The sequence below is a fragment of the Flavivirga jejuensis genome (assembly GCF_030540765.1).
Classification (GTDB): domain Bacteria; phylum Bacteroidota; class Bacteroidia; order Flavobacteriales; family Flavobacteriaceae; genus Flavivirga; species Flavivirga jejuensis.
In genome coordinates, this window is the sequence record NZ_JAUOEL010000002.1 from 230,687 (window position 1) to 288,357 (window position 57,671).

At 31.9% G+C, this 57,671-nt stretch carries 37 protein-coding genes (2 of these 37 running past the window's edge); 17 read left to right on the forward strand and 20 right to left on the reverse strand.

Annotation, left to right across the window (positions count from 1 at the left end; translation table 11 throughout):
• Together Q4Q40_RS06115 and Q4Q40_RS06120 are read right to left on the reverse strand one after the other, a co-directional pair.
• A protein-coding gene (locus Q4Q40_RS06115; protein WP_345027338.1) for a sensor histidine kinase crosses the window boundary here: on the reverse strand, positions 1-443 show its 5' portion. It extends 745 nt beyond the left edge of the window; only the first 443 of its 1,188 coding nucleotides appear in the window; the start codon lies at positions 441-443; its stop codon lies beyond the left edge, outside the window.
• 175 nt (positions 444-618) lie between these two features.
• Positions 619-1,965: a sigma-54-dependent transcriptional regulator gene (locus tag Q4Q40_RS06120; protein ID WP_303300894.1), complete on the reverse strand. Its 1,347-nt coding sequence runs from the start codon at positions 1,963-1,965 to the stop codon at positions 619-621.
• A 206-nt stretch (positions 1,966-2,171) separates the two neighbouring features.
• On the opposite strand from Q4Q40_RS06120, the gene Q4Q40_RS06125 reads away from it, so the two are divergent.
• The 9 genes from Q4Q40_RS06125 to Q4Q40_RS06165 are packed head-to-tail and all read left to right on the forward strand — an operon-like array spanning position 2,172 to position 18,354.
• Positions 2,172-3,422 carry an efflux RND transporter periplasmic adaptor subunit gene (locus Q4Q40_RS06125; RefSeq protein ID WP_303300896.1) on the forward strand — a complete coding sequence of 417 codons (1,251 nt, stop codon included), beginning with the start codon at positions 2,172-2,174 and terminating at the stop codon, positions 3,420-3,422.
• A 13-nt stretch (positions 3,423-3,435) separates the two neighbouring features.
• Positions 3,436-4,113, forward strand: a complete 678-nt coding sequence (locus tag Q4Q40_RS06130; RefSeq protein WP_303300898.1) for an ABC transporter ATP-binding protein — start codon at positions 3,436-3,438, stop codon at positions 4,111-4,113.
• Positions 4,114-4,173: 60 nt separating this feature from the next.
• Positions 4,174-6,579, forward strand: coding sequence for an ABC transporter permease (locus Q4Q40_RS06135; RefSeq protein ID WP_303300900.1), 2,406 nt, complete (start codon positions 4,174-4,176; stop codon positions 6,577-6,579).
• 2 nt (positions 6,580-6,581) lie between these two features.
• A complete protein-coding gene (locus Q4Q40_RS06140; protein ID WP_303300902.1) occupies positions 6,582-8,981 on the forward strand; it encodes an ABC transporter permease in 2,400 nt (799 codons plus the stop codon).
• A gap of 30 nt (positions 8,982-9,011) precedes the next feature.
• Positions 9,012-11,426 (forward strand): ABC transporter permease, encoded by a 2,415-nt coding sequence (locus Q4Q40_RS06145; RefSeq protein WP_303300904.1) that lies wholly within the window; start codon positions 9,012-9,014, stop codon positions 11,424-11,426.
• 2 nt (positions 11,427-11,428) lie between these two features.
• Positions 11,429-13,819 carry an ABC transporter permease gene (locus tag Q4Q40_RS06150; protein WP_303300906.1) on the forward strand — a complete coding sequence of 797 codons (2,391 nt, stop codon included), beginning with the start codon at positions 11,429-11,431 and terminating at the stop codon, positions 13,817-13,819.
• 48 nt (positions 13,820-13,867) lie between these two features.
• Positions 13,868-16,240 (forward strand): ABC transporter permease, encoded by a 2,373-nt coding sequence (locus Q4Q40_RS06155; protein ID WP_303300908.1) that lies wholly within the window; start codon positions 13,868-13,870, stop codon positions 16,238-16,240.
• An 18-nt stretch (positions 16,241-16,258) separates the two neighbouring features.
• Entirely contained in the window at positions 16,259-16,927 is a 669-nt protein-coding gene (locus tag Q4Q40_RS06160) for an ABC transporter ATP-binding protein (RefSeq protein ID WP_303300909.1), read from the forward strand.
• 2 nt (positions 16,928-16,929) lie between these two features.
• Positions 16,930-18,354, forward strand: coding sequence for a TolC family protein (locus Q4Q40_RS06165; protein WP_303300910.1), 1,425 nt, complete (start codon positions 16,930-16,932; stop codon positions 18,352-18,354).
• 435 nt (positions 18,355-18,789) lie between these two features.
• On the opposite strand, the gene Q4Q40_RS06170 is transcribed toward Q4Q40_RS06165, so the two are convergent.
• Positions 18,790-20,145 carry an IS110 family RNA-guided transposase gene (locus Q4Q40_RS06170; protein ID WP_303300911.1) on the reverse strand — a complete coding sequence of 452 codons (1,356 nt, stop codon included), beginning with the start codon at positions 20,143-20,145 and terminating at the stop codon, positions 18,790-18,792.
• Positions 20,146-20,598: 453 nt separating this feature from the next.
• Between Q4Q40_RS06170 and meaB the strand changes: the two genes are divergently transcribed.
• Positions 20,599-21,603, forward strand: coding sequence for a methylmalonyl Co-A mutase-associated GTPase MeaB (gene meaB / locus Q4Q40_RS06175; RefSeq protein ID WP_303300912.1), 1,005 nt, complete (start codon positions 20,599-20,601; stop codon positions 21,601-21,603).
• A gap of 175 nt (positions 21,604-21,778) precedes the next feature.
• On the opposite strand, the gene scpA is transcribed toward meaB, so the two are convergent.
• The 12 genes from scpA to Q4Q40_RS06235 all read right to left on the reverse strand — a co-directional run bounded on the left by scpA (position 21,779) and on the right by Q4Q40_RS06235 (position 39,537).
• Positions 21,779-23,914, reverse strand: coding sequence for a methylmalonyl-CoA mutase (gene scpA / locus Q4Q40_RS06180; RefSeq protein ID WP_303300913.1), 2,136 nt, complete (start codon positions 23,912-23,914; stop codon positions 21,779-21,781).
• Positions 23,911-25,728: a methylmalonyl-CoA mutase family protein gene (locus Q4Q40_RS06185; RefSeq protein WP_303300914.1), complete on the reverse strand. Its 1,818-nt coding sequence runs from the start codon at positions 25,726-25,728 to the stop codon at positions 23,911-23,913. The genes scpA and Q4Q40_RS06185 overlap by 4 nt, the downstream gene beginning before the upstream one ends.
• Before the next feature lie 108 nt (positions 25,729-25,836).
• The gene (locus Q4Q40_RS06190; protein ID WP_303300915.1) at positions 25,837-27,126 is read right to left on the reverse strand and encodes an acetyl-CoA hydrolase/transferase family protein; all 1,290 of its coding nucleotides are present in this window, start codon (positions 27,124-27,126) and stop codon (positions 25,837-25,839) included.
• 42 nt (positions 27,127-27,168) lie between these two features.
• Positions 27,169-28,488 carry a sodium ion-translocating decarboxylase subunit beta gene (locus Q4Q40_RS06195; RefSeq protein ID WP_303300916.1) on the reverse strand — a complete coding sequence of 440 codons (1,320 nt, stop codon included), beginning with the start codon at positions 28,486-28,488 and terminating at the stop codon, positions 27,169-27,171.
• Positions 28,489-28,572: 84 nt separating this feature from the next.
• A complete protein-coding gene (locus Q4Q40_RS06200) occupies positions 28,573-28,998 on the reverse strand; it encodes a biotin/lipoyl-containing protein (protein WP_303300917.1) in 426 nt (141 codons plus the stop codon).
• 22 nt (positions 28,999-29,020) lie between these two features.
• Complete coding sequence (locus Q4Q40_RS06205) at positions 29,021-29,383, reverse strand: OadG family protein (RefSeq protein ID WP_303300918.1); 363 nt, start codon at positions 29,381-29,383, stop codon at positions 29,021-29,023.
• Complete coding sequence (locus Q4Q40_RS06210) at positions 29,383-30,942, reverse strand: acyl-CoA carboxylase subunit beta (RefSeq protein ID WP_303300919.1); 1,560 nt, start codon at positions 30,940-30,942, stop codon at positions 29,383-29,385. Before Q4Q40_RS06210 ends, Q4Q40_RS06205 begins: the two co-directional genes overlap by 1 nt.
• Positions 30,943-30,982: 40 nt before the next feature.
• Positions 30,983-31,390: a methylmalonyl-CoA epimerase gene (gene mce, locus Q4Q40_RS06215; RefSeq protein ID WP_303300920.1), complete on the reverse strand. Its 408-nt coding sequence runs from the start codon at positions 31,388-31,390 to the stop codon at positions 30,983-30,985.
• A 594-nt stretch (positions 31,391-31,984) separates the two neighbouring features.
• The gene (locus tag Q4Q40_RS06220; RefSeq protein WP_303300921.1) at positions 31,985-33,121 is read right to left on the reverse strand and encodes a TlpA family protein disulfide reductase; all 1,137 of its coding nucleotides are present in this window, start codon (positions 33,119-33,121) and stop codon (positions 31,985-31,987) included.
• A gap of 234 nt (positions 33,122-33,355) precedes the next feature.
• Positions 33,356-34,813 (reverse strand): RagB/SusD family nutrient uptake outer membrane protein, encoded by a 1,458-nt coding sequence (locus tag Q4Q40_RS06225; protein ID WP_303300922.1) that lies wholly within the window; start codon positions 34,811-34,813, stop codon positions 33,356-33,358.
• A 5-nt stretch (positions 34,814-34,818) separates the two neighbouring features.
• Complete coding sequence (locus tag Q4Q40_RS06230; protein WP_303300923.1) at positions 34,819-38,259, reverse strand: SusC/RagA family TonB-linked outer membrane protein; 3,441 nt, start codon at positions 38,257-38,259, stop codon at positions 34,819-34,821.
• A gap of 150 nt (positions 38,260-38,409) precedes the next feature.
• Complete coding sequence (locus tag Q4Q40_RS06235) at positions 38,410-39,537, reverse strand: FecR family protein (protein ID WP_303300924.1); 1,128 nt, start codon at positions 39,535-39,537, stop codon at positions 38,410-38,412.
• A gap of 364 nt (positions 39,538-39,901) precedes the next feature.
• Here Q4Q40_RS06235 and Q4Q40_RS06240 point away from each other — a divergent pair, with 364 nt between their 5' ends.
• Complete coding sequence (locus tag Q4Q40_RS06240) at positions 39,902-40,489, forward strand: RNA polymerase sigma factor (protein WP_303300925.1); 588 nt, start codon at positions 39,902-39,904, stop codon at positions 40,487-40,489.
• Positions 40,490-41,095: 606 nt separating this feature from the next.
• Here the strand turns inward: Q4Q40_RS06240 and Q4Q40_RS06245 are convergent.
• Both Q4Q40_RS06245 and Q4Q40_RS06250 read right to left on the reverse strand, forming a co-directional pair.
• Positions 41,096-42,562: a T9SS type A sorting domain-containing protein gene (locus Q4Q40_RS06245; protein ID WP_303300926.1), complete on the reverse strand. Its 1,467-nt coding sequence runs from the start codon at positions 42,560-42,562 to the stop codon at positions 41,096-41,098.
• A gap of 632 nt (positions 42,563-43,194) precedes the next feature.
• Entirely contained in the window at positions 43,195-43,779 is a 585-nt protein-coding gene (locus tag Q4Q40_RS06250) for an RNA polymerase sigma factor (protein WP_303300927.1), read from the reverse strand.
• Between the two features lie 134 nt (positions 43,780-43,913).
• Here Q4Q40_RS06250 and Q4Q40_RS06255 point away from each other — a divergent pair, with 134 nt between their 5' ends.
• From Q4Q40_RS06255 to Q4Q40_RS06270, 4 genes are all read left to right on the forward strand, one after another.
• Positions 43,914-45,050 carry a FecR family protein gene (locus Q4Q40_RS06255; RefSeq protein WP_303300928.1) on the forward strand — a complete coding sequence of 379 codons (1,137 nt, stop codon included), beginning with the start codon at positions 43,914-43,916 and terminating at the stop codon, positions 45,048-45,050.
• A gap of 156 nt (positions 45,051-45,206) precedes the next feature.
• A complete protein-coding gene (locus tag Q4Q40_RS06260) occupies positions 45,207-48,746 on the forward strand; it encodes a SusC/RagA family TonB-linked outer membrane protein (RefSeq protein WP_303300929.1) in 3,540 nt (1,179 codons plus the stop codon).
• A 5-nt stretch (positions 48,747-48,751) separates the two neighbouring features.
• Positions 48,752-50,203 carry a RagB/SusD family nutrient uptake outer membrane protein gene (locus Q4Q40_RS06265; RefSeq protein ID WP_303300930.1) on the forward strand — a complete coding sequence of 484 codons (1,452 nt, stop codon included), beginning with the start codon at positions 48,752-48,754 and terminating at the stop codon, positions 50,201-50,203.
• A 9-nt stretch (positions 50,204-50,212) separates the two neighbouring features.
• Complete coding sequence (locus Q4Q40_RS06270) at positions 50,213-51,340, forward strand: TlpA disulfide reductase family protein (protein WP_303300931.1); 1,128 nt, start codon at positions 50,213-50,215, stop codon at positions 51,338-51,340.
• A gap of 479 nt (positions 51,341-51,819) precedes the next feature.
• Here Q4Q40_RS06270 and Q4Q40_RS06275 read toward each other — a convergent pair whose 3' ends face one another.
• The 3 genes from Q4Q40_RS06275 to Q4Q40_RS06285 form a co-directional block, all read right to left on the reverse strand.
• Complete coding sequence (locus tag Q4Q40_RS06275) at positions 51,820-53,046, reverse strand: IS4 family transposase (RefSeq protein WP_303300932.1); 1,227 nt, start codon at positions 53,044-53,046, stop codon at positions 51,820-51,822.
• Between the two features lie 188 nt (positions 53,047-53,234).
• On the reverse strand, positions 53,235-54,749 hold the full coding sequence (locus Q4Q40_RS06280; RefSeq protein WP_303300933.1) for a T9SS type A sorting domain-containing protein: 1,515 nt from the start codon (positions 54,747-54,749) through the stop codon (positions 53,235-53,237).
• A 596-nt stretch (positions 54,750-55,345) separates the two neighbouring features.
• The gene (locus Q4Q40_RS06285) at positions 55,346-55,903 is read right to left on the reverse strand and encodes an RNA polymerase sigma factor (RefSeq protein ID WP_303300934.1); all 558 of its coding nucleotides are present in this window, start codon (positions 55,901-55,903) and stop codon (positions 55,346-55,348) included.
• A 149-nt stretch (positions 55,904-56,052) separates the two neighbouring features.
• On the opposite strand from Q4Q40_RS06285, the gene Q4Q40_RS06290 reads away from it, so the two are divergent.
• Together Q4Q40_RS06290 and Q4Q40_RS06295 are read left to right on the forward strand one after the other, a co-directional pair.
• On the forward strand, positions 56,053-57,186 hold the full coding sequence (locus Q4Q40_RS06290; RefSeq protein WP_303300935.1) for a FecR family protein: 1,134 nt from the start codon (positions 56,053-56,055) through the stop codon (positions 57,184-57,186).
• Positions 57,187-57,342: 156 nt separating this feature from the next.
• Positions 57,343-57,671, forward strand: partial view of a SusC/RagA family TonB-linked outer membrane protein gene (locus Q4Q40_RS06295; protein ID WP_303300936.1) — the 5' end (the start) only. 3,226 nt of this gene lie beyond the right edge of the window; 329 of the gene's 3,555 nt are visible here — the first part of the coding sequence; its start codon is at positions 57,343-57,345; its stop codon lies beyond the right edge, outside the window.

Below are 57,671 nucleotides of genomic sequence, written 5' to 3' on the forward strand. Positions count from 1 at the left end.
CTATTTTCAATTAAAAAAATGGAGGTTGAAATTAATATTTTTACTTTTTCATTGTCAATATTAATGGTGAGATCATCCCCTTTTGCATGATTGTTTTCAAAAATGATTTTATATAAATCTGGTTTTCTATCTTTTATAAAATGGGTGGTTTTTAAAGATGGTACACTCAATATTTTCTTAAAAGCATCATTAACCCACAAAACCTCAGCAGTTTCAATATTATAGGCTATAATACCAGTATCAATTAATTCTAATATTTTTTGAAGGTATAAATGCTGACCTTCTTTCTCGTGATTAATCGTTTTTATCGTTTTGTTTACTTCGTTAAATCCTTTATGAAGTGCTCTTATATCTTGTGGTCCTGAATCTTCAGTAAACCATCTGGAAAAATCTCTATACTTTACAGATTCAAAAAAATCATCTATTTCAGCAAATCGCTTCATGATGAAACGGTATAAATTAAGAAACGAAAAAATGCTAATACTGGCAATTGGTAGTGTAATGATTATAGCAGTAGATAGGTTCGTATTAAAATTTAGTTTACTAACCGCAAAAGCTAAACTTAGCAGCAAAAAAAACAAAATCAGCACTCTTATAGAAAGAGCCCATTTATACTTACTATAAGCCATATTTATTTAATCTTCTATAAAGCGCGGTTCTTGTGATTCCTAATTCTTTTGCAGATTTAGAAATATTACCATTATTTTTTTCAATAACTTTTAAAATGGTATTCTTTTCTACTGTTTCTAAATTAAGACCGTTTTCTTCAATTCTGATTTGCTTTTTTTCTATGGGTGAAAAAACCAAATCTTCATCCGCTAAGGTATTTTTATCTGCCATAATCACAGCACGTTCTAAAGCATATTGAAGCTCCCTCACATTGCCTGGAAAATAATAATCTTTTAGTTTTTTTATAAAACTGTCTTCTAATCTAAAAGTTGATTTTAAATACTTTTCGGCATACATTTCAATAAAATGATTTGCTAGTAGCAAAATATCATTATCACGAGATCTTAATGGTGGCATTATAATTTCCACCGTATTAATTCTGTAAATAAGATCTTTTCTAAACTTAGTTTCGTTTGCTAAAAGAGCAATATCTAAATTGGTAGCACAAATAAGTCTTATGTTTAAAGGAATCGGTTCGTTTGATCCAAGTGGTGTTACCTGTCTGTTTTGTAGTATTGTTAAAAGTCGGGCTTGTTGCTGTAAACTAATGTTTCCAATTTCATCTAAAAACAAGGTGCCTCCTTCGGCAGCTTCAAAACGCCCTTTTCTATCTTCTTTTGCATCTGTGAATGCGCCTTTTTTATATCCAAATAATTCACTTTCAAACAAGGTTTCGGTTAGTGCACCAACATCTACTTTAATAAATGGTTTGTTCTTCCGTAAAGAATTATCATGTATCGCTTTTGCTACCAAATCTTTTCCTGTGCCGTTCTCTCCAAGAATTAAAATATTAGCCTCTGTTGGTGCTATTTTTTTAATCTTTAAAAACACGTCTTGCATAGCACGGCTTTCGCCTAGAATCTCACTTCCAGAGATTACTGTACTTGCTATTTTGTGTTTGCTAGATACTTTTTTACTAAGAATTTCGGTTATGGATTGAATCAGTTTTTCGTTCTTCCAGGGTTTTACCAAAAAGTCTAAAGCACCTTCTTTTAACGATTTTATAGCCAAGTCTAATTCACCATAAGCAGTAATTAAAATCACCCCTATTTCCTTATCTATTTCCTTAATTTTATTAAGCCAATAAATCCCTTCGTTTCCTGTATTTACTAAACCGTTAAAATTCATGTCCAGTACTACAATATCAAATTTGTGTCTTTTTATTAAAGCACTAATATGATTCGGGTTTTTCTCCACAACAACCTGCTTTACTCTAGATTTTAGTAAAAGGCGTATGGCAGTTAATACGTCTGCATCATCATCTACAACTAATATGTTTGCATTTTTTAACAACATAATTACAATATTACAATTTTATTGGTCTCATAATGAATTTGAACTCTAGAAATTAACAGCTAGCATAAAAGTGTTTTAATACCGTACACGAGTGTATCAAAAACGGACACATGCCTATCTCTTAAAAATCAAAAATACCTGAAAAACAACTATTTACATGTTTGGCACAGTTATAACAACCAATAAAACAAATTATAAATAACCTTATGGATATACCTATTGAAAAGAAACGATTTACCAAGTCAAAAATAATTATTGGTGTTGGTCTCATTTTACTAATATCTTTTATAATTTATGTATTTGTAACTTCTGGTGGAAAACCGAAGTTAAATGTTAATACCGAACGTATTATGATTAGCACTGTAAAAGATGGTGTTTTTCAAGAAAACATTCCAGTAAGTGGTAGTGTATTACCAATTACTACTATTTATTTGGATGCTCTTGAAGGGGGCCGTGTTGAAGAAATTTTTGTTGAAGATGGCACCATTATGAAACAAAACGCTCCTATTTTACGTCTTTCTAATACCGATTTAGAATTGAGTTTAATAAATCAAGAAACATCGGTATATAATTTATTAACTCAAATGCAAATTTCTCAAAATGCCGCACGTCAAAACACAATTAATAAATTAAATCAAATGACGGAGGTAGAAAATGCTTTAATTGAAGCCAATAGAATATATAAACTCAATAAAAAACTATATGAGCAAAAAGCAATTGGTCGTAACGAATTTGAGGAAGCTGAGAATAATTACAATTATCAGAAACAACGTATGGCACTAACCCAACAAATTTTGCAACAAGATTCCATTTCTGTTAAACAAGAAAGTGTACAAGCTAAAAGTTCCTTTACCAGAACACAAAGTGCCTTGAAATTAATGCGTAAAAAAGTAGGCGATTTAGTGGTACGCGCTCCTGTTGATGGGCAATTAACGTCCTTAGATGCTGAAATTGGACAATCTAAAGTTAAGGGTGAACGTTTGGGGCAGCTAGATGTATTGAGTGGTTTTAAGGTTCGTGTGGATATCGATGAACATTATATTTCTAGAATTTACACAGGACAATATGGCTCCTACTCTTTTAATAATGTTGACTATAAATTGCAAATAAAAAAAGTATACACACAAGTTAGCGAAGGAAGGTTTCAAGTAGATATGCTCTTTGATAAAGACATGCCAAAAGGGATTCGAAGAGGGCAATCATTCCAAATTAGATTAGCTTTAAGTGATGAAAAACAAGCAGTATTAGTACCTAAAGGTGGATTTTTTCAGCAAACGGGTGGCAATTGGATTTTTAAATTGAGTGATGATGGAAAAATAGCTTACAAAGTTGATATTCAATTAGGAAGTCAAAACACCGAGTATTACGAAGTGCTTCAAGGATTAGGTGCTGGCGATAAAGTAATAACGTCTAGCTATGATAATTTTGGTGACAAACAAGAATTAATTTTAAAATAATAACAGATCAATCATGATTAAAATAACCGATTTAGAAAAATATTATAAAACTGAAGAGTTACAAACCATAGCGTTAAACAAATTATCTTTTGAGGTAAAAAAAGGAGAGTTTGTTGCCATTATGGGCCCTTCGGGGTGTGGTAAATCGACACTGCTTAATATTTTAGGGATGTTAGACGATTCTGACGGTGGTAGTTTTATTTTTAATGGCGAAGAGGTTATTCATTATAACGAACGTAAAAGAGCAAACATCCGCAAACACAATATTGGTTTTGTATTTCAAAGCTTTAACCTAATAGACCAACTCACCGTTTTCGAAAATGTAGAACTCCCATTAATTTATATAGGTGTAAAAAAAGCCGAAAGAAAAAAGAAGGTATACGAAGTCCTAGAGAAAATGCAAATCATGCACCGGCGCAAGCACTTTCCTCAACAATTATCGGGAGGTCAACAACAACGTGTTGCTGTAGCTAGAGCCGTAGTAAACAATCCCAAACTAATTCTTGCCGATGAACCTACAGGAAACCTCGACAGTTCTAATGGTAACGAAGTCATGGATTTATTAACCGAATTAAATAAACAAGGCACCACCATTATTATGGTAACACATAGCGAGCATGATGCTAAGTTTTCACACCGTATTATTCGTATGCTAGATGGTCAAAAGGTCATAGAGAATAGTTTAATTTAAATCTGTTTTTTAGACTAAAAAAAAAATCAATCAAAAAACGAACAGTAAATCATAAAAATCATGTTTAGAAATTATTTTAAAATAGCATGGAGAAATCTTTTAAAGAACAAGGTATATTCATTTATAAACATATCTGGTTTAGCTGTTGGTATGGCGGCAACAATAATGATAGGTTTATGGATAACTGATGAATTAAATTATAATAATCACTTTAAAAAGAAAGATGTTATAGCCCAAGTATATCAAAGTCAAGCAATTAATGGAGATGTTGGTACAGGGCCTGCAATTCCTAGACCTTTGGAATTTATATTACGAGAGGAATACGCTGATAATTTTAAGCATATTGTTATGTCTTCTTGGGAACATCCTAGGTATTTAAAATATGGCGAAACGAATATCTATACTAAAGGAAATGCGATGCAAGAAGGCGGTCCAGAAATGCTAGACCTCAAAATAATTGAAGGGGTTAAAGATGGACTTAAAGAAAAGAATTCTATAATGCTTTCTAAAACTTCTGCTAAAACATTGTTTGGGTCTGATGCTGCTGTGGGTAAAATAATAAAGGTTAACAATTTAGATGATTTAATAGTTACTGCTGTTTATAACGATATTCCTGAGAATAATTCATTTAATGAAATGGATTATTTAATACCGTGGAAATATTATGTAACAAAACAACCATGGTTAGAAAATGCTATAGACCATTGGGGAAATAATTCCTTTCAAATGTTTGTTCAAATTAATGAAAACACAACCATGGAAGCAGTGACATCTAAAATTATAGATGTTAAGAAAAATGCATCAGTTGATGAAGCAGAGTTTAATCCTCAAATATTCTTATTTCCTATGCAAGATTGGTACCTAAGAAGCGATTTTGAAAATGGTGTTCAATCTGGAGGGCGCATAGAAAATGTATGGTTGTTTGGTATAATTGGATTATTCATTTTACTACTAGCTTGTATTAATTTTATAAATTTAAGTACAGCCCGTTCTGAAAAACGAGCTACTGAAGTTGGTATTAGAAAATCAATTGGTTCACAACGAGGTCAGTTAATATTTCAATTTTTAAGCGAGTCTTTTTTAATTGTTATTTTATCATTTGTATTTGCCATAGGTATCGTATTACTCTTTTTAAATGGATTTAATAATTTGGCTAGTAAAGTCATTGTATTTCCGTGGACTAATATTCAATTTTGGCTAGTAGCGTTAGTGTTTATAATTGTTACGGCTTTCTTATCAGGTAGCTATCCTGCAATATATTTATCATCCTTTAATCCAGTAGCAGTTCTAAAAGGTGCTTTTAATGCTGGTCGTTACTCCTCTTTACCTAGAAAAATCCTGGTTGTTACGCAGTTTACAGTATCTATAGCCTTGATTATTGGTACGCTAGTAGTAATGAATCAAATTCAATTTAGTAAAGATCGCCCTGTTGGATATGATAAAGAAGGCTTAATCCAAATCCCGGTAATGAGTAACGAATTTATTGGTAAAGCCGAGGTTATGAGAACGCAATTTATAGCTTCTGGTGGCGCTATAGAAATGGCAACAACAAGTAGTCCTACAACAAATGTTTGGTCAAATAGATCTGGTTATACATGGGAAGGAAAACCTGTTGGCTTTCAAGAAGATTTGGCTTACACTAATGTTTCTTACGAGTTTGTGAAAACCTTGGGCGCAAAAATAATTCAAGGACGTGGTTTTTCACGTGATTTCCCATCAGATTCCTTAGGTGTAATTCTAAATAAAACTGCTGTTGAGTACATGGGAATTAAAGATCCGATAGGAAAGTATATTAGAGATGCTGATACTGATGTCGAAAATCGAGAGCCACCTTTAAAAATTATCGGAGTCATAGATGATATTATTATGCAATCACCTTACAGCCCTGTAAAACAATCGATGTATGCTTTTGATAATGTTGGTACTGCAAGCTTCTATAATCTAAGATTAAATCCAGAAAAAAGTACTGCTAAAAACTTAGAAATAATTAAAAATGTCTTTAAAAAGAATTTCCCAGATACCCCCTTCGATTTTCAATTTGTAGATGAAGAATACGGAAGAAAATTTAGTTCAGAAGAACGCATTGCAAGTTTGGCTAGAGTATTTACTGCATTAGCTATTTTTATTAGTTGTTTGGGGTTATTTGGATTGGCATCATTCGTAGCAGAGCAACGCACTAAAGAAATTGGTGTTAGAAAAGTATTAGGAGCATCCATCAGTCAATTATGGTTATTACTTTCAAAAGATTTCATCACGCTTGTAGTTATTGCACTCTTGATTGCTTCTCCTTTTGCCTATTATATTATGGGGCAATGGTTACAAAAGTTTAGCTATAGAGTATCTGTAGGTTGGGATGTGTTTGCAATTGCATGTTTTGGGGCACTTATTATCACACTTATCACTGTAAGTTTCCAAGCCATCAAAGCAGCAATTGTAAACCCTATAAAAAGTTTAAGAACAGAATAATCATGATTAGAAACTATTTTAAAATAGCAATAAGAAATCTACGAAAAAACAAATTATACGCAAGCATTAATATTTTTGGCTTGGCTATTGGTTTAACTTCTTGCATGCTCATTGGGCTTTATATTGTTAACGAACTGAGTTATGACAAATTTAATAACAAAGCCAATCGCATTGTACGTGTTACAATGGAATATAAAATGTCGAACGAAATTAATTATGCAGCAACAACTGGAACCAAAGTAGGCCCAGAGTTTGCGAGGACTTTTCCTAAAATAGAAGAATACACTAGAACATTTATTAGCACTAGTAATGTAGAATACGGTAACAAACTTTTTAATGAGGATAGAATTCTTTTTGCAGACCCTTCCTTCTTCAACATATTTTCTTTTAACCTCTTACAGGGGAATGCTGAAACTATTCTAGATGCACCAAACAAAATTGTGCTTACAGAATCCATGGCAAAAAAATATTTTGGTGATGAAAACCCTATTAATAAAACCATAACAGTTATTGGCAAGGAGATGATTGTTTCAGGGGTTAGTGAAGACAGTCCTAAAAATTCACAAATTAAGTTTGATTTTGTAACTCAATTCTTAAACCTTGGAAATAAAGTAAAAAGAGAGCAATGGTGGTCAGCTAATTGGATAACCTATTTTTTGTTGAACACTGGTGATGATATAACTCAATTTGAACAGCAAATAAATACTTATATGCAAACGGATGCTATTAGAAGTCAAGCAGGTTTAGAAGGCGAGAGTTATTTAAATTACCATTTGCAACCACTATTGGATGTCCATTTAAAATCTGATTTGGCTGGTTTCGAACCAAATGGAAACATGACATACATATACATATTCATTATAATTTCCTTACTTATTTTATTAATTGCAAGTGCCAATTACACCAACCTTGCAACAGCTCAATCCACTTCTAGAAGTGGCGAGATTGGAATGCGAAAGGTAATGGGAGCTAGTAAGCGTCAAGTATTCATACAATTTATTAGTGAATCTACAACCATTACATTTATTGCAGCTGTCTTAGCTTTATTATTATGTGTCCTGGTGCTGCCATATTTTAACTCTATAACAGGGAAAGCGTTTACCAAATTAGAGTTACTTCAACCAATACCAATGCTATTACTTTTTTTATTCAGTGTAATAGTGAGTTTCCTTGCGGGTTTGTATCCTGCACTTGTTTTATCGGGAACTAACGTTATGAGTGTTCTTAAAAAAGGATTCAGAAGTCCTGGAGGAAATGGAATATTAAAAAAATCCTTAATAGTAGGTCAATTTTCGATTTCTGTATTCCTTATTATTTACACGATGGTTATCCTTCAGCAAATGGATTTTATCCAAAACAAAAATTTGGGATATAATAAAGACCATGTGGTTGTATTACCTATAAGCAGAACTATGTTTGAGAATTTCGAAACCTTTAAATATGGTTTAGAACAAATTTCTGGAGTGCAATCAGTTACAGCATCTTATGAAACTCCTAAGTTTGTAAAATGGGGAGATGGTGTAAATGTGGTAGACGAAAACGGAGAGCATACTATCGATATCAATGCAATGCCTGTAGATTTAAATTTTGTGAACACCTTAGGCATGAAAATGGCTGCTGGACGTGATTTTATACAATCAGATTTTGCTTTAATGGATACCACTAATAATAGTGTTAACTACAAACAACCTTATTTAATAAACGAAACCTTAGCAAAACAAATTGGTTGGTCTCCAGAAGAAGCTATTGGGCGTACTATTGAAAATAGAGCCTCAGGCCCCGTATTAGGTGTTGTAAAAGATTTTAATTTTAGCAGTTTGCATGAGCCAGTTGGTCCATTGCTTATGTTTTTAGGTCGTAATTTTTCAAGAAATTATATGGTTCGAATTTCTGATTTAGATGTTCAAGGTACTTTGGGGCACTTGGAAACTCTTTGGAATGAACGTACTAATAGCAGACCCTTTAATTACCATTTCTTAGATGAAGATTATGACACGCTTTACCAAACAGAACAGCGCAGTGCAATTCTTTTTAGTGTAGCAGCAGGACTTGCTGTTATTCTTGCTTGCTTAGGTTTGTTTGGTCTAGCAGCTTTCACCATAGTACAACGTACTAAAGAAATTGGTATTAGAAAAGTCTTAGGAGCAAACCTTAGTAATATCATACTTTTAATAAGTAAGAACTTTTTAGTATTAGTAACAATAGCTATCATTATTGCATCACCATTCGCTTTTTTCGCTGCAAAAAAATGGTTGCAGAATTTCGCATACAGAATTGAACCCGAATGGTCCGTGTTTATTATTCCAGTTATTGTGACCTTGCTTGTCACATTTTTAACAGTTGGTTATCATTCTATTAGAGCTGCCATTGTAAACCCTATTAAAAGTTTAAGAACTGAATAAAAAAATCATCAATCAAAAACAATAGATATCATGCTTAGAAATTATTTCAAAATAGCTTGGAGAAACCTTATTAAAGACAAAATGTTCACCATATTAAACGTTACTGGACTTTCGGTAGCTTTTGGTATTGCAATACTCTTAGCAATGGCAGGTTTTTTTGATTTATCGTATGACAAATTCCATACAAATGCAGATCACCTTTACAAGGTATATTCCGTTCAACAAACCTCAAAAGGTCCAGAAGCGAGTGTAAGTCAGCCTGCCCCCTTGTTAGAAGCTCTAAAAGCAGAAGTACCAGGTATTGAAAAGGCATCTCGGTATTTACAACAGGAGGCCATAGTTTCCTTTAACGAAAAAGAAATTAATATGGATGCTGTTTGGGTAGATGCTGATTTTTTCGACATGTTTACCTTCCCTTCATTAAAAGGAAAAATAAATAATCCTTTAGAAAAACAATCTTCTATAGTGATTACAGAAAGTACCGCCAAGAAACTTTTTGGAGACGAAAAAGCCATTGATAAGACCGTTCAAATATTGATAAACGGTAAGGATCACCCCTTTAACATAAGTGCTGTTGTTGCAAACAATTTACCTCAAAGCACCTTGGAATTTGAATTGGCCATTCCTTTTGAAAAGGAAGCAGACTACCAAAACAACAAGGATACTTGGGATTCAAGCTACCATGATGTTTATATACAGTTAGCAAATGGTGTGTCTCCCAAACAATTTGAGAAAGCGACCCGTGCTTTGGTAGATCTGAATCTTCAGGAACAAATTGCAAACGCTAAGCGAGATGGCGCACAGACCAATGCTGATGGGAGATATTATAAATTTGATATTTTGCCTGTTACGGATGTAAAATTCACCAAATTCAAAAATGGTTATGCTGAAGTGAGCAGAAGTACCCCGTATTTAGTTTTGGGCATTGCTTTTTTAATTCTATTTATTGCTTGCGTGAACTTTATCAATATGAGCATAGCAAAAAGTGGACAACGCCTTAAAGAAATAGGCATGCGTAAAACATTGGGGGCGAAAAGGAAGCAATTGTTTCTTCAATTTTGGAGTGAGAGTTTTTTTGTTTTTTGTATTTCCGTTCTATTAGGATTGATGTTGAGTATCCTTTTGATAGATTCGTTTAAAACCATTTTCAGAACTGCAGTTTCCTTTGATTTATTGATATCTCCAACGATTATCCTATCCTTTTTGTCCACTGTTTTACTCATCACTGTTTTGGTAGGTGGTTACCCAGCAATACTACTCAGTAAGTTGGGAACCATCCAATCTTTAAAAGGAAAACTTGACCATTCTGGAAAAAATAAGGTTCGAGATGGGCTCATTGTAATACAATTCGGTATTGCTATTTTATTAATAAGTGGCACATTAGTACTAAGAGAGCAATTAGATTTTATGCGAAATAAAGACCTAGGTTTTAATAAAGAACAAGTACTATCCTTTCCATTATACGGAAAAAAAGATAGTCATCAAGCACTCCAGTTGTTGCGAAATGAATTAGCCAGCAATCCAGATATTTTAGAAATAACAGGAGCAGATAATAATTTAGGACTTGGTAAGGACGGTAGTCTCTCCAAGAGTATATATGGTTTTGAATATAAAGAGCGGGTGATATACACTAATTCTTTGACGGTAGACTATGATTATGTAGAAACCTTAGACTTGAAAATCGTTAAAGGCAGAAACTTTAAAAGAGGTTATGCCAATGATAGTTTAAGTGTGGTCATTAATGAAGCAATGGTTAAAGAACTTGGTGAAAAAGATCCTTTAACAGCATATGTTACTGTTAGTGATAGTATAAGATATCCCGTAATTGGTGTTGTAAAAGACTATAATTTTGAGAAATTAGATAAGTCCATTCAACCCATAACCATGTTTTTGAATAACAACGAAGGTTTGTACTATGCTTATGTAAAAGTAGCTCCAACCAATATGGCAAAATCCTATGATGTTATAAAACAGGCTTGGAAAAAGATAGCTCCCAATGCAACGTTCTTAGGTTCTTTTCTGGATGAAAACATCAACAGAACTTTTAGAAAAGAAGAAAAGATAGCCAAAATGATTACTGCAGGATCTATTATAGCTATCGTATTAAGTTGTATTGGTCTTTTTGCCATTTCTTTATTACTCATTACCCAACGAACCAAAGAAATTGGAGTCCGTAAAATAATTGGCGCAAGTATCACTAATATTACTTTTTTATTAACCAAAGATTTCTTGAAATTAGTTGGGGTTTCCTTTTTAATAGCAACCCCTATTGCTTGGTGGTTTATGAAAGAATGGTTACAAAACTATCCTTTTAAAATCGATTTAAGCATATGGTCTTTTCTAGCGGCAGGTATTTTGACTACCATAATTGCTTTACTAACCTTAGGAGTTAAAACCTTAAAAGTGGCTACACAAAACCCAGTAAAAAGCATTAAAACAGAATAATCATGATTAGAAACTATTTTAAAATCGCATGGCGAAACCTTATTAATAACAAAGGATATTCTGCTATAAACATTGGAGGTCTTGCTTTAGGTATGGCAGTTGTTATTCTTATTGGATTATGGATTCATGACGAAATAACTTTTGATCAGAATCACAAAAACTATGAGGACATTGCTCAAGTTTTAGTGCATAAAACAGCTAATGGAAAGAAAAGAACCCGTTACACGATGCCTTATCCTTTAGGGAATGAATTAAGAGCAAAATACAATGAAGATTTTGAGCATGTAGTTATGAGTTCATTTCATAGTGATAATATCTTATCTGTGGGCGATAAAAATATTTCTAAGAGAGGTGGCTTTATGGAACCTGATGCACTTAAAATGCTTTCATTAAATATGGTATACGGCAACTGGGACGGACTAAAAAACCCTAACTCCATTGTCATTTCACAAGCAACAGCAAAAGTGCTTTTTGGGGGCAAAAACCCTATTGGTGAATTGATGACTATAAGTAATAAACTAGATGTGCAAGTAACAGGTGTTTATAAAAACATGCCCTTTAATACTACATTTAATAAATTAGAATTTATAGCTCCCTGGGACTTATATGTGTCTTCCTATACTTGGGTAAAAGAATCTCGCGATAATAATATGTGGGATAATAGTTCTTATCAACTGTATGTTCAAATTGCAAATGGCAGCAACATGTCCTCGGTTAGCTCAAAAATTAAAAATGTTGTGTATGACCACCTACCCGAATATGGCAAGAAAAGCCATCCAGAACTCTTTTTATTTCCTATGAAGGATTGGCATTTAAGGTCTAATTGGAAAGATGGTGTTAACACTGGAGGATTTATTCAGTACGTATGGCTATTTGGCATTATTGGTCTATTTGTATTACTTCTAGCATGTATTAATTTTATGAATTTAAGTACAGCACAATCCGAAAAGAGAGCCAAAGAAGTAGGAATTCGTAAATCTATTGGATCTTCGAAACGTCAATTAATTAATCAATTTTTGAGCGAATCGTTTTTAAGCGTGGTATTTGCCCTTATTTTGGCTTTAATCTTAGTAGTATTAGTACTGCCTGCATTTAATCAATTGGCAGATAAACAAATACGTTTTCCTTATAACAATTTATATTTTTGTTTGTTAAGTTCAGGAATTGTAATAGCTACCAGTCTTATAGCTGGTAGTTATCCTGCGCTTTACCTTTCATCTTTCCGTCCAGTAAACGTATTAAAGGGTACTTTTAAAACAGGAAACTCAGCAAGTTATTTTCGTAAAACCCTAGTTGTAGTACAATTTACTGTTTCTATAATACTTGTAGTTGGAACCATTGTTGTAGAAAAGCAAATTGACCATTCTAAAAATCGTCCCATGGGATATGAAAAAAACGGATTGGTTATGCTTGAAAAAGTAACAGAAGATTATAAAGGGAAATACAATGTGCTTAGAAACGACCTTAAAAATAGTAAAGCTGTTATAGAGATGTCGGAATCTTCCAGTCCCCTAACAGATATATGGAGTAGCGGCGGTGGTTTTAAATGGGCAGGTAAATCGCCTGACTTTATACCTAATATAGGCATGATTTTCATAGGGCATGATTACGGAAAAACAATTGGCTGGGAACTCACTAAAGGACGTGACTTTTCCAGAGCATTCCCAACAGACTCCACTGCTTTTATATTCAATGAAGCTGCTATTAAATATATGGGAATAGAAAACCCTATAGGTAAAATTGTTCGGTGGAATAGCCAAGACCATAAAATTATTGGCGTTGTAAAAGACATGCTCGCAGAATCTCCTTTTAAACCCGTTAAGCAAGCTGTTTATATGATACAATATGAGAATACAAGCTGGATAAATCTCAAATTAAATCCTAAAAAAAGTACCAGTGCTTCTCTAGCGTTGATAGAAACGGTTTTAAAAAAGCATGCTCCTAATGTCCCTTTTGAATATCAGTTTGTAGATCAGTCTTTTGCTAAGAAGTTTGTTGCCGAAGAGCGCATAAGAACTTTAGCAAGCATATTTGCCTTATTTGCCATTTTTATAAGCTGTTTAGGTCTTTTTGGATTGGCTTCATTTATGGCAGAACAACGTTCCAAAGAAATTGGTATTCGAAAAGTTGTAGGAGCCTCAATTTTTAATTTATGGAAACTCCTTTCTAAAGATTTTGTAAAACTCGTCATGCTTGCCTGTATTATCGCTATACCCATAGCATATTACGGTATGCGCAATTGGTTGAATAATTATGAATACCAAACAAATATCTCTTGGTGGGTATTTGCAATTTCTGGGATTGGCGCACTTATAATTACATTATTAACGGTGAGTTTCCAAGCTATAAAAGCTGCCATAACAAACCCAATTAAAAGTTTGAAAGCAGAATAAATCATCAACGTACACTGAATTCGTTTCAGCATCAAAAAACAAAAAATCATGATACGTAACTATTTCAAAATCGCGTGGCGAAACCTTATTAAAAACAAAGGATTTTCTTTAATCAATATTGGAGGTCTGTCTATTGGCATGAGTTGTAGTATTCTTATTCTTTTATGGGTTCTGGATGAAACGAGTTATGATAAATTTCACACCAATGCCAACCAAATTTATAGACTTACAGTTGACGCAGGGAGTGATTTTAAAGCAGCCGTTAGTCCTGCTGGAATGGCATCTGGTCTTCAAGATATCATTCCAGAAATAGAATCAACAATGCGTCTGAGCCCACCAATTACGGCTTTATTTGAAGCAAATAACCTTAAATTTGAAGAGCAGCATGTTTTTTGTGCTGATGCCAACTTTTTGGAAATGTTTAATTTTTCTTTATTAAAAGGACATCTTAAAACGGCATTACAAAATCCCAATGGGATATTAATAACAACGACCACAGCCAGAAAATATTTTGGAAGCGAAGATGCTTTAGGAAAAATTATAAGGAAAGATAATAAGGATACGTTCACTATTACTGGAATATTAGCAGATACCCCTTCTAATTCCCACTTACAATTTGATATTATTTTACCCATGTCTTATTTAGCAAAAACAGACAAAAACCTAATCAAAAATACATGGAATAATTTCGGTTTTTATTCTTATATCCAATTTAATAGAGGCCATAAATTATCATCTGAAGCACGTACTAATCTTGAGGATGAAATCAATCAAATCTATGCTTCCAAAAGTCCCGAATTTCAACCCAAATTTCAGTTACAACCCCTCACAGATATCCATTTACATTCTTCTAATTTACAAATAGATGTTTCTGGTCATGGTAATATTCAATATGTGAATATTTTTATTATAATTGCTTTTATCATTTTATTAGTTGCCTGTATCAATTTTATGAATCTAGCCACAGCTCAATCATTTCGAAGAGCTAAAGAAGTAGGACTTAGAAAAGTAATCGGAGCTAAAAGAAATCAATTGATATTTCAATTTTTAAGTGAGTCTATACTCATTTCATTTATTTCTTTATTCATTGCTGTTTGTGTTATATACTTAGTAACCCCTGCATTTAATAATTTGACTGAAAAACAGATCGTATTTCAATTATTAGATAATAAAATATGGTTAAATTTAATTCTTATAGGATTAATTACAGGCCTATTTTCAGGGAGTTATCCCGCATTATTCCTTTCTGGCTTCAAACCAATTAAAGCAATAAAGGGGAGATTAAGATCAGGTCATGAGAATTTGTTGTTTCGAAACGGATTGGTTATTACTCAATTTGTTGTGTCTGTTTTTCTACTTGTAGGAACCGTTGTTGTATATAAACAATTAAATTTTATAAAAGACAAAGATCTGGGTTTTGATAAATCAAACCTTTTATATATCCCTGAAAAAGATGGGATATATAACAAAAGGAGCGCCTTAAAAACGGTGTTACAACAAAATCCACTCACCAGCGATTTTTCTATGGTATCCGATCTGCCTACTAATCTAATTACAGGAGCCGTTAATGTAGAATGGGAAGGAAAAGACCCTAATTCTAAAATTATATTTCCTAGAATCGATATAGATGAGAACTTTACTAGTGTCTTTCAAATAGAGACCCTTCGTGGCCGCAGTTTCTCTAAAGCATTTGGAACCGATGCGTCCAATTATGTTATTAATGAAAAGGCCATGAAAGTAATGGGTATGAATTTAGAAACAGCCATAGGAAAGAACATATCGTTTCAAGATAAGAAAGGAACCATTATTGGCGTTGTGAAAGATTTTAATTTTAAACCACTACAATATGCTATAGAACCGCTCATATTAAGGTTTAGAGAAAAAAATAATATAGTTGTAGTCCGAACCCAACCAGGAAAAACGGAAGCTACCATAAAAGCTTTAAAAGAGATCTATGGGAACCTAAACCCTGCATTTCCTTTTGCCTATAATTTTGTTGATAAAGATCTGGAAAATCAATATCGTGGAGAGCAACAAATGGGAACTGTTTTTAATCTGTTTGCTATTCTGGCCATTTTTATCTCCTGTATTGGTCTATATGGATTATCAGCATTTATTGCAGAACAACGTATTAAAGAAATTGGAATACGAAAAGTTCTGGGAGCAAGTATTTTCGGGCTAGTAAATATGCTTTCCAAAGACTTTTTTAAACTTGTTTTAACGGCATTATTTATCGCGACACCAATCGCATGGTATGTAATGGATACTTGGCTTCAAGATTTTGCTTATCATATAAATATACGTTGGTGGATGTTTGCGCTTTCTGGAATAGCAATAGTTGTTATAGCTCTTACCACTATAAGTTTTCAAACTATAAAAGCCGCCATAACAAACCCAATTAAAAGTTTAAAAACAGAATAAAAATAAATTAATAAAATTATGATACTACAAATTAAGAACCTTTTTAAATGGGTAAACTCAGGAGGCAATCGGGTTTTCTTATTAAACGATATCGACTTTACTGTAAATGAAGGGGAGTTTATTTCCATCATGGGCCCCTCGGGTTCTGGCAAAACTACCTTGTTAAATGTTATTGGTATGCTTGATGATTTTAATGAAGGGGAATATGCTTTTCTGAATGAACCCGTTCATACTTTAAAAGAAAAATACCGTGCCAATTTATATAAGGAATACATCGGTTTTGTGTTTCAATCTTATCATTTAATTGATGAATTAACGGTATATGAAAACATAGAAACACCTTTGTTATATAAAAAACATAGTGCATCCGAACGCAAAGCACTTGTCGCTGATATGTTGGATCGCTTTAATATTGTGGGTAAAAAAGATTTGTTTCCTTCACAATTAAGTGGCGGACAGCAACAGCTAGTAGGAATAGCCAGAGCATTGGTTTCCAGCCCGAAATTAATTTTGGCAGATGAACCCACAGGAAATCTTAATTCTACACAAGGCACAGAAATTATGGAACTCTTTAAGCAATTAAATAAGGAAGGTGTCACCATTATTCAAGTAACCCATTCTGAAAGTAATGCTACTTACGGTTCGAGAACCATTCGTTTAAAAGATGGTATGATTGTTAATAATTGATTATGAAAACGAAAAAAATAATACTATTTGGTGTTTGGAGTCTGCTTTTCAGTATAGGATTCGCTCAAAAAAACCTACCATCAAGTTATACTTTAGAGGCGTGTATTTCCATAGCTATGGAAAATAATTTAGATCTAAAAAGTTCTGGATTAACAACAAAATCAGCTACAATTAATTATAAACAATCCTTAAATGAACTACTCCCAAATTTAAATATGGATTACAATTTGGGTCTTAATAACGGGCGTAGTATAGACCCTTTTACGAATAGTTATAGTAATCAGGAACTAACATTTTCTAACTTAGGAATAAACCTAAATATGACTATTTTTAATGGGTTTAGAATTTTAAACAGCATCAAACAAAACTGGTTTAATATGGAAGCTGCCAAAATGGAATTGGAAGCCGCTAAACAAAATTTAACTTTAAATGTTATTATAGGATATATCCAAATATTAAACAGTCGGGATTTAGTTGAACTTTCAAAATCCAGATTAAAAACCACTGAAGGCCAATTAAAAAGGTTAGAAGTAAATTATAAAGAAGAGGTTGGAAACCCTGTTGATTATACTAATATGCAAGGGCAATATGCTTCAGAACAAGTGGCTATTATAAATGCAGAAAACAATTTTAAATCGGCTGTTTTAGATTTTACAAGCTTATTAAATCTAGAGGCTAACTCTAAAAATAATTTTGAAAATATATCAGGCTTAATTGAATCTGAAAAGTATTTATTTTCGGCAAACGATGTGTATCATGATGCCTTACAGCATTTAGCAACTTTTAAATCGACACAATCCAGAATAGATGCAGCTAATAGTGGTATTAAAGCAGCTAGAGCAAATTATTTTCCCGAAGTATCACTGTTTGGACAATTAAATACAAATTATTCCAGTTTAGCAGAAACTTTTACAGAAACAAGCACAAGTATTTCTGAAACGGGTGATTTTGTAACGATTGATAATCAAGATTATCCAGTGCTTCAAAATGAATCTCAATTTATTAGTGATAAAATAAATTACGATAGTCAGTTTAATAATAACTTAAATACGGTCGTTGGAATATCTGTAAGTGTTCCATTATTTAATGGATTCCGAGCTAAAAATATTGTAAAGCTTCAAAAAATTGAACTTGAAGAAACTGAATTAGAATTTAAACGCACAAAATTGCTTTTTAAACAATCTATAGAGCAAACTTATAATAATATGGAATCAGCATTCAATCGATATCAAATTCTATTAGATCAAGTAGTAGCGTTTAAAGAATCTTATCGTATTAATGAGGTTCGATTTAATAATGGGGTTTCAAATATTATAGATTATATCACTAGCAAAAATAATATGGATTCTGCACAACTTAATCTAAATCAAGCGAAATATGAATACCTGTTACATGTTAAAATTTTAGATTTTTATAGAGGAATTTAAAAATTAAAGAATTTCTTGAAACTGGTTATCCCCAAGGCAAGTCCAATGTCATTAAATTAAAGGTTTTAGCACTTCAATTGTCTGGTTGAGCGCAGTCGAAACCTCTTTCTTTGTTAGAATGATGAGTTCTCGACTGCGCTACCATTGACGTGTTTTATAAATACTTAATTTTCAATCACTTGTCATTCAGAGCATTCCGACAATTGTCGGAGTCGAAGAATCTTTATCATTAATCCCTAAAGATTCTTCAGTCGTACCTCCTCTGAATGACACCCCTATTACGTCATTTCATCCGCTAGTTAAAATTTTTAACACAGGTCTCGAACAGACATAAATCTCCTTAACTCACATATAACGTATCTTAAAAAAAGGCACAAATATTCCTATTAATTCTTTTAGGAATTAAAATTAAGCAGCAAAATATGAGTTAATCTTTTAATTTAAAGCAACAGCCAAATCCTGTTTGCTTATTCCTAGTTTTTTTATAGATTTAATAGTTTTGTTAATTTGAATTTGTTTAAACCGCTCGCTTTCTTTCTTTGAATATTCATAACAAAAGTCTTTCTGATTTTCCAACATCTTGTAAATAATCACGGCAATTTTCCGAGCCGTTGCAATTACGGCAACAATTCGTCCTTTCCTATAAGCTATCCTTCTAAAAAAGTCTCCTAATTTTCCTTTGCTATTACCAGCTGCATTTGCTGCATCTCGTATTGCTTTTGATAAAGGATTTTTTACTTTTGGTGTATTTGAAGATATTGTTTTTCCGCCAGTAATCTTTCTGTTGGGGGCAAAACCCAACCATGAACTGAAGTGCTTTGCGCTATGGAAATCTGATTTTAAATCAAATCCCGTTTCTGACATGAGTGCCATTAGAGTCCCGACTCCAACACCGTCAATTTGGGTAAGATCTATCCCATTTGTCATTTGATGGGCATACCTGGCAACATCAAAATTAGGATCGTTTTTTTGCCGTGCTTTACGTTTTACATAAGGTTTAATTTTGGATTCTTTTCCTCCATCTCCTTTCTTTTTTAAAAGGGTTTCAATTTGATTATCGGTTTCCTTGATCTTTGTCCATGTAAATTGATGTAGGGAATAATTTTGTTCCAATTCAAATAAATGTTCTTCACGCCAATTCCCTTCTAACGCTTTTTCAATATCTTTTCTTGATGCTTTGACATTTTTACCCACGTTTTTGGCTAACCGAACTGGGTTCCTTTCTCCTTCTAAAATGGCTCTTATCACTTTTAAACCAGACTCCCCTGTAAGGTCTCGAAGGACTGTTTTTAACTGAATGTTCATCAACACCAATGATTTATTCATTTTTGATATATACCTACTACTCGTTTCTATCAGGGATTTACGATGACGAACATATTGGCGTAGTTCTTTTGTGAAAATATCTGGCTGAAAACTATTGGATAAAAGTCCAATACTGTGTAACAACTGTAACCATTTACTATCCACAACATCCGTTTTATGTCCTTTTACGTTTTTGACATGTCTGGCATTTACTAAGATTATTTCAAATCCATAACTTTGAAGTAATGTGAATAATTGTTGCCAATAAAATCCTGTGGATTCTAAGGCTACTGTTTTGATTCCATGAAATGTCAAATGCTTTGCGATCTCGTGAAGGTCTGTTGTAAAACTCGTAAATTCTTTTACATTGTCTTGCGATACACATACATAATGGCTACGACTACCAATATCTATCCCTGCTGCATGGGGATTTACAACTGGCATTTTTATCATTTTGATTGGTGCTTTTTTCCTCTTTTTTGCCATCTTAAATATAATTTAGTTAAAATGTACTCGACCAAATGTTTGTTGCTGTTAATTCTCACATGCGGGATTGGTTTAAGACAAACAAACCATCTCCAATAATTTTCTCAAGACATTTGGCTGCCATGCTTAATGACGGGTTTTTACTAACTCCATGTTAATAACGGCTTACCTCCAAGTACTTGCACTAAGTTATATATTTTTTTATTTCCAAAGGTAAAAGTGGCTTAATGACATTGGCTGGCAGGTTCAACTACCAATTTTAAAAACATGGATTCGCCACTTTTCAAAATAGAGTTTTCTTGCCACACAATAGGCATGGACTAATAAAATCAGTTCTTTTATTTTTTGAAAAACAGGGTAAAAACACGGTGTTATTTATGGTCGTTTTTTTCAATATGAGTATCTTTGTTAATGCAGTTAACCTATAAAAAAAAGTTAACTATCTATCCTAAAATGAAAGCATATAAACCAAAAAACAGACTAACCACTCAAGCATATATTGATGGTGTTTTAAATGGTGAGCGGGTTATCTTATCTAGAGCGATAACCATTATAGAAAGCAGTTTAGAAAGTGATAGAATACTGGCAAAAGAAATAGTTCAAGCCATTTTACCCGCTTCAGGCAAATCTATTAGAATTGGTATTACAGGTGTTCCTGGCGTTGGAAAAAGCACCTTTATTGAGACTTTTGGCATGCACCTTATCAAACAAGGATATAAAGTCGCCATTTTATCGATAGACCCTAGCAGCCAACGCTCCAAGGGAAGTATTCTAGGGGACAAAACACGTATGGAAGCCTTGGGACAGATGGAAGATGCCTATATAAGACCATCGGCCTCAGGCGATACACTTGGTGGTGTTGCTAACAAAACGGGCGAAACCATGTTGCTTTGCGAAGCTGCTGGTTATGATGTGATTTTAATTGAAACAGTGGGTGTTGGGCAATCTGAAACGGCGGTTCATGGTATGACCGATTTCTTTTTACTGCTTATGTTGGCTGGTGCTGGTGATGAATTACAAGGCATTAAAAAAGGTATTATGGAAATGGCTGATATGGTGGTTATCAATAAAGCAGATGGTAATAATATACGCATGAGTGAGATGGCCAAAAGACAGTATCAAAATGCACTTCATATTTTTCCGCAATCGGAATCGGGTTGGACACCTATAGTAAGCACCGCTTCTTCGACTAAAAATATAGGTATTGACACCGTTTGGGATACCATTTTAGAATTTAAAAAGCTGGTTGATAAAAACGGTTATTTTAATAAAAATAGAAATCAGCAACAAATACAATGGATGTACAATAATATTAATGAGGCGTTGAAACATCTGTTTTACAATTCAGAAAATATTGATAAAAAGCTTACAGCATTGGAAAAGGATATTATAGCCTCCAAAATATCACCAGTAAAAGCGGCACAATATATTATTAAGGCTTTTAAAGAATCATTTTGAGTATGGTTTCCCCTCCCCTGACTTGCGAGAAACCATGATAAAAACACCATACGCATTCAATTAAAAATGAATTCTTGTTTTCTCAGGAATAAAAAAACTACGACTAAGCATTTCACAAAAAAACCCTGCATTGTATAATACAATATAGGGCTTTGCAATTTGAGAAGTCACTCTATTATTCTTGTTCTAAATATTTTTTCATAATATTAATTGCTGCTTCAGAAATTACTGTGCCAGGACCAAAAATCCCAACTACTTTTCTTTCTAACAAATAATCATAATCTTGCTCTGGAATAACACCACCAGCAAAAACCATAATATCTGGTCTGCCAAGTCTCTCCAAAGCCTCTATTAAATTCGGGATTAATGTTTTATGTCCTGCGGCTAAACTGGATGCGCCTACAAAATGAACATCGTTTTCAATGGCTTGTTTTGCAACTTCTTCTGGCGTTTGAAACAAGGCGCCCATATCAACATCAAATCCTAAATCAGCAAAACTGGACGCTACCACTTTGGCTCCCCTATCATGTCCATCTTGTCCCATTTTTGCAATCATCACACGAGGTCTTCTTCCTTCTACTTGTTCAAAAGTATCTGCTAATTCTTGAGCTTTTGAAAACATATCGTCGTTTTTAACTTCTTTACTATACACGCCACTTATTAATTTAGTATCTGCTCTATGTCTTCCAAAATGGGTTTCTAAAGCATCCGATATTTCACCTAAAGTCGCAAAATTTTCAGAAGCTTCAACAGCCAATTCCAACAGATTACCTTTGCCAGTTTCTGCACATTTAGATAGTGCTTCCAAATTAGCCTTTACCACCGCTTGGTTTCTTTCTGCTTTCATTTTATTCAATCGGGCTATTTGAGAATCTCTAACGGCTGTGTTATCAACTTCCAAAATGTCAATATTTGCTTTTTCTTTAGTTCTGTATTTGTTTACTCCAACCAATATATCTTGTCCAGAATCTAAACGTGCTTGTTTACGTGCCGAGGCCTCTTCAATACGCATTTTTGGAACTCCAGTTTCAATAGCTTTTGCCATACCGCCTAGTGCTTCAACTTCTTCGATAAGCTCCCAGGCTTTTTTGGCAATCTCCTGTGTTAGGTATTCCACATAATAAGAACCCGCCCAAGGGTCTACAGCTTTGGTTATTTGCGTTTCATCTTGAATATAAATTTGCGTATTTCTTGCAATTCTAGCCGAAAAATCTGTTGGTAAAGCAATGGCTTCATCTAAAGCATTTGTATGCAATGATTGTGTTCCACCAAGTCCTGCAGCCATAGCTTCCACACAGGTTCTAGCCACATTATTAAACGGGTCTTGCTCACTCAAACTCCAACCAGAGGTTTGACTGTGCGTTCTCAACGCCATTGATTTTGGATTTTGAGGATTAAATTGTTTAATGATTTTAGCCCACAACATACGTGCAGCACGCATTTTGGCAATTTCCATAAAATGATTCATCCCTACCGCCCAGAAAAAGGATAATCTTGGTGCAAATTCATCAATTTTTAATCCTGAGGCTAAGCCTGTTTTAATATATTCTAAACCATCTGCCAATGTGTATGCCAACTCAATATCGGCCGTAGCACCTGCTTCTTGCATATGATAACCACTAATTGAAATAGAGTTAAACTTAGGCATATATTTAGTGGTGTATTCAAAAATATCGCCTATAATCTTCATGGATGGTAATGGTGGGTATATATAGGTATTACGCACCATAAATTCTTTTAAAATATCATTTTGAATCGTACCGCTTAAGTGCTCTAATGAAACACCTTGTTTTTTAGCAGCTGCAATATAAAACGCCATAATAGGCAATACTGCACCATTCATGGTCATAGAAACCGACATTTTATCTAACGGAATTTGGTCAAATAAAATTTCCATATCTAAAATAGAATCTATGGCAACTCCTGCTTTTCCAACATCACCGGTTACACGTGGGTGATCTGAATCGTAACCACGATGTGTTGCTAAATCAAAGGCTACAGACAGTCCTTTTTGTCCAGCCGCTAAATTTCTTTTATAGAAAGCATTGGATTCTTCTGCTGTTGAAAACCCTGCATATTGACGAATTGTCCAAGGTCTGGTAACATACATCGTACTATAAGGTCCTCTTGTATAAGGAGGTAATCCTGCAGCAAACTGTAAATGTTCTGCATCTTTAATATCTTCTTTTGAAAAATGTTTTTTTACAGGAATTCCTTCTGGTGTGTTCCAAACATCTTGATTGCCTGAGACTTTTGTTCTCTCTTGTTTACTAACTGTACTTACAGTTAGATTTGAAAAATCCATTCTCATACTTCTAAAGATTTAATTTTTTTTTGAATTTTTTGATGAACTTCTGAAATGGTTTGTATCACATCAGATTTTAAATGAATACATCCATCTAAACCTGCTAATGTTAATGTTTCAAACATATTAACTGGGTTTCCCGCTAATAAAAGAACTTTGTCTGTGTTTAATGATCTAAATATTTGTACAAAATTTAAAGCATTTTCATCGTAATCTTTATCTGAACTACAAATAACCACCACATCTGAATCTGACAAAGCACTCTTTCTTGCTGCATTTTCTACATCATTATAGCTTTGTTCTTGCCATACTTTAAAACCACTTACGCCTATAAAATCATAAGAAAAAGCAGCTCTTGCTTTACGCATGGTTAAATTCCCAAAACTGGTAAGCTCTACTATTGGCCTTTTATTCGTTTTTTCTACTATTTGTTCTGTTACTTTTCTAATAGCCTCAATTTCTAAAGACGCTCTTCTTGGGGTTAATACTTTAGAGCTTGTGAGGTCTCCAGATGATAAGATTTCTGAAGATACCGTTTCCATAAGGTTAGGGTATTTATTGACACCTACCATTGGCAATCTTCTTTGGCTTATTAGTTTTATTTTTTCTTGGCGTATTTCTGCTATTTGTTCCTGAATACATGCACTTTCAAAAGCTTTATAAAAGCCTCCTTTATCTTCAATCGTTTTAAAAAGCTCTAAGGCTTTTTGAGCTATTTTTGTACTTATTTCTTCAACATAATAAGACCCGTCAACAGGGTTTGACACTTTTCCAAAATAAGATTCTTCTTTTAAAATGGTTGAAATATTTCCAGCAATTCTACTTGAAAAATCTGATGCCTTTTTAAATTCTTTATCGTAGGCATCAATTAGAACGCCATCAACATTACCTAAAATGGCAGACATAGCCTCTGTAGTTGCTCTTAATAAATTGGTATGTGCATCGGTTATCGACTTGCTCCAAACAGATGTTTTTGCTGTTAAAACATGGTTAAAACCTAAAACGCCATATTGCTTGGCTATTTCATATAATAAGCTATTGAATGCTCTAAACTTAGCTATTTCAATAAAATATTCGGATCCAATTGCTAATTGAAAATGTAAATTATTAAAAATAGTTTCTATATTAATATCTCCATATAAACATTGTTCAATAACATAAACCAATGAGTTTAATGTGTAAGCTACTTCTTGAACTTGATTAGAACCTGCATCTAAATAGTTAGTTCCTGAAATTGTAATGGTCTTAAAATTGGGGTACGCTTTACCTAGTTTTACAAGGTTATTTAAAATATTAAATTGATCTGTGTCAATGTTTCCTTTAGTAACATAATGATTTATTAATCTTAAATCAAAGTATCCCTTAAGGTTTTTAGTATTCGTTAGATTCTGCTCAGCAAATTCAAAAAAATCTTTTGCAAAACTGGCACCATTATTATTTAAAATAAACGATACAGCAACGTCATCTAAATTGATATTACTTAAAAGCTTATCCACTAATACCTGTTCTTTAATATTAAAAAGTAGTCCAGTAATACCTTCTTCAACAGCTTTTAAAGCTTGTTTATTACCATTTTCAGCAGACTCTACTGTAATATCTCTGTAGTTGATAAATGCCTGTGAGTTTTTGCCTGTATTGGTAATATACTCTAGTTTATTTTCTGTGTTGTAAAAAGGTGAAATATCGATTTTACTTAAATGCCTCCAAACAAGCTTTTTAACAAAATCGCCCCCTTTTAAATCAACATGCACTCTTTCCAACCATTTTTCCTTTAAAACGGGACTAAATTCTGAAAAAAGCGTTTTATTTTTAGTACTCATACTGTATATGTTTTTTCAACTTTACAAATAAATAATTTCTGAAAACCAACTATCCTTGCCTTTGCCAGCGGTCAGGTTCAAGGCAGAATCCAGGGAAATTCTTTTCGATTAAACCATGACACTATTAGTCCCAAAACGTTCAAAAATAGCTTTATCTAATGCTTCTCTATGGTTCGGATGTGCAACATCTCTTAAGGCTTCTGCTCTTTGTTTTAATGTTTTACCAAATAATTCTGCAATGCCATATTCTGTGGCTACAAATCTAGCATGTGCTCTTGTTGTTACAACACCAGCTCCAGGCTTTAAAGCAGGTACTATTTTTGATACGCCTTTTAAAGTTGTTGATGTTATGGCAATAATTGGTTTTCCTCCTTTTGATAAAGCCGCTCCTCTCATAAAATCCATTTGCCCTCCTACTCCAGAGAACATTCTAGTGCCTATAGAATCTGCACAAACTTGACCAGTAAAGTCAATCTCAATAGCAGAGTTAATGGCTGTTACTTTTGGGTTCTGACGGATAATAGACGTATCATTTACATAGGCTATATCGTTCATTTCTATTTCAGGGTTATCATCCATAAAATCATATAAACGTCTTGTTCCCATAGCAAAACCTGAAATAATTTTATACGGGTTCACCTTCTTTTCCGAACCATTTACAATGCCTTTCTCAACTAAATCTACAATGCCTTCAGAAAACATTTCTGTATGAACTCCTAAATTTTTATGGTTTGTTAAGAATGTTAATACAGCATTCGGAATTCCGCCAATCCCCATTTGAAGGGTTGCTCCATCTTCAATAATTCCTGCAATATTTTTTCCAATGGCTTTTTCTTTTTCAGAGGGTGCTACAAATTTCATTTCATAAATGTCTTCTTCAACAAGAACACAAGCACTAAACTTATTTAAATGAACCAATGCATCGCCAAATGTACGAGGCATTTTAGGGTTGATTTGAGCAATCACTCTTTTACCTCTTTCAATGGCAGAAATTACAATATCTACTGAAACCCCTAACGAACAAAAACCGTGTTTGTCTGGTGGCGAAACGTTTACCAAAACCACGTCTAAATCCATATATCCCTCGCGGAATAAACTTGGAATATCACTTAAAAAAACAGGAATATAGTCCACAGTATTACCTACCATTTTCCTTACGTTTCCTCCAATAAAAAAAGCACTCGTATGGAAACTATCTTTTAGTTCTGGGTCAACATACCCGCATGCTCCTTCTGTATGTAAATGGCAAATCTCAACCTTTTTTAGCTCTGGTGCACGTGCTACCATAGCTTTAATTAATGTCTGCGGTGTTGCTGAACCACCTTGAATTAATACCCGATTGCCAGACTTTATAAGCTTAACAGCTTCAGCAGCTGACATTACATTTGGAATTTTCATTTTTAAAAATTTTAGTTTGTACGTTTTTTTCAATAATCAGTTTTAACTTAAAAAACTTAGTATAATACCCGCAGCAATTGCAGAGCCAATAACGCCAGCAACATTGGGCGCCATAGCATGCATTAATAAATAGTTTTGGGAATCTGCCTTAAGCCCTTCTGCATGTACTACTCTGGCGCTATCGGGAACAGCAGAAACACCTGCTGCTCCAATAAGCGGATTTAATTTCTCGTCGCCTTTAAGAAATAGGTTCATGAATTTTGCAAACAATAAACCGCCACAGGTTGCTATTACAAATGATACAGCTCCTAAAGCAAATATCATCATAGAATCTTTGGTGATAAAAATATCGGCTTGTGTTGATGCTCCTACCGTAACACCTAAAAGAATGGTGACTATATCAATTAATTTTGTACGGGCTGTATCTGCAAGCCTTTCTGTTCTTCCCGACTCTTTTAGTAAATTCCCAAAGAACAACATCCCTAATAATGGTAATGCACTAGGTGATATAAAGGTTGTTAGTAACAATGCTACTACGGGGAAAATCATTTTCTCCTTTTGCGAAACTGCTCTAGGAGGTTTCATTCTAATTAATCGTTCCCTCTTTGATGTTAATAACTTCATTAATGGAGGTTGAATTACTGGTACTAGTGCCATATATGAATATGCTGCTATGGCGATTGGACCTATTAGATTTTTAACGGTTGTGCCATCTGCTAATATATTAACACCATTAGCCAATTTTGATGAAAGAAATATTGCTGTTGGACCGTCGGCGCCTCCAATAATACCAATAGCACCTGCCTCTGGAAGGTTAAAGCCTAAATACAATGCTCCTAAAAATGTGGCAAATACGCCTATTTGTGCAGCTGCTCCAAGAAGCATTAATTTGGGATTTGCTATAAGCGATGAGAAATCTGTCATAGCCCCAATTCCTAAAAATATTAATGGCGGGTAAATACCTTTAACAACACCAAAATAAAGATAGTTTAATACCGATCCTGCTTCATAAATACCTGTTTGATTTCCTGCTACAAATGGGATATTACCTATAATAACCCCAGTTCCTATGGGGATTAATAAGAGAGGTTCGTAATCAAATTTAATTCCGAGGTATATAAAAATAATACCTACTAAAATCATAATTAGATTTCCCGATTCTGCATTTGCGAAACCTGTATATTGATAAAATTGTTGTATGCCATGGATCGTTTCTGAAATAAAACTTTTTTCGGCAGCACTTTCTGAATCTACAATCGTAGTAGACACTGTTGCTGTTGCAGAATTAGAAGTTAGGCCTAAAACTGGTCTAGCAAAAATAAGTAGTGATAGAACTCCAAATATTAATATTACTTTCTTCATTTTTTTCTTTTTTAGTCACTTTAAAATGCAAAAGACTATACCCTTAAAAAGATCTTTTTTTACACGGATTGACGTTGTCTAATTTTATTCTAATTCTATCATGACTTCACCTTGTAAAACTTGTTGTCCAACTGTTACATTTACAGCTGTAACGACTCCAGATTTTTCTGAAACAATACTGTTCTCCATTTTCATAGCTTCAAGAACTAATAACAAATCGTTCTCTTTAATAGTATCGCCAACTTTAACATTAAGAGTTAAAATAACGCCAGGAATTGGTGCTAAAATTTTACATTTTGCAGAAGAACTTGGATTTACTTTTACAGGAGCAACTGGTGCTGCCTTAGAGGGATTACGAACTAGTATTGGTGTTTTTCTTGTTTTTATTTCTTCTTTCATTTTTACGGAATAATTAGTTCCGTTTACTTCCAACTGTATGGTGCTATTTTCTTGAGAAACAATTTTAACACTGTAATTGTTTTCGTTTATTTTGAATGTGAAATTTTTCATGGGTTTGTTTTCTTATAGGATTCTAAAGTCTATTTTTATATGCGCCATATATTTTAGAACTCCAAGGGGAATATAATTTCCGAGCCTGCTTAATGGTTAGTATGGCATTTTCTTTATCATGCTTTACATCTAGATACATATGAATGGCTACCGATATTGCTGCCGCTATTTCTCCTGTAAATTCTTCATTTACTTTTGGCGAAATTTCTTTAACTTTTTTATCTGGTCCTTTAGAAATTATTTTATAGACATAAAGCATCAGGGGTAATCCATATTTAAAAACCAAAGTTAAAAGCAGTAATCCACTAAAAACAACAGTTAAACCTGTAACCAGGATGATGTATCCTTCGCTTAATGTATCGATGTATAATAGTAAATGCTTCATTATAGTGGAATATTTGAATGTTTTTTAGGTGGGTTCACCTCTTTCTTATTAGCTAATAATTCTAAGCCTCTAATAATTCTAAATCGTGTATTTCTTGGTTCGATAACATCATCAATAAAACCATACTTAGCTGCTATATATGGATTAGCAAACTTGGTGTTATATTCATTTTCTTTTTCTTCAATGAAATGTAATTTTTCTTTGGCATCTTCAATTTTACGAATGTTAGAACCTTCTAAAACTTCAACAGCTCCTTTAGCCCCCATAACAGCAATTTCTGCCGTTGGCCATGCATAATTTAAGTCTCCTCTTAATTGCTTGCAACTCATAACATCATGAGCCCCTCCATAAGATTTACGAAGTGTAATAGTTAGTTTAGGCACGGTAGCTTCGCCATAGGCAAATAATAATTTTGCGCCATGAAGAATAATACCAGCGTATTCTTGTCCTGTTCCTGGTAAAAATCCTGGTACGTCTACTAAAGTGACAATAGGAATATTAAACCCATCGCAGAAACGAACAAATCTAGCTGCTTTTCTAGATGATTCACAATCTAAAACCCCTGCATAGAATTTTGGTTGATTGGCAACAATACCAACTGAACGTCCATTAAAACGAGCAAAACCAACAACAATATTTCGGGCATAATTTCTGTGAACTTCTAAAAACTCACCATTATCTGTTATAATTGAAATAACATCTAAAATATCGTAAGGTTGATTCACATTTTCTGGAATGATATCATTTAAGACATCATCCAATCTATCTATAGGATCTGATGTTGTTAATGCTGGAGGATCTTCAAGGTTATTTGAAGGTAAATAGCTTAATAATTTTCTAATAAGTATCAAGTTTTCTCCATCATTTTCTGCTAAAAAGTGAGACACTCCAGATTTTGTAGAATGCACTGTAGCTCCTCCCAATTGTTCGGTAGTTACAACCTCTCCTGTTACTGCTTTTACAACCTTTGGTCCTGTTACAAACATGTAACTAGTTTTATCGGTCATAATGGTAAAATCTGTTAAAGCAGGCGAATAAACAGCTCCACCAGCGCAAGGGCCTAAAATGGAAGATATTTGTGGAATAACACCAGATGCCATAATATTTCTTTGGAAAATCTCTGCATACCCAGCAAGTGATCTTACGCCTTCTTGAATACGAGCCCCTCCACTATCGTTAAGTCCGATTACTGGCACACCAATTTTCATTGCCATATCCATGACTTTACAAATTTTCAAAGCATAAGTCTCTGAAAGCGATCCTCCAAACACCGTAAAATCTTGAGCAAAAATGTACACAATTCTACCATCAATGGTTCCATGCCCCGTTACAACACCATCTGAAAGGTAAACTTGCTTATCTAAGCCAAATGATTTTGTTCTATGGGTAACAAACATATCAAACTCTTCAAAACTGTCATCATCTAAAAGAATATCTATTCTTTCTCGAGCTGTTAGCTTTCCTTTTGCATGCTGAGAGTCTATACGTTTTTCGCCGCCTCCCATTTTTGCTTTAGCTCTTTTTTCAATGAGTTCGTTTATTTTATCTTGATTTGCCATAAGTTTATATTTTTGCTTATCTACTCTTGTTAACTCAATATTATTCTTGTTTTGAACAAAGCTCTGTAAGAACACCCAGTGTGGATTTTGGGTGCAGGAAGCCAATATTTAATCCTTCAGCACCTTTTCTAGCCTCTTTATCAATTAGTTTTACACCGCGCTCTTCTGCTAACTTTAATGCTGTATTGGTATTCTCTACCGCAAATGCGATATGATGAATACCTTGTCCTTTTTTAGCAATGAATTTACCAATAGGCCCGTCTGGCGATGTGCTTTCTAGCAATTCAATTTTTGTATTACCGACTAAAAAAAAGGCTGTCTTCACTTTTTGATCAACAACCTCTTCTACAGAATAACACGTCATTCCTAAAACGTCTTCATAATACTTTATGGACGCTTCTAAATTCTCAACTGCAATTCCTAGATGCTCTATATGTGAAATATTCATAACTATATATTTGTTTGATTTTATTCATTGAATATGGGCTAAAATTAGAGTAGGACTGCTTTTTAATTTATGATGTAAGTCATATTTCTGTTAAAAAATGAATTAAGTTATTAACTATAACGAAATAGTTTTATGGAATTTGCGTCTTATCTAATAATCTGATATTGAATTCATCTTAATTAGAAAACTATAAAAAAAAGAGGACGGTATTTTTGTTGAAAAACAGGATTGAGGTCAATTGTTGTGTGCGAATTAAAAAAATGAAAACTATTAGAAGGAGCAATATGCACTAAAATTAAATACGTGCGAAATAAGTTAAAATAGACACAAAAATTAACGATTTTAAACGATGGAAGGTTTAAAAAGTGGTTGCACAATAGCGTCAATAATGTCCCGCCAATAATTTTATTATGCCTTTACTTTAACCAGTAATTACCACTATAAAAATGCTTTTTATGCAACTTTATAAATTTAATCAAAAAAAAATATCGAGGGTTACAATCCTCGATATTTCTAAACTCTACACACTTGGCGAGATACTACCTTTCTTTATTATTTTGTATAGCCTTTTATATCAAACTCTCGTGATTTAAATTACTCTAATACAAGTAATTCCTTAATTTTTGCTTTAAGTTTATCGCCTTTAAGTCCTCTGGCAGCAATTACCCCATTTTTATCTATTAAAATAGTTTCTGGTATTGTATTTACTGAAAATATTTTTGCAGATGGACAATTCCATTCTTTTAAAGATGAAGCCTGCTCCCAAACAACATACTCATTTTTCTTTAAAAAATTACGCCATTTAGTTTCGTCTCTATCATAAGATATTCCTAAAACTTCTAAACCTTTAGAATGAAATTCATTATATATTTCTCCTATATGTGGCATTTCCTTAATACAGGGGCCACACCAAGTTGCCCAACAATCTATCAACAATACTTTACCTCTGTATTGATACAAACTAGTTTCTCCTCCATCTAATGAAGGAATGGAAAAATCATCAGGAAGACCGCCAACATAAGATTTTTTTATGACTTCTATACCTGATATTATTGGTATTGCTTCTTTTGAATTCTTTATGTTATCAGCCAAATTATTAAATGCCTCTTCAACCGATGGTAACGGATCAAAGCCTAACATATAATTTTTTATATAAAAAGCAGTTGCATAATTATTTGGATAATTGGATAAGGTATCTAATATCTCGGTAATAAAATCGGCATCTAATATTCCACATGCTTTTGCTAACTCTTCATCACTAATTTTCTTCTCTTTATTAGCTACTACAAGCCCGTTCGTTTTTCCTCCCCATATAGTTCTTCTTTCTTTATAATTAGCTTTAAGTTTAGCATATAAGGCATCTTCTTTACTTCTTTCTACTTTAAAAATAGACTTCGTATATTTTTCTGTAATAACTTTTTGTACAATATTTACATTAACAATGGTATCCTCAATAAGTATCTCGTCTTTAAATCTAGTTCCTGCAATGGATAATCTAATTTCTTTTTTTTCTCCAAATGAAGACCCGCTAAATGAAAAATTCCCATTAGCATCAACACGCATAGAGTCTATAGTTTTAATTGAATATTTGTCTGAAACATCCTCTAAAATGAGTAATTCTCCTATGCCGTCTTTAAAAATTCCATTAATTGTGTATTGAGGTATTCTTTGGTTACAAGAAAACAATAATACTGTTAATAAAACTATAGTTATAGTTTTTGTCTTTTTCATGTTGTTCATTTTTAATCTAAAAATTCTTCAGCTTTCGAATTAGGGTTTCCAATAACATTGTTCCTTTGTAGCCATCAGAATTGCTTTTTTTAAATTCTAGGTGAGGTAAAATAGCAAAATTCGGGTTTTGCTTCAAAAGACAAAATCCGCGTTCAACTTGATTGGGTATGAAACTAACTCCCCCCCTTGGGTTCACCAAGGGGATAGTCAGTTTTCAGTTTTAATATCTTTTATTTATCTTTCGTATACATCAATATCTGGGTTATATTCTACAACACTATGAGGAAGTGGTAAAATATATCTTGGATCATTTGGAGGTAAAGTATAGTCTACACCATCTACAGTATGAGTTACTGTTTTAGCAAAAGCAGGTTCTGTGTTTAATCTTTTAAGATCTTGGAATCTAAAATCGGCATTAAAACTAAACTCTCTTCTTCTTTCGTCTAAAACAATTTTTAATGCCTCTTCATTTGTTGCTGCAACTAATGGTACATTACCTACAATTCTATAATTCCTAAGGTAATCTAAATATTCCATAGCCTTGTCTTTACTACCCACTCTAGCTTCTGCTTCAGCCAAAATAAGATATAACTCAGACAATATCATTCCAGAATTCCTCTGATTAACAGCATAATACATTGTTGCCCCAGGGAATTCATACACTCTGGTTTCTGAGGTCCAAAGCTCATCTGTGGCAAAATACAAATCTTCACGTTTGTCAGTAGCACCTGTAGGTAAATTTACAGTATAAGTATCCATCAGGTCTTGTGATGCAAGCGTTTGATTAAAGTAGTATAATGACGTTTTTAGGTACATATTTTCTGCAATATCTATTGGATCTAACATTGGTTCACCTGTCCTTGAATCTATAAGTCTTGAAAACCAACCAGCCTTAACTGTATAATATTGAGTTAAATCTTGTAACTCAAAAGGCGAAGCTGCTTTATCTTCTAAAGCTAGATTTGCATATTTAAGGGCATTATCAAAATCACCTTTAAATAAATAAACTTTAGATAATAGTAAATTTCCAGTCATTTGAGTTGGATGAAATATGTTTAGAGTGTATTCTTCTAATAACGGAATAGCCTCTATTAAATCATTAATGATAAAATCATAAACTTCTTCCACAGAATTTCTAACATATTCTGCATTAATGTCTTCATCTAAAATAATAGGAACTCCATAATCTGTGCTAGCTGTATCAGGGTCGTAAGCTTTACCATAAAAATTAACTAATTTAAAATAATTAAATGCTCTACTAAACATGGCTTCAGCTTTGGTCGCTGATTTTTTTTCTTCAGTAGCATCTGTAACATCCATTATATTGTTAACAACAACATTATAGGTGTATATCTGAGAATATGCCTGTACGTAATATCCATCATTCTGTCCTTCAGGGAATGTTGATCCTGAGTTAAAATAATAATAATTTAGGTTTTTCTCATCAAGATTCGCTAAAATTGATGAACTTGGGTAATTAGGATCTGTAGTCTTTTCTGCGTCGTCTGTCAGCAGAATCGTGTATCCCATTTCATCCATAGTAGAGAGAGATGACTCATTTAATAATAAAGCATAATCATTATATGTCTCAGGTATTGTATATCCTTTTGGTTCTATGTCCAAATAATCATCACAAGAATTAAAGGTAATAATGGCTATTAATGCGAATAATATTCTATATATATGTTTCATAATTTTTAAAAGTTTAAATTAATCCCGAAAGTATATGTTGGCATAATCGCAGTTCCTCTGCTACCCTGATCAGTCCAAGCTTCCGGATCTAAGTTATTTCTATTATTATTCCAACTTAAAGGGTTTTGTACATCAAATACAAGTTTTGCATTGGTAATCTTTGAAGCTTCTAAAAATGATTGCGGTAAGTTATACGCTAAAGAGATGTTTCTTAATTTGGCATAATCTGCTTTTTGAACATGTAAATCTGCATATTCCCATAAAGGTCTTACACTATCACCTGTTCCTGATAAATGAGCAGGAGATGTATAAATATTTGCTTCATCACCAGGTTGTTTCCAATAATTTGCATGTATTCTATCTAAATTGGTATTGAATGTGTATGGGTTTGTGAATGTTGGATAGAACCCTGCAGCAACATCTCTTTGAACGTGTCCTCCATAATAAACAATAAGGAATGAAAAATCAAATTGTTTATATGTTATACTATTAGAAAAAGAAGCGTGATAAGGAGGTGTGTACGTACCTGAATTTACTAAATCTTCTATTTCTAAACCTTCTAATGAATTTACAATACTACCATCTTTTTTATAAGCTGTTGGAGCTCCTTCATCATTTAACCCAGCATATCTAATACTATAAAGACTATTCATTGGCTGACCTACAAGCTGTTGTAAACCTATTACCTGATTATATACACTTTGACCTGTATGAACTAAGTGTGTAATTTCATTCTTGTTATAACTAAACAATAAATTGGTATTCCATTTAAAGTTTTTGTTTGCTATATTTTGCGAATTTATCTGAAACTCAATACCCTTATTATTTATTGATGCATAGTTTTTTAAAACAGAAGCCCAACCTAAAGTAGGGTCTGTATTAACATTCCCCAACACATCAGTAGTGTTTTTGTTATAAACATCTATACTACCAGATATTTTGTTTGAAAATAAACTATAGTCAATACCAAAATTAGTGGTGTTTGTTTTTTCCCATCTTAATGATCTATTTGGAGGAGAAAGTACGTAAGCTTGCTTTTCATTTGTTATATAGTTATTAACACTACCAACTTGTGTAAAAATAAATGGTCCAACATCTTTAGCTACATTCCCATTTATACCATAAGTGGCTCTAACTTTTAGTCTATCAAGCCAAGATGATGATTCGGTGTTAAATCTATAACTTGCTCCTACAGACCAAAGTGGAACGTATTGATATTTTGGGTCTGTACCAAATAAGTTAGATTGATCCATTCTTATACTAGCATTAACTCCTAATTTATCATCAAACATATAAGATCCATTTCCGTAAAAAGAAACATATCTATTTTCATCTTCAAAAGTTTCGGGCACCACTGAAGCATAACGGAAATATCCATAAGGAGGTATTTGAGCTCCAAATATACCCGAACTTAAACCTACTTCATCAATATTAGTATAAGAAAAATTATCAGGATCATAACCGTATCTCTTATATCCTTTTTGACCATTAATTATTTTTCTTTTCTCTGCCCCAAAAAGTAAATTTATATCATGTTTGTCCTTAAACACCTTCGCATAATTAAGTTGCGCTTTTATAGTACTTGAATAACTTTCTCCAAATGTTTCAGTTACTTGCCCTCCTTCAGGAATATTATACGTAATAATTCCATTACTATCTATTTGAGCAGCATTATTTATCAACCTACTAACTTGTATATTTTCTATAGAGGAATAATCTGTTAGAGAAGATCTACTTATTTCTGTTTGAGCTCTTACTTCTAGGTTTAACGATTCTGTAAAATCAATTTTTGCCCCAATATTTAGGTTAACATAAGGATTTTTATAAGTTTGAGTACGTGTATCTAATTGGTTCAATGCGTAGTAAGACTCATCCAGTAAACCAACACCAATAAGTCTATCTACTTCTTCAAAACTTTTATAATCCTCCCATCGTACTGCGTTTCCATTGTCATCCTTAAGCATCTCGTAAGGAAGCCTTGAAGCTCCTATTAACGTTAAACCACTAACACCTACATTATTATCATAACTGTTATAACTACCTATAACGCCTGTATCTAGTTCTAGCCAATCTGCTAATTGAAAATTATTTTTTATAGTCATTCCAATTTTATCTACAGATCTATCTTTCTCATAAGACCCTGTATTTTGAAAATTAAGAGATACTGCATATTGATGCTTTTCTGAACCTCCTCTTAATGAAAGATTGTGTTGCTGCGTGATCCTATCATTTAACAATTCATCTTCTACTTGACTATATCCATCTAAACCTCTAAGCCTCTCTATTTCAGAATTAAAGAAAGCTTCTGTAATTTCTCCATCTTCTCTTGTATATAACAACTTATTAACTTCATTCACCTCCAATCTAGAGTTTTGTCTAGACCCTGACAATGCTTCATCGAAAATATACATTTGATAATCAATAAATTCTGATGATGACATTAAGTTTGAGTACGATCGATCTGGAAGAGGAGTTACTTGTAATGTTGACGCATAATTAAATACAGGTTTACCAACAACCCCACCTTTTGTAGTAATTACAATAACTCCATTTGTTGATCTAACCCCATAAATAGAAGCAGCTGTAGCATCTTTTAATACTGTAACACTTTTAATTTCGTTAGGGTTAATGGATTCTAGATCTCCTTCAAAAGGTGCACCATCTACAACAACTACAGGAAGTGTACTTGCATTAAGAGTAGCCGTTCCTCTAATAACAGGTGTTCCTCTATATAATGAAAAGCCAGCAATAGCTCCTTCAAGTCTTGCTAAAATATTTGTTTGAACCTTACTTTCAATTTTCTTAGAATTTACTGTAGAGTATGAACCAGTAGATCTTTCTCGAGATATTGTTTGATACCCTGTTACAATAATTTCATCTAACTCATTCAAAGACTCCTTCATTATCACATTTATAACGGTTTTACCCTCAACCATTATTTCTTGTGGTTCAAAACCTAAACTGGTAAATACCAACACTGTTTTAGTGCTAGAAACAGCAATAGAATAGCTGCCATCAAAATCTGTAATGACTCCTTTATTTGTGCCTTTTACTGCAATAGTAACACCAGGTAAAGGTATACCAGCTTCATCAGTAACTTGTCCAGTAATTTTTTCCTGTATTACTTTTGAAACATCAGATTTTTTTTCTACTACAATTGTATTATCTTCAAGTAATTCAAAACTATAATCATCATTAGAAATAGCATGCAATAACAAATCGTTTGCCTTTATAATACTTTTCTTTAAATGCACAGCTGGGAAGTCCTTAAACATATCTGAACGATAAATAAAAGTGTAGTCTGTTTGTGCTTGGAGAATGTCAAAAATTTGATCGACAGTTACAGTTTTATCCTCATTAATTACAATTTTAGCATTTTGAGAGATAACATCTATTGAAGTAAAACTAAAGACTGTAGAACAAAACAATAAAAGTGCTGTTCTCATAATAAAAATTTGAGTTTTCTTTTTCAAAAAGAAAAACTCTTTGGTAAAGTTAATTTTCATAAATTTGTTGAGTGTTAGTTAATTATATAATTAATACGTCCTGAGGGATAAAGCTAGAGTACTGTGGAGGTATAAGCTTTGTCCCTTTTTTTATTCTAAAACTATTTTTTTGTCATATATTTTATAATTTAAATTCACATTTCTTTTAATGGCTGTTAAAATCCCTTCAAGTGTTTTGCTTTTACTTAAAACACCGTTAAACGTCATGGTTTCCAGTGCTTTGTTTTTAAAAACGAAGTCTACATCATACCATCTTGATAAAGCTTTCGTAATGTCTTTTAAAGATTTATCTCTAAAAGAAAAGATGCCTTTTTTCCAAGCGGTTTCATTATATACATTTACATCACTAATTCTTATTATCCCATGATCATCATCTAGAATAGATTGTTCATTTATATTTAAGTTTTCTTTATACACTTCATTACTTACAGCCACCTTTCCTTCTATAAGTGTAGTATACACATATTCTTCATCCTGATATGCTTTTATATTAAATTCTGTACCTAGCACTTCAACTTTCTGAAACTTAGAGACCACATTGAATTTGGTACTATTATGGTTTTTACTAGACGAAACATCAAAATATCCTTCTCCATAAATAAGTTCTACCTCTCGGGTTACTCCCTCTTTAAATGCTACAGGATATTTTAATTTAGAAGCAGAGTTTAACCATACTTTAGTTCCATCTGCCAAAGTCAATTCAAATTTTCCACCACGCGGTACAGTTAAATAATTGTAAACAATAACATCGATTTTTGTTTTATTATATACCAATTGCTCTCCATTACTAACTACCTTATCTGTTTTATAAAGTTGTCCTTTTTCCAAAACAACACTAGTACCATCTTCAAAAGTTAAAGTAGCTTTATCAGTACCTGTACTTACAGTAATTTGATCTCTTTCTACGATTTCATTTCGTTTTAGAAAGAAATAGCTAGAAGAAATTAATAGTACAGCAACTGCAGCATATTTAAGATATTTTGTTTTAAATAATCTTATAACTTTTACAGAGTTTGTTGGATTATCGATAGATTTTTTCACTCTATTAAAAGCCTTGTCAGCATCATTTTTTAACATCGTAATATTTAAATCATGATAATCTAAAATATATTGTTTAAATTCATTTTGATTTTTATGATTTTCTAGCCATTTGCAAAGCAATTCTAGCTCGTCCTCTGTAATTGTATTTGCAATAAATTTTGTTATAATATTTTTCAAAATTGAATTCCTCTTTAGGTGTCATATATATTATTACTAATAAAACTTAAAAAACCCCTAAAAAAAAATACAGTTATTATTAAATAAATGAAGTTTATGCTACAAAAACAGCTTTTTCATTAGCTTTTTTTTAGTAAAACACAATTCCAAATAACACTTATTTTTATAACTTATTTTAGAATAAACAAAGAATTTTGTAACAAAATCAATCTATAATGTGATAATCTCAAAAACAGCCTGTTTCCCTTCTATATTTTTAAAAATTATTGCACATTTTACATTTTGTTTATATTATTGTTTACAAATCAAACTAAACTTCTAAAAATATTCATTTCAATTTCAAATAACATAATAAGATTAAATTATGAATGAACTAGAAGCAACCATAGCCATAAAAAATGGTGACGAAAACGCCTTTAGACATCTATTTAATTTATATTACGACAGATTAGTAGCTTACATTGTAACCTATACGCATGATAAAATGACTTCTGAAGATATTGTGCAACAAGCTTTCATTAATTTTTGGTATGCAAAGGATAAATTAAAAGATTTTAAATCGCCAAAAAGTTACTTATATACCATTGCATATAATGAATTTATAAACACTATTAATAAGGAAAAACGACAGAATAATATATTAAATATTGTTTACGAAAATGCTTTAAGAGATCGAATAGAGGAAGATCATGAAGCTTTAGAAAGACGTGTTAATAAAATGAATCAAATTATTCAAACCTTGCCTCCAAAGTGCAGACAAACACTTGAAATGAATAAAATTAAAGGGATGAAATATCAAGAAATTGCAGAAACCACAGGAGTTTCTGTAAAAACTGTAGAATCGCAAATGAGCTTAGCTTTTAAAAAAATACGCAAAGGTTTTGAAAAAGAAAATCTCCACCTACTATTTATGAATTTTCACAAAAAAATCAAATTAGAATTACTAAATTAAACTAAACCACTCCTCCTATGGACTTCCAGTCCATAGGTTCGTTTTGGCAGACTAAAAGTCTGCTTCGTGAAATATGGTAAAACTGAATTTGTGTGAATTCGTGAAACCTGCCAGCCGGCAAGCCAATGTCATTAAGTTAAGACTAAAATGTCAGTCTGAGCGCAGTCGAAGACCTTATAACCTTAGTTTTTAAAAGCATTTCGAATACACTCAATGTGACAAAACAGAACAAATCTCCTCATCTTAATGACATTGGCTTGCCGGCAGGCTGGTTCGTGTCAAAAGTTTTTAGAATCTAAAAGCGACATCCACTAAAGTACATAGTTTTAACTCCATTTGAGACCAATAAATGAAACGTTCAAAGCATTTATTTTAGTATTTATAAGCAGGTTCTTTTATTGTAAATTCGTTAGGTTTTGCCATTCTGAAAGACTCAAAAAATATAACGACTCTAATTATTTAAGTTGGTGTAATACCATAACAATCTTCCATAAAGTTAATAATATTGCTTATAACTAAAGTTAAAAAACGGATGAAGTAAATAGCAAAAAAGGCTGCCTTCTCAGACAGCCTCCTTAGATATTTGCTAATTTATAAAAGAAGTAATTAGTTTTTAACTACTATTTTTTTAGAGACTGAGTTAGAACCGTTATCTAGTTTTAATAGATATAACCCTATTGTTAAATTATGATTAATTACATCATTTTCAATCGTACCACTAAGTACTTTTTTACCTGCTATATTGTAAATAGTATAGTTAATTTCTCCTTCTAAAGTTGTTTTAACATTTAACAAGTTAGTTGAAGGATTTGGGTAAATTGAAAGAGAACTATCTAATTCAAATTCAGAAGCGCTTAATGTTGTTAATAATGATGTATCAACACCAAATAATTCTCTTCCTATATCAGCAGGACCTGTAGGATTTTGATCAGTATCATAACTAGCTTCAAAATATAGTTTATTACCTACAGCAGTAATTTCATCAACCCTATCAAATGAGTCAAGATCTATTGCTTGTACAGTTGTTCCGTTTGTTCTATACAAACGGCGTTGATTACCAGGAGAAAGAGGATATGCTTTACCACCATAATATAAGTACCCATCACCTGGATCAGCAAAATCATCAGGATGGTGGTTAGCTGTTATAGTACTAAGTTCGGTAACTGTCCCTGTTGCAGGGTCATACGATATAAGTTGGTCGTAGGTGCCTAATTTACCGTCAAAATACAGTTTACCATTCCAAGCGTACGTATAGTTAACATCAGAAACACTAGATGCAGCAGCTACTTGTTTGGTGCCATCTGGTGTACCATCGGTTTCCCATAAAGTAGTATCACCCTCATTTGTAAAATAAACCTTGTTTCCCAACTTTGCGAAATAATTTAAATCGGCATCTGCAGCCGTACCATCAAAATCTTTAACCAAGGTATAACTTTGATTAGGAATATCATAAAGATATAATTCCTTGCCAACAGAAGTTCCAGCTATCTCATATTTTACATGACATAAAATAGAATTATCATCAAGAGCAATGTAACTACTTCCAGCATCTGTTACTTCACCTGTACCCATATCTGGTAATTTTTGAAAGGTTTCACCGTCATATTCATATAAAACATCAAAATAAACTTGCATATAAGCTTTATCGCCAATAACAATAGGTGTATTAATTTGATAATTAATACCTTGAGCTAATGTTCCTTCTTCGGTACCATCAGTTTTGTAGATATTGTGATCACCATCATTTGCGTAAAAATATAATTCATTTTTTAATATAAAAAAAGATTGAGGGCTTGAGTTTTCATCACCTACATTAATATCTTTTACTAACGTTGTTCCAGCATCAGTACCGTCAGAAACCCATAGCTCTTTACCAACATCTACGTCACCAGTGTTAGAAGCAAATGAGTCATCGGCAGAAAAATAAAGTTTTCCATCAAATGCAAATAATTTGTCAGGGCTTGAGTGGGCAGTGGTGGCAAAATTAGTAAAATTAATGTCTTTAATAAGTGTAATTTGTGAGTTTGCTATACCTGAAAGTAACAGTATAGCATAAAAGTAAATTTTTTTCATTTTTATTAGTTTTAAAATTATGTTACTATTACGTTAGGTTATAATTTTACCCTTAGCCTATTTTTATTTTTTTTTGAAATTTTTAAAACTAAATCTCGTGTTTTTCTTGTTTTGTTGTTAAAAATTCATAAAATCGCTTATTTTGTTTTGTTTTGTGTAATAGTTTTTTTTTTAGAAAAAAACATATAAAAAGTAGAAAACCTGTGTGTCTTTGGTGGTGGGCTTTTAGCGTTTAATTATTGTGTAATAATAAGGGGGTTTTTGTTTTAAGTAGTTTAAAAAAATAGATGAGATAATTATGTTGAAAACTTATAAGTTACGTTGCTTAATTTCTGTCTATAAAATATTTTATTAATAGGCTATGATTGTTATATTTGATAATATATTGTCTTAATAATATTGAATTTAGTTAAAAAAAAAACTTGTTATGGTTTTGAGAAGAATACAAGTATAAAAGCTCTTAACTATTGAAGAGTAGTTACTAAAATAAGTTCGATTATGTTAATATATTTACGAATTGAGGAAACTAGGTTGTTTTTATAGGATTCTTGTTAGCCATCATAAATAGTGAATAGATTGATAATACAGTTAATATTATAGTTTTAACCAAAACTAGAGCGATAGTAAGCTGGTTACTGTTTAAAAACATATTTATAGATGAATAACAAAAATAAATTATCTTCTTTAAAAGCTTTTCGTATTTTTTTATAAGCGGTATACATGTGAGACTCTACTGTTTTTACAGAAATATCTAATTGCTCTGAAATTTCCTTATACTTAAGACCTTGAAACTTATTCATGTACAAAATCTGTTTGCATTGTTCTGGTAGTGTTTCTATTATATTTTTTAATTTAATAATACGTTTTTCTAGAGCTTCAGGGTCTTCTGTGATTCTCTCTCTAAGCGCTTGTTCTTTAAGTTCATTAAAAAAAGCATCTCTTTTTTTTTGTTTTCTGTAAGTATCAATATACGTGTTGTATGTTATTCTGTATAAATAACTTTTAACAGATTTTTCAGTATTTATTTTTAATCTATTCTTCCAAAGTGTTATAAATGTTTGCTGAACAATATCCTCAGCTTCATGCAAATTGTGAGTGTAGGTAACCGCATAATCTAAAAGTTTTTTATAATAACGCTCAAACAATACCCTAAATGCTTTTCTATTGCCTTTTTTAATGTTTTTAGCCAATATAGAGTCGTTCGAGAGAGTTTTCAAATTAATTTTTAATTAAAAATACAAATATGCTAATAATTAAAAATACAAATACCCTAAAAAAATAAAAATTGACTAAGGGTAAAATAATAAATTAGCGTATAAAATGTACAACCTCAAATAAAACAAACACACCATTGAAAAAAATAACAATAAAATATATAACAAATACAATATCTTCAAAAGAGCTAAGTGAACTTAAAGTATTGTTAAGAGAAAAGAAAAACCAAGACCTTTTTAAAGACTATATAAAAGATTATTATGATATCCATACATTACTAAATAAACCAGATATAGATAGTGCCTATAAAAAAATATGGGACACAATAAATGAAAAGGAGCAACCAAGGCAGTATGTTTTACCAAGTTGGTTTAAATACTCCTCTGCCGCGGCTTTAATAGTTCTTACGTTTTCATTCTCTTATTTCTTTATAAACAATCAAAAACCAATTAATAATTTAAATTCTTTTGAAGAAGTCGTAAGCCCTGGTGTTGATAAGGCTACCTTAACTCTTGAAGATGGTTCTAGTGTTGTTTTAGAAAAAGGACAGCATTATAATACAGAAGAGGTTGAAAGTAATGGGGAACAAATAGTATATAATAAAAAAGGAAGTACTAGCATTTCTTACAACTACCTTACTGTGCCAAGAGGCGGTAAGTTTGAGGTAAAGTTAGCAGATGATACGCAGGTTTGGTTAAATTCTGAATCAGAATTAAAATACCCTGTAACCTTTAAAAAAGGAGAAACCCGTCAAGTAGTACTTGTATATGGTGAAGCTTATTTTGATGTGTCTCCTAGCGAAAATCATAATGGAGCAACTTTTAAAGTTGTATCTAATCTGCAAGAAGTAGAAGTGTTAGGTACAGAATTTAATATAAAAGCTTATAAAGATGAAGAAAGTGTCTATACCACTTTGGCCGAAGGTAAAGTGTCTGTAAGAAATGACGTTTTTAAAGAAAAACTAAACGTAGGTGAACAATCTGTTTTAAATGAAGTAACAGGTAATATTAAAATTAAAACTGTTAATGTTTATAATGAAACAGCTTGGAGAAAAGGTATATTTTCTTTTAAAAACAAACCTTTAAAGGAAATTATGAAAGCTTTGTCTAGATGGTATGATATAGATATAATTATTAAAAACAAAAAACTTGAAGATATAAGATTTAATGGTGTTTTAAGTAAAAGTATGAATCTAGAAGAAATTTTAGAACCTATTAAAAGAAATATTAATCTAAATTATAAAGTATATGATGACAAAATAGTTCTGGAATAAAAAAAGAGACGAGGTTTATACCGCTCAAAGTAAATTAACCTCATCCCTTAGATTTAAATACATTAATTAAATGAATAACTAATGCCTAACAAATTTATGAATTTTAATTTTACTAAAGAATTTTACTTTTTTAGGAAAACAACAAAAAACTTTATTATGAGAACAATGCTGTTGTTGTTTTGCTCTACCATTTTTAGTTTAACACCCAATGATATTATTTCACAGAATGCGAATGTTAAAATTAAGGAGAACAAAACAGTTACCATTGATGAAATCTTTGATATTATTCAGACGCAAACAGATTATAAATTTATATACCGTTCAGATCTTTTTAAGGATTTTCCTCTGGTTAATTTAAGTAAAAGTACTATTAAAGTACAAGACTTACTATCTAAAGCTGTTCCTAATGAAGATTATCATTTTGACTTACTTAAACATAAGACAATTGTAATCGAAAAAAAAGCCTCAAGAATAATACAAGAGGAAATTACTGGGAATGTTACTGATGAGAATAAGGTTCCTTTATTTAATGTAACTGTTCAAATTAAAGGGACTAGAAAGGGAGTACTAACAGATTTTGATGGTAATTACAGTATTAAAGGTCTTAAAACTACCGATGTGCTAGTTTTTTCTAGTTTGGGGTTTGAAACACAAAATATAAAGGTAGGCGACAAAAAAGTGATAAATGTTGTTTTAAAAGAGTCTGATAATGAGTTAGATGAAATAGTTGTTACAGGAAAGAAAGCAGTTAATACAGGATATCAAGTTGTTTCAAAGGCAAAATCTGTTGGTTCTTTTGAATCTGTAGGAGCCGAAGTAATAGAAACCAAATTTCAAACAAATATTTTAGAAAGAATAGAAGGGACTCTAAGCGGGTTATCTTTATATCGGGGTACTCCCGTAATTAGAGGGGTTTCCACAATCTTAGGAGAATCCTATCCTTTAATTATTTTAGATGGTGTGGTTTATAATGGTGATTTAGAGTCTATTAATCCTAACGATATAGAGAGTGTTTCGGTTTTAAAAGATGCTACAGCGGCTTCGATTTACGGTGTTAGAGCTGCAAATGGAGTTATTGTGGTAACTACTAAAGGAGGTGTTGTTGGTAAGCCAACTTTTAGCTATACATCATCATATCAAATAGAACCAAAGCCAAGTAGATCATATCAAAACTTAATGTCATCTTCCGAATTTGTAGATTATCAGATAGATATTTTTAATGTGACAGGTTCATCTGCGAGAAAAGATAAAAAGTTAGCTATGGATGAAGTCAATACTTTATTGTATGATCATCGTGATGGTTTAATTTCAGATGAGTATTTAAATTCTGAGTTAAATAGACTTAGGGGGTTAGATGGATATAGTCAAGTTGAGGATGAGTTAATAAGTTCAAAATATACACAACAACATAGCCTTGCATTAAGAGGGGGGACTAAAACCCATCAATATTCATTATCTTTAAATTATTCAAGTAGAGGTTCTTTTGAAGTAGATAGAGCTACTGAAACCATAGGGCTTAACGCAAAAAACTATTTTAAATTAAATGATTGGCTTAAATTTGATACGTCTCTTATAACTAGTTATGGTTTTTCAGATAATTATACAGGTATTTCAGGTGTTTCCTTATTAGGAGCTACAAGACTTCCTTATGAAGTGCTTAGAGATGAAGATGGAAATCCAGCGGAGTGGAATCACATTAAGAGTGATTGGGAGATTCAAAGACTTATTGGGTCAGGTTTATTAGATCAATCATATTATCCGTTGAACGAGTTAAATGAGGTACAGACAACAAGTAAAAGTCCTTCTGTTAATATAAATGTTGGAACAGAAATTAAGCTTTCAGAATCATTGAGTGTACAATTAAGAGGTCAATTACAGTATGGTAGAAGCCATAGTCAAATTTATACTTCAGGAGATAGTTATTCTGTTCGTAATATGATAAACAATGCTGCTCAAATAGTAGATGTAATTATTAATGATGTAATTACTGATCCTGTTTTAGTGGATCCAATTACTGGTGTCAAAACTGGAGGTGAAATTATTAATAACATTCCTTACGGAGGTCAAATTACAGAAACATTTAATGATAGAAATTCATATACGTTACGAGCGCAACTTAACTACTCTAAAGTATTTAATGATAAACATGATTTAAGGGTGCTTGTAGGGGGAGAAAGGAATAAAGCCATTACAGAAACATATGGATTTAAACGTTATGGTTTCGATCCTGATAATTTAACTTTTACCGCTGTAAATGAGTATACATTATCTCAACAGATTTTAGGAACAGAATCTACTTTAGGAGTTTTTACTTTGGGAGGGCAAACAGTTAACCAAATTACGGATAATAGATATATATCTGCTTATGGGAATATTTCGTACATGTTTGATGATAAATTAGGACTTAATGCAAGTGCAAGAATAGATGAATCTAATCTATTTGGTAAAAACCCTAAATATACATTTCGTCCGCTTTGGTCTTTTGGAGCAAACTATATCATAGACACACAGCCTGTGTCATGGCTAGATAGATTAAAACTTAGAGCCACCTATGGGATAAGTGGTAATGTTTATGATAATGGCGGGCCAGAGGCTATAGCATCACTTCTTACTACACCTAATGCTGCTGGAGAAACACAGGCTTATATATATTCTCCGCCAAATGAAGAGTTGAGATGGGAACAAACTTTTATAACAAATATAGCCTTAGATTTTGAGTTGTTTTCTAAGAAAATAACAGGTACTCTTGAATATTATAACAGGAATACCAAAGACGCCATTGCAAAGTTAGACACAGATCCTATTTTAGGCTGGTCTCAGGTTGCTAAAAATTATGCCTCATTAAATAATAGAGGTGTTGAACTTCAAATTAATGCACCATTTATAAGTACACAAGATTTTAGGTGGAGCGGTAATTTAATACTTAATTATAATAGAAATATAGTTACAGAGTTTATTCCAGAATATTCTACATTTTATGCGTATGATTATCTTTACGAAAATTATTTAGTAGAAGGACAAGCATTAAATGCAATTTATACGCTTCGTTATGCTGGCTTAGACGAGAAAGGAGCTCCATTAGCTTATAAAGCAGATGGTACTATTGTAGATTCTTATCTTGATTTAGAATTGGAAGATTTGAAAGTTGAAGGAACTAATGATCCTCCATATCATGCCTCTTTCACCAATAATATAAGCTATAAACAATTTAATCTTTCATTGCTTTTTATTTATTACGGAGGACATGTTCAGAGAGATGTAGCCGCAGGACAAACGCAAACATATACATATCCCTACTCATTAACACGTAATTTAGATAGGGTACATTTAAATTATTGGAAAGAGCCAGGTGATGAGGCTGATATATATACGGCACCAGCAATTAACTGGAATAATAGTGTTTCAAATCCTGACTTTGTTCCAAGTTCTCAAAGAAATATATGGACCTATGCAGATATACATGTTCAAAAGGCAGATTACGTTAAGCTAAGAAATATATCTTTAGCGTATAATACACCTAAAGCGATCTTAGAAAAAATTAATTTTTCTAGCTTAAGATTTACTTTTGATATTCGTAATCCTTTTCTCTGGACAAATAACAGAAATAATCTAGATCCTGAGGTTTGGACGGGCGATGGTGGTAGAGGAACTGCTATTATGCCAACATATACTTTTGCAATTAATTTAAGATTTTAAAAATTATGAAACATATTTATAAAAGAGTATTAGCGTTACTAATTATTTTTAATTTTTGTTCTTGTAGTGACTTTCTTGAAGTAATACCAAAAGGACAATTTATACCTTCAGAATATGAAGATTATGAATATTTATTGAATTATGAAAATCTTATATCTCAGACTCAATTGGGTTATGTCAATCTTTTTACGGATGATTTAGAAAAATCTTTAGATCCAGATATGCCAGATGTACTCGGTTTTACTGCAGTGCCTGATTTTGCTGTAAATTATTATTATTTTAACTCTGGACCTACTCATGAAGCTGATGTAAATGATCCTTTTTTTACATCAATGTATTCGCAAATTTACACGTTTGATTTTGTAGCAAATAATGTAATGGAGTCTACAGGTGGATCTGAAGAAGAAAAATCAGCTATTAGAGCAGAAGCTTTATTTGGTAGAGCATACAATTTTTTCAAATTAATAAATCTTTATGCAAAAGCCTACGATCCTGATACAGCTAGCACAGATTATGGTGTACCCCTAATTTTAGATGATAATATTTATGCAACCTATGGTAGAAATTCTGTAGAAGAAGTTTATAATCAAATAATTGATGATTTGTTAGAAGCTATTCCTTCTCTTCCCGTAACTGCCTCAAGTAATTTCCACCCAACAAAAGCTTCTGGTTATTTATTGTTATCTAAAGTTTATTTATTTATGGGGGGATTTGAAAATGCACTTACTTATGCAAATTTAGCTTTAGATAATAAAGGAGATTTTGAATTACAAGATTTGAAAATTTACATAGCTTTTGATGGAGGAGACTGGGGAGAAAGGATTTTTAATACTATAACATTTGGAGCAATGGAAAATATGGAAGACGTTGCAGAAAATATGTATATTAAAAATTCGTCAACTAATTTTAATGGAAGTGCTTTAGCTTCAGAAGAATTAGTAGATATATTTGAAAAAGATTTACCAAGTGGTTCAATTGATAAACGTAGAGATTTGTATTTTGAAACGGATAAAGCCTCTTTTGTTAATTTTATTTATTTTCCTGGTAGAACAATTTATGGAGCCTATGTAAATAGAAATGCAGGAATGTTGTTACCAGATTTATATCTTATTTTAGCAGAAGCAGAAGCTAGAGTTGGTAGTAAAGATAAAGCCATGGAGCATATAAACTACCTTAGAGATTATAGAATTACCAACAATGTGCCATTAACAGCGGCAACAGATGAAGAAGCTTTATTAATGGTGTTTGAAGAAAGAAGAAGAGAGCTTTGTTTTCTTTCTGATTATAGGTTTGTGGACCTAAAAAGGCTTAATAAAGAACCTGAATTTGCTAAAACAGTCACTCATACTGTACTAGGTGTAGATTACACATTACCTCCAAATGATCCAAGGTATATTTTACCAATTTCTAATGATGTAATACAATTTAATCCAGACCTTCCTTTATACGATAGATAAACAAAACATATGAAAAATATATTTATAATTTTAGTAACAGCATTATTATTTTCATCATTTCAAAAGCCCCAATACGTAATTAATGGTGTTTTTAAAGGCGGTGAAGGAAAAGAAATAGTATTAGAAGAACTTTCTAATTTAAGAGTTGTAAAACGTTTAGGTTCCGCTCATGTAGATGCGAATGGTAAATTTACTTTTATAGGAGACGCTTTTAACGAAATTAAAGAAGCCAGATTATCAATTGTAGGTACAAAGTTTAAAGAAGATTTTATTATTGAAGATGCGGTTGTTATTGATGTTAATATTCTAGCAAAAGTTGTTACAGAAAAATACACAAAATATCTTTTTGATTTAGAACGTGGAAAAGAAGATGCAGTCTATGCGAAGCTTAAAGCCAATTATAAAGATAGAAGAACTGTGTGGGGAGGTAAAAGTAATAGAGTAGTTGTAGCAAATAGAGAAGGAAAACTAAGTGATGAAGAGTTAGCAAAAACGCGGGCAAAATTTGATGCTGATTTTATTGATGAAACGCTCAATATTTTAGCTAATTATTCGGATAGTTATGGAGCTTATTTTTATATAAAAAACTATATGTTACGATTTGATCCGCTACCTGTAGTTGAAAAGGCATTTAACAACCTATCTGAGCGTATTAAGAATTCAAAAGAAGCAAAGGTTTTTAAATACGAGGTCGAAGAAATAAAAAGATCATTTGTAGGCGGTATCCCTAATGATTTTTCCATTCCTTCATTAGATGGAGGAGAAACTAGTTTGTATCAATATAGAGGTAAAGTATTGTTGATAGATTGTTGGGCAACTTGGTGCGGACCTTGTATTAAGGAAATGCCACATATAGGAGAAATATACAATGAATTTCATCCTAAAGGTTTAGAAGTTTTAGGAATATCTTATGATAGAAAGGAAACTAAATGGCATAATTTTTTAAAGAAAAATGAGTATGTTGTTTGGGATCAGGCTTCATCATTAAAAGAATGGAATTGTCCTTCAGCAAAAGTATTCGCAGTAAATACAATACCAGAAACTATTTTAATAGATAAAAATGGGGTAATTGTTGCTAGAGGCCTTAAAGGCAATAAACTTAAAGCAAAAATTAAAGAAATACTTGCAGTAGAGTAATATAAACTCATAAGAGTTTGATATAAATATAAAGGAACATACAAAACAGTAAAGAAAGGTGAAATCTCACCAAGTGTGTGAAGTTGATAAATATCGAGGGTTATAACCCTCGATATTTTTTTTGATTAAATTTATAAAGTTGAATAAAAAGCTTAATAAAATTATTTTCCATATTGTTGAGATGCTATTTGCTCAATCACTTTTAAGCCTTACATCGTTTAAAACCATTAATTTTTGTGTCTATTTTTACTTATTTCGCACGTATTTAATTTTAGTACATAAAGCTATATTCTACGTAAGAAAATATTATAGGAAATAAATCCTTATGTTTATTGTAGAATGAAGCCCTAGTTATTGATGTCAACCTCCTATAAGGTTAATAAAGAGCTATAACTAAAATATAAATACGGACGAGGTAAATAGCAAAAAAAGCTGTCTGAAAAGATAGTAGTGGTCGGAAGAAATTCTGACCACTTTTTTTATGTTTCTTTTTTAAAAATCATATTGGGGTCACCTCCAGTATGAGTTATAATTATTGCAATTGCAAGGTTTCTAATTTCCATTTTCATTCTTCTTTTAGCTGTTTTATATCCTAGATTATTGGCCTTTTTATATAGTAAAATTAGCATCGCAGTAATTAAGGACATGTAAATCATTACTTGTATACCGTTTTTATTTAATGATAAAAAATGTTTTAGGTTAAGTTCTTGCTTTATAAATCTAAAAAAGACTTCTATATCCCAACGTTTTCTATAATAATCTGTAATTTCTTTAGCAGACAAGTCCATAGCGTTAGTTATTATCCAAAATTCTTTTTCAGGCGTACTTTTACTTCTAGCTATGACAAGCCTCAATGGGTTTTCGACTTTTTCTTCTCTATAATGCGTATTTCCTTTGCTATTTTTTATAGGGACACCAGTATAGAACTTTACTATAGCGTCCTTTATCAATACAAGCTCCCCTAAGTCTTTTTGTTGATGTTCTTCTATAAGAGATTGTACCTGTTGATATTTTCTATTTTCCCTTGCTCTAACAATAAAAGAGATCTTTTGGTCATCAAATTTTTTCATGGTTCTGGAGGATTGTAACCCGCGATCTATCACATAAATATTATTATGGTCTTTTTGCTTTTTTACATGGTTAAGAATTGTTTTTGGTAATGCATTCTCCTCGGAAGTATAGGTTTGTGAATCAAATACTTCTATGCCACTAGGAAGTAGACCATCAAACAACATCGTATATTTAATAAATTTTTTACCATTATTTTGATCGATTCCTGCTTTTAGTTTTCCTGCTAGTTCAGAAACAATAGTACTATCTACACGTATCAGGTTATATTTAGTTTGCTCAATGGTACTATGTTGATTTGAAAATTGTTCATATATACAATCAAAAATCTCTTTAAAATAACCGACATCAATTTTAGAGAGTCTTTCAGAGATAGAACTCCTTCTAACGGTTTCTGAATTATCTAAGTTAAATAATGTTTTAAAAATAGGATCATTAAAGGTATCTTCTAAACTACGCTGGCTTAGTTTTTCATTTTCTAAAATACCATAAAGTAGCAGGTAAAACATTTTTTTGCCATGAAGAACCTTAGCATAATAATCTACTTTTGTGTTGGTGGATAATTGCGAAAGAAGTGACTCGGGAATGATGTGTAGCAATTCGTTTACAGAAATTTTATGATCTTTAAATACTGACATAAAGGATTGATTATTAGTATGTTAAGATACGAAAAACACATGTAAAAACCTAGATAAAACACTAAAAATCAGTCAGTTGAAGCTAATAAATTTAGAAATGTAAAAACAAAAAAGTCGGAAGAAAAAATCTTCCGACCACTACTATCTGAAAAGACAGCTTTTTTTGCTTTTAATCTATAAAAAAGGGATTAGTTTTTAACTACTATTTTTTTAGAAATTGAGTTAAAACCGTTATCTAATTTTAATAGATACAACCCTGAAGTTAAATTATGATTAATCACTTCATTTTCAATCGTACCTTTAAGTACTTTTTTACCTGTTACATTGTAAATAGTATAGTTAATTTCTCCTTCTAAAGTAGATTGAACATTGAAGTAATTAGTTGAAGGGTTTGGATAAATTGAAAGTGAACTATCTAATTCAAATTCAGAAGCGCTTAATATTGATGACGGATCAACACTAAATAATTCTCTTCCTATACTAAAAAAATCAATTTTAAAATCAGCTTCAAAATAAAGTTTATTGTTTAAAACAACAATATCATCAACATTGTCAATTAAACCAGATTCTACTGTCTCAATTGTTACTCCATCTGTTTTAAATAAGTTGTGTAAGTCAGAACTAGATCTTCCAGCGTAATATAAGTACCCATCACCAGGAGCAGCAAAATGCATGGGGTTATGATCACGTTCTATATTATATGGACCAGTAATATCTGTTAGAGAGTCCGCATCTGGGTCATATACATAAAGTTGATCAAAGACAGTGGTATCATTTTCAGGTTCAAGATCACCTTCAAAAAATAGTTTATCTTCCCAAACATATAAATCTCTAACGTCACCAATTGCAGCAGTTGTTGATACTTGCATTGTTCCGTCTGTGGTTCCATCAGTAATCCATAATTTACCATCAAACGAAAAGTAAACAGCGTCTCCTAGTTTTGTTAAATAAGACATAGATAAATACTCTAATTCACCATCTACAACCGTACCATCATCACCAAAATTTTTAATCAAGGTATAAGTTTGATCAGTAATATTGTATAAATATAATTCTGGTCCAAGAGGAGTTTCTCCTGCTATAGTATATTCCGTATTGAATAAAATAGAATTATCATCAAGAGCAATATAACCAGCATTATAACCAACGTTTACTGAACCTTCCCCGCTATCTGGTAGTTCTTTAAAGGTTTCACCATTAAACTCATAATAAGTACCAGTAAGATCAGTAAAATCAGCATTCCAAACATAAGATCTCATATAAGCTTTATCGCCAACAATAGTAGGTATTCCTGCTTGAAAATTATTATTAAATGAATTTGTTCCATCTTCTGTACCATCGGTAGTGTACATATTGTAACTAGCTGTTCCTGCATCGTATGCTTGAAAATATAATGCATTATTTAATATAAAAAAATTGCCTGGGTTAGAATCAGCATCAGTTCCATCAAGATCTTTTACTAACTTTGTTTCAGTTTCAGTACCATCAGAAACCCATAGTTCGTTACCAACATCTGTTTCACCAGTATTAGATCCAGATGAATCATCTGCAGCAAAATAAAGTTTTCCATTAAATGCAAATAAACTTGTTGGAGAAGAAGGTTTAGTACCAGGATTAATGTCTTTTACAAGTGTGATATGTGTGGTTTGTGAGTTTGCTATACCTGAAAGTAATAGTATAGCATAAAAGTAAATTTGTTTCATTCTTTATTAGTTTTTAAAGTTATATTATTAATAATACGTTAAGTTATTGTTTTACCCTTAGCCTATTTTTATTTTTTTTTGAAATTTTTAAAACTAAATCTTGTATTTTTCTTGTTTTGTTGTTAAAAATTCATAGAATCGCTTATTTTGTTTTGTTTTATGTAATAGTTTTTTAGAAAAAAAAATCAGAAAACCTGTGTGTCTTTGATGGTGGGCTTTTAACGTTTAATTATTGTGTAATAATAAGGTGTTTTTGTTTTAAATAGTTTTTAAAAACAGATGAGATAATTATGTTGAAACTTATAAGTTACGTTGCTTAGTTTCTGTCTATACATATTTAATTAATAAACTGTAGATTGGCATACTTGATGTGATACTGAAAGTTTAATAATCAGTAATTGCCTGATAAGATTTAATTTGATTTCCAGAAAAAATATTTTTAATGACCTAAGATTAAGCTAATGTATAATGTATTTGTGTATAGACTAAAATTAGGTAGTTTTTATAAGGTTTTTGATAACCATAATAAAAAGTGCAGAGATTAATAATGCAGTTAATATATAGTTTTAACCAAAACTAGAGCGATAGTAAGCTGGTTACTGTTTAATAACATATTTATAGATGAATAACAAAAATAAATTATCTTCATTAAAAGCTTTTCGTATTTTTTTATAAGCGGTATACATGTGAGACTCTACTGTTTTTACAGAAATATCTAATTGTTCCGAAATTTCCTTATACTTAAGACCTTGAAACTTATTCATATACAAAATCTGTTTGCATTGTTCTGGTAGTGTTTCTATTATATTTTTTAATTTAATAATACGTTTTTCTAGAGCTTCAGGGTCTTCTGCAATTCTCTCTCTAAGAGCTTGTTCTTTAAGTTCATTAAAAAAAGCATCTCTTTTTTTTTGTTTTCTGTAAATATCAATATAAGTGTTGTATGTTATTCTGTACAAATAACTTTTAATAGATTTTTCAGTATTTATTTTTAATCTATTCTTCCAAAGTATTATAAATGTTTGCTGTACAATATCTTCTGTTTCGTGTAAATCGTGAGTATAGGTAACAGAATAATCTAAAAGTTTTTTATAATAACGCTCAAACAATATCTTAAATGCCTTTCTATTGCCTTTTTTTATATTTTTAGCCAATATAGAGTCGTTTGAGAGAGCTTTCAAATTAATTTTTTACATTTTTAATTATAAAGTACAAATATGCTAAAAAAAAATAAAATTAAGCTAAGGGTAAAACAATAAATTAACGTATTGATTATACAAACTAAATTAAAACAAACAAACAGTTGAAAAAACTAACAATAAAATATATAACAAATACAATATCTTCAAAAGAGCTAAGTGAACTTAAAGTATTGTTAAGAGAAAAGAAAAACCAAGACCTTTTTAAAGACTATATAAAAGATTATTATGATATCCATACATTACTAAATAAACCAGATATAGATAGTGCCTATAAAAAAATATGGGACACAATAAATGAAAAGGAGCAACCAAGGCAGTATGTTTTACCAAGTTGGTTTAAATATTCTGCTGCGGCTTTAATAGTTCTTATGTTTTCATTGTCTTATTTCTTTATAAACAATCAAAAACCAATTAATAATTTAAATTCTTTTGAAGAAGTCGTAAGCCCTGGTGTTGATAAAGCCACTTTAACTCTTGAAGATGGTTCTAGTGTTGTTTTAGAAAAAGGACAGCATTATAATACAGAAGATGTTGAAAGTAATGGAGAACAAATAGTATATAATAAAAAAGGAAGTACCAGTATTTCGTACAACTACCTTACTGTGCCAAGAGGCGGTAAGTTTGAGGTAAAGTTAGCAGATGATACGCAGGTTTGGTTAAATTCTGAATCAAAATTAAAATACCCTGTAACCTTTAAAAAAGGAGAAACCCGTCAAGTAACCCTTGTATATGGCGAAGCTTATTTTGATGTGTCTCCTAGCGAAAATCATAATGGAGCAACTTTTAAAGTTGTATCTAATCTGCAAGAAGTAGAAGTGTTAGGTACAGAATTTAATATAAAAGCTTATAAAGATGAAAAAAGTGTCTATACCACTTTGGCCGAAGGTAAAGTGTCTGTAAGAAATGACGTTTTTAAAGAAAAACTAAACGTAGGTGAACAATCTGTTTTAAATGAAGTAACAAGTAATATTAAAATTAAAACTGTTAATGTTTATAATGAAACAGCTTGGAGAGAAGGTATATTTTCTTTTAAAAATAAGCCTCTAAAGGAAATTATGAAAGCTTTGTCTAGATGGTATGATGTAGATATAATTATTAAAAACAAAAAACTTGAAGATATAAGATTTAATGGGGTCTTAAGTAAAAGTATGAATCTAGAAGAAATTTTAGAACCTATTAAAAGAAATATTAATCTAAATTATAAAGTATATGATGACAAAATAGTTCTGGAATAAAAAAAGAGACGAGGTTTATACCGCTCAAAGTAAATTAACCTCATCCCCTAGATTTAAATACATTAATTAAATAAATAACTAATGCCTAACAAATTTATGAATTTTAATTTTACTAAAGAATTTTACTTTTTTAGGAAAACAACAAAAAACTTTATTATGAGAACAATGCTGTTGTTGTTTTGCTCTACCATTTTTGGTTTTACACCCATTGACATTATTTCACAGAATGTGAATGTTAAAATTAAGGAGAACAAAATAGTTACCATTGATGAAATCTTTGATATTATTCAGACGCAAACAGATTATAAGTTTATATACCGTTCAGATCTTTTTAAGGATTTCCCTTTGGTTAATTTGAGCAAAAGTACCATTAAAGTAAAAGATTTACTATCTAAAGCTGTTTCTAATGTAGATTATCATTTTGAACTACTTAAACATAATACAATTGTAATCGAAAAAAAAGTTTCAAGAAAAATACAAGAGGA

Excerpts from the sequence above, each read along its gene's own strand:
- Q4Q40_RS06130 (WP_303300898.1), top strand. The coding sequence starts at position 3,436 with ATGATTAAAATAACCGATTTAGAAAAATATTATAAAACTGAAGAGTTA.
- meaB (WP_303300912.1), top strand. The coding sequence starts at position 20,599 with ATGAAAGCATATAAACCAAAAAACAGACTAACCACTCAAGCATATATT.
- Q4Q40_RS06150 (WP_303300906.1), top strand. The coding sequence starts at position 11,429 with ATGATTAGAAACTATTTTAAAATCGCATGGCGAAACCTTATTAATAAC.
- Q4Q40_RS06280 (WP_303300933.1), bottom strand. The coding sequence starts at position 54,749 with ATGAAACAAATTTACTTTTATGCTATACTATTACTTTCAGGTATAGCA.
- Q4Q40_RS06190 (WP_303300915.1), bottom strand. The coding sequence starts at position 27,126 with ATGAAAATTCCAAATGTAATGTCAGCTGCTGAAGCTGTTAAGCTTATA.
- Q4Q40_RS06145 (WP_303300904.1), top strand. The coding sequence starts at position 9,012 with ATGCTTAGAAATTATTTCAAAATAGCTTGGAGAAACCTTATTAAAGAC.
- Q4Q40_RS06170 (WP_303300911.1), bottom strand. The coding sequence starts at position 20,145 with ATGGCAAAAAAGAGGAAAAAAGCACCAATCAAAATGATAAAAATGCCA.
- Q4Q40_RS06225 (WP_303300922.1), bottom strand. The coding sequence starts at position 34,813 with ATGAAACATATATATAGAATATTATTCGCATTAATAGCCATTATTACC.
- Q4Q40_RS06195 (WP_303300916.1), bottom strand. The coding sequence starts at position 28,488 with ATGAAGAAAGTAATATTAATATTTGGAGTTCTATCACTACTTATTTTT.
- Q4Q40_RS06165 (WP_303300910.1), top strand. The coding sequence starts at position 16,930 with ATGAAAACGAAAAAAATAATACTATTTGGTGTTTGGAGTCTGCTTTTC.
- Q4Q40_RS06135 (WP_303300900.1), top strand. The coding sequence starts at position 4,174 with ATGTTTAGAAATTATTTTAAAATAGCATGGAGAAATCTTTTAAAGAAC.
- Q4Q40_RS06140 (WP_303300902.1), top strand. The coding sequence starts at position 6,582 with ATGATTAGAAACTATTTTAAAATAGCAATAAGAAATCTACGAAAAAAC.
- Q4Q40_RS06260 (WP_303300929.1), top strand. The coding sequence starts at position 45,207 with ATGAGAACAATGCTGTTGTTGTTTTGCTCTACCATTTTTAGTTTAACA.
- Q4Q40_RS06125 (WP_303300896.1), top strand. The coding sequence starts at position 2,172 with ATGGATATACCTATTGAAAAGAAACGATTTACCAAGTCAAAAATAATT.
- mce (WP_303300920.1), bottom strand. The coding sequence starts at position 31,390 with ATGAATATTTCACATATAGAGCATCTAGGAATTGCAGTTGAGAATTTA.
- Q4Q40_RS06120 (WP_303300894.1), bottom strand. The coding sequence starts at position 1,965 with ATGTTGTTAAAAAATGCAAACATATTAGTTGTAGATGATGATGCAGAC.
- Q4Q40_RS06240 (WP_303300925.1), top strand. The coding sequence starts at position 39,902 with ATGAATGAACTAGAAGCAACCATAGCCATAAAAAATGGTGACGAAAAC.
- Q4Q40_RS06220 (WP_303300921.1), bottom strand. The coding sequence starts at position 33,121 with ATGAAAAAGACAAAAACTATAACTATAGTTTTATTAACAGTATTATTG.
- Q4Q40_RS06275 (WP_303300932.1), bottom strand. The coding sequence starts at position 53,046 with ATGTCAGTATTTAAAGATCATAAAATTTCTGTAAACGAATTGCTACAC.
- Q4Q40_RS06265 (WP_303300930.1), top strand. The coding sequence starts at position 48,752 with ATGAAACATATTTATAAAAGAGTATTAGCGTTACTAATTATTTTTAAT.
- Q4Q40_RS06160 (WP_303300909.1), top strand. The coding sequence starts at position 16,259 with ATGATACTACAAATTAAGAACCTTTTTAAATGGGTAAACTCAGGAGGC.
- Q4Q40_RS06230 (WP_303300923.1), bottom strand. The coding sequence starts at position 38,259 with ATGAGAACAGCACTTTTATTGTTTTGTTCTACAGTCTTTAGTTTTACT.
- scpA (WP_303300913.1), bottom strand. The coding sequence starts at position 23,914 with ATGAGAATGGATTTTTCAAATCTAACTGTAAGTACAGTTAGTAAACAA.
- Q4Q40_RS06270 (WP_303300931.1), top strand. The coding sequence starts at position 50,213 with ATGAAAAATATATTTATAATTTTAGTAACAGCATTATTATTTTCATCA.
- Q4Q40_RS06205 (WP_303300918.1), bottom strand. The coding sequence starts at position 29,383 with ATGAAGCATTTACTATTATACATCGATACATTAAGCGAAGGATACATC.
- Q4Q40_RS06210 (WP_303300919.1), bottom strand. The coding sequence starts at position 30,942 with ATGGCAAATCAAGATAAAATAAACGAACTCATTGAAAAAAGAGCTAAA.
- Q4Q40_RS06185 (WP_303300914.1), bottom strand. The coding sequence starts at position 25,728 with ATGAGTACTAAAAATAAAACGCTTTTTTCAGAATTTAGTCCCGTTTTA.
- Q4Q40_RS06155 (WP_303300908.1), top strand. The coding sequence starts at position 13,868 with ATGATACGTAACTATTTCAAAATCGCGTGGCGAAACCTTATTAAAAAC.
- Q4Q40_RS06200 (WP_303300917.1), bottom strand. The coding sequence starts at position 28,998 with ATGAAAAATTTCACATTCAAAATAAACGAAAACAATTACAGTGTTAAA.
- Q4Q40_RS06245 (WP_303300926.1), bottom strand. The coding sequence starts at position 42,562 with ATGAAAAAAATTTACTTTTATGCTATACTGTTACTTTCAGGTATAGCA.